The 57,522-nt window shown below is 61.5% G+C and carries 50 protein-coding genes (1 of these 50 only partly in view); 29 read left to right on the top strand and 21 right to left on the bottom strand.

Annotation, left to right across the window (positions count from 1 at the left end; all coding sequences use genetic code 11):
* Positions 1-452 carry the 3' portion of a serine O-acetyltransferase gene (locus JQ567_RS28565; RefSeq protein WP_249165787.1) on the top strand. Its footprint begins 118 nt before the window's first position, so the window shows 452 of its 570 coding nt (coding positions 119-570); its start codon lies beyond the left edge, outside the window; its stop codon occupies positions 450-452.
* A gap of 167 nt (positions 453-619) precedes the next feature.
* Positions 620-1,354, top strand: coding sequence for a methyltransferase domain-containing protein (locus tag JQ567_RS28560; protein WP_212441910.1), 735 nt, complete (start codon positions 620-622; stop codon positions 1,352-1,354).
* A 103-nt stretch (positions 1,355-1,457) separates the two neighbouring features.
* Here the strand turns inward: JQ567_RS28560 and JQ567_RS28555 are convergent, their stop codons facing one another.
* Positions 1,458-5,828 (bottom strand): RHS repeat protein, encoded by a 4,371-nt coding sequence (locus JQ567_RS28555; RefSeq protein WP_212441909.1) that lies wholly within the window; start codon positions 5,826-5,828, stop codon positions 1,458-1,460.
* A gap of 455 nt (positions 5,829-6,283) precedes the next feature.
* On the opposite strand from JQ567_RS28555, the gene JQ567_RS28550 reads away from it, so the two are divergent.
* Together JQ567_RS28550 and JQ567_RS28545 are read left to right on the top strand one after the other, a co-directional pair.
* The gene (locus tag JQ567_RS28550; protein WP_249165786.1) at positions 6,284-7,588 is read left to right on the top strand and encodes a glycosyl hydrolase 53 family protein; all 1,305 of its coding nucleotides are present in this window, start codon (positions 6,284-6,286) and stop codon (positions 7,586-7,588) included.
* 204 nt (positions 7,589-7,792) lie between these two features.
* Complete coding sequence (locus tag JQ567_RS28545) at positions 7,793-8,998, top strand: glycosyltransferase family 4 protein (protein WP_212441908.1); 1,206 nt, start codon at positions 7,793-7,795, stop codon at positions 8,996-8,998.
* 30 nt (positions 8,999-9,028) lie between these two features.
* Here JQ567_RS28545 and JQ567_RS28540 read toward each other — a convergent pair whose 3' ends face one another.
* The 9 genes from JQ567_RS28540 to JQ567_RS28500 form a co-directional block, all read right to left on the bottom strand.
* Positions 9,029-10,459 (bottom strand): hypothetical protein, encoded by a 1,431-nt coding sequence (locus tag JQ567_RS28540; RefSeq protein ID WP_212441907.1) that lies wholly within the window; start codon positions 10,457-10,459, stop codon positions 9,029-9,031.
* A gap of 76 nt (positions 10,460-10,535) precedes the next feature.
* Complete coding sequence (locus tag JQ567_RS28535) at positions 10,536-11,747, bottom strand: glycosyltransferase family 4 protein (protein ID WP_212441906.1); 1,212 nt, start codon at positions 11,745-11,747, stop codon at positions 10,536-10,538.
* 57 nt (positions 11,748-11,804) lie between these two features.
* Positions 11,805-12,959 (bottom strand): glycosyltransferase family 4 protein, encoded by a 1,155-nt coding sequence (locus tag JQ567_RS28530; RefSeq protein WP_249165785.1) that lies wholly within the window; start codon positions 12,957-12,959, stop codon positions 11,805-11,807.
* 317 nt (positions 12,960-13,276) lie between these two features.
* The gene (locus tag JQ567_RS28525) at positions 13,277-14,476 is read right to left on the bottom strand and encodes a glycosyltransferase family 4 protein (RefSeq protein ID WP_212441904.1); all 1,200 of its coding nucleotides are present in this window, start codon (positions 14,474-14,476) and stop codon (positions 13,277-13,279) included.
* A gap of 74 nt (positions 14,477-14,550) precedes the next feature.
* The gene (locus JQ567_RS28520; protein ID WP_212441903.1) at positions 14,551-15,738 is read right to left on the bottom strand and encodes a glycosyltransferase family 4 protein; all 1,188 of its coding nucleotides are present in this window, start codon (positions 15,736-15,738) and stop codon (positions 14,551-14,553) included.
* A 351-nt stretch (positions 15,739-16,089) separates the two neighbouring features.
* Complete coding sequence (locus JQ567_RS28515) at positions 16,090-17,310, bottom strand: polysaccharide biosynthesis/export family protein (RefSeq protein WP_212441902.1); 1,221 nt, start codon at positions 17,308-17,310, stop codon at positions 16,090-16,092.
* Positions 17,311-18,665: 1,355 nt separating this feature from the next.
* On the bottom strand, positions 18,666-19,814 hold the full coding sequence (locus tag JQ567_RS28510; protein ID WP_212441901.1) for a glycosyltransferase family 4 protein: 1,149 nt from the start codon (positions 19,812-19,814) through the stop codon (positions 18,666-18,668).
* A gap of 144 nt (positions 19,815-19,958) precedes the next feature.
* Complete coding sequence (locus JQ567_RS28505; RefSeq protein WP_212441900.1) at positions 19,959-21,047, bottom strand: glycosyltransferase family 1 protein; 1,089 nt, start codon at positions 21,045-21,047, stop codon at positions 19,959-19,961.
* A gap of 247 nt (positions 21,048-21,294) precedes the next feature.
* Positions 21,295-21,570, bottom strand: coding sequence for a hypothetical protein (locus tag JQ567_RS28500; RefSeq protein ID WP_212441899.1), 276 nt, complete (start codon positions 21,568-21,570; stop codon positions 21,295-21,297).
* Between JQ567_RS28500 and JQ567_RS28495 the strand changes: the two genes are divergently transcribed.
* The 4 genes from JQ567_RS28495 to JQ567_RS28480 all read left to right on the top strand — a co-directional run bounded on the left by JQ567_RS28495 (position 21,542) and on the right by JQ567_RS28480 (position 27,500).
* Positions 21,542-23,185 carry a type I secretion system permease/ATPase gene (locus JQ567_RS28495; RefSeq protein WP_212441898.1) on the top strand — a complete coding sequence of 548 codons (1,644 nt, stop codon included), beginning with the start codon at positions 21,542-21,544 and terminating at the stop codon, positions 23,183-23,185. The genes JQ567_RS28500 and JQ567_RS28495 overlap by 29 nt on opposite strands.
* Before the next feature lie 11 nt (positions 23,186-23,196).
* Positions 23,197-24,576, top strand: coding sequence for an HlyD family type I secretion periplasmic adaptor subunit (locus JQ567_RS28490; RefSeq protein ID WP_212441897.1), 1,380 nt, complete (start codon positions 23,197-23,199; stop codon positions 24,574-24,576).
* A gap of 39 nt (positions 24,577-24,615) precedes the next feature.
* Positions 24,616-25,647 (top strand): NAD-dependent epimerase, encoded by a 1,032-nt coding sequence (locus JQ567_RS28485; RefSeq protein WP_212441937.1) that lies wholly within the window; start codon positions 24,616-24,618, stop codon positions 25,645-25,647.
* A 239-nt stretch (positions 25,648-25,886) separates the two neighbouring features.
* On the top strand, positions 25,887-27,500 hold the full coding sequence (locus JQ567_RS28480) for a phosphoenolpyruvate carboxykinase (RefSeq protein WP_212441896.1): 1,614 nt from the start codon (positions 25,887-25,889) through the stop codon (positions 27,498-27,500).
* Between the two features lie 159 nt (positions 27,501-27,659).
* Here the strand turns inward: JQ567_RS28480 and JQ567_RS28475 are convergent, their stop codons facing one another.
* Entirely contained in the window at positions 27,660-27,995 is a 336-nt protein-coding gene (locus tag JQ567_RS28475) for a VanZ family protein (RefSeq protein WP_212441895.1), read from the bottom strand.
* Between the two features lie 294 nt (positions 27,996-28,289).
* Here JQ567_RS28475 and JQ567_RS28470 point away from each other — a divergent pair, with 294 nt between their 5' ends.
* From JQ567_RS28470 to JQ567_RS28460, 3 genes are all read left to right on the top strand, one after another.
* Positions 28,290-29,096: an MBL fold metallo-hydrolase gene (locus tag JQ567_RS28470; protein WP_212441894.1), complete on the top strand. Its 807-nt coding sequence runs from the start codon at positions 28,290-28,292 to the stop codon at positions 29,094-29,096.
* A 99-nt stretch (positions 29,097-29,195) separates the two neighbouring features.
* Positions 29,196-31,064, top strand: a complete 1,869-nt coding sequence (gene htpG, locus JQ567_RS28465; protein ID WP_212441936.1) for a molecular chaperone HtpG — start codon at positions 29,196-29,198, stop codon at positions 31,062-31,064.
* Between the two features lie 72 nt (positions 31,065-31,136).
* Positions 31,137-32,291, top strand: coding sequence for a DUF3095 domain-containing protein (locus JQ567_RS28460; RefSeq protein ID WP_212441893.1), 1,155 nt, complete (start codon positions 31,137-31,139; stop codon positions 32,289-32,291).
* Positions 32,292-32,320: 29 nt separating this feature from the next.
* On the opposite strand, the gene JQ567_RS28455 is transcribed toward JQ567_RS28460, so the two are convergent.
* Positions 32,321-33,703: an MATE family efflux transporter gene (locus JQ567_RS28455; RefSeq protein ID WP_212441892.1), complete on the bottom strand. Its 1,383-nt coding sequence runs from the start codon at positions 33,701-33,703 to the stop codon at positions 32,321-32,323.
* Between the two features lie 91 nt (positions 33,704-33,794).
* Positions 33,795-34,346, bottom strand: a complete 552-nt coding sequence (locus JQ567_RS28450; RefSeq protein ID WP_212441891.1) for a GNAT family N-acetyltransferase — start codon at positions 34,344-34,346, stop codon at positions 33,795-33,797.
* 162 nt (positions 34,347-34,508) lie between these two features.
* Here JQ567_RS28450 and JQ567_RS28445 point away from each other — a divergent pair, with 162 nt between their 5' ends.
* The 10 genes from JQ567_RS28445 to JQ567_RS28400 all read left to right on the top strand — a co-directional run bounded on the left by JQ567_RS28445 (position 34,509) and on the right by JQ567_RS28400 (position 41,871).
* The gene (locus JQ567_RS28445) at positions 34,509-35,105 is read left to right on the top strand and encodes a superoxide dismutase (RefSeq protein WP_212211539.1); all 597 of its coding nucleotides are present in this window, start codon (positions 34,509-34,511) and stop codon (positions 35,103-35,105) included.
* A 246-nt stretch (positions 35,106-35,351) separates the two neighbouring features.
* The gene (crcB, locus tag JQ567_RS28440; protein ID WP_212441890.1) at positions 35,352-35,726 is read left to right on the top strand and encodes a fluoride efflux transporter CrcB; all 375 of its coding nucleotides are present in this window, start codon (positions 35,352-35,354) and stop codon (positions 35,724-35,726) included.
* A 134-nt stretch (positions 35,727-35,860) separates the two neighbouring features.
* Positions 35,861-36,463, top strand: a complete 603-nt coding sequence (locus JQ567_RS28435; RefSeq protein ID WP_212441889.1) for a permease — start codon at positions 35,861-35,863, stop codon at positions 36,461-36,463.
* 19 nt (positions 36,464-36,482) lie between these two features.
* The gene (locus tag JQ567_RS28430; protein ID WP_211994268.1) at positions 36,483-36,980 is read left to right on the top strand and encodes a hypothetical protein; all 498 of its coding nucleotides are present in this window, start codon (positions 36,483-36,485) and stop codon (positions 36,978-36,980) included.
* Between the two features lie 50 nt (positions 36,981-37,030).
* Positions 37,031-37,231, top strand: coding sequence for a hypothetical protein (locus tag JQ567_RS28425; protein WP_212441888.1), 201 nt, complete (start codon positions 37,031-37,033; stop codon positions 37,229-37,231).
* 2 nt (positions 37,232-37,233) lie between these two features.
* Complete coding sequence (locus JQ567_RS28420; RefSeq protein ID WP_212441887.1) at positions 37,234-38,010, top strand: metal ABC transporter ATP-binding protein; 777 nt, start codon at positions 37,234-37,236, stop codon at positions 38,008-38,010.
* 5 nt (positions 38,011-38,015) lie between these two features.
* Entirely contained in the window at positions 38,016-38,885 is an 870-nt protein-coding gene (locus tag JQ567_RS28415) for a metal ABC transporter permease (protein ID WP_212441886.1), read from the top strand.
* A gap of 2 nt (positions 38,886-38,887) precedes the next feature.
* Positions 38,888-39,760: a metal ABC transporter substrate-binding protein gene (locus JQ567_RS28410; RefSeq protein ID WP_212441885.1), complete on the top strand. Its 873-nt coding sequence runs from the start codon at positions 38,888-38,890 to the stop codon at positions 39,758-39,760.
* A 51-nt stretch (positions 39,761-39,811) separates the two neighbouring features.
* Entirely contained in the window at positions 39,812-40,858 is a 1,047-nt protein-coding gene (locus JQ567_RS28405) for a GTP-binding protein (protein ID WP_212441884.1), read from the top strand.
* Positions 40,858-41,871 carry a WD40 repeat domain-containing protein gene (locus JQ567_RS28400; RefSeq protein WP_212441935.1) on the top strand — a complete coding sequence of 338 codons (1,014 nt, stop codon included), beginning with the start codon at positions 40,858-40,860 and terminating at the stop codon, positions 41,869-41,871. The genes JQ567_RS28405 and JQ567_RS28400 overlap by 1 nt, the downstream gene beginning before the upstream one ends.
* Positions 41,872-42,119: 248 nt before the next feature.
* Here the strand turns inward: JQ567_RS28400 and JQ567_RS28395 are convergent, their stop codons facing one another.
* Positions 42,120-43,091 carry a hypothetical protein gene (locus JQ567_RS28395; RefSeq protein ID WP_212441883.1) on the bottom strand — a complete coding sequence of 324 codons (972 nt, stop codon included), beginning with the start codon at positions 43,089-43,091 and terminating at the stop codon, positions 42,120-42,122.
* A 157-nt stretch (positions 43,092-43,248) separates the two neighbouring features.
* Here JQ567_RS28395 and JQ567_RS28390 point away from each other — a divergent pair, with 157 nt between their 5' ends.
* The 3 genes from JQ567_RS28390 to JQ567_RS28380 all read left to right on the top strand — a co-directional run bounded on the left by JQ567_RS28390 (position 43,249) and on the right by JQ567_RS28380 (position 45,366).
* The gene (locus JQ567_RS28390; RefSeq protein WP_212441882.1) at positions 43,249-43,965 is read left to right on the top strand and encodes an MgtC/SapB family protein; all 717 of its coding nucleotides are present in this window, start codon (positions 43,249-43,251) and stop codon (positions 43,963-43,965) included.
* A gap of 92 nt (positions 43,966-44,057) precedes the next feature.
* Positions 44,058-44,390, top strand: coding sequence for a hypothetical protein (locus JQ567_RS28385; protein WP_212441881.1), 333 nt, complete (start codon positions 44,058-44,060; stop codon positions 44,388-44,390).
* Between the two features lie 235 nt (positions 44,391-44,625).
* On the top strand, positions 44,626-45,366 hold the full coding sequence (locus tag JQ567_RS28380; RefSeq protein WP_212441880.1) for an acetoacetate decarboxylase: 741 nt from the start codon (positions 44,626-44,628) through the stop codon (positions 45,364-45,366).
* Between the two features lie 138 nt (positions 45,367-45,504).
* Here JQ567_RS28380 and JQ567_RS28375 read toward each other — a convergent pair whose 3' ends face one another.
* The 6 genes from JQ567_RS28375 to JQ567_RS28350 form a co-directional block, all read right to left on the bottom strand.
* Positions 45,505-45,726 (bottom strand): hypothetical protein, encoded by a 222-nt coding sequence (locus tag JQ567_RS28375; RefSeq protein ID WP_192738183.1) that lies wholly within the window; start codon positions 45,724-45,726, stop codon positions 45,505-45,507.
* A gap of 174 nt (positions 45,727-45,900) precedes the next feature.
* Positions 45,901-47,343, bottom strand: coding sequence for a homospermidine synthase (locus tag JQ567_RS28370; protein ID WP_212441879.1), 1,443 nt, complete (start codon positions 47,341-47,343; stop codon positions 45,901-45,903).
* Between the two features lie 48 nt (positions 47,344-47,391).
* Positions 47,392-47,781 carry a RidA family protein gene (locus JQ567_RS28365; protein WP_192738181.1) on the bottom strand — a complete coding sequence of 130 codons (390 nt, stop codon included), beginning with the start codon at positions 47,779-47,781 and terminating at the stop codon, positions 47,392-47,394.
* A 94-nt stretch (positions 47,782-47,875) separates the two neighbouring features.
* Entirely contained in the window at positions 47,876-48,478 is a 603-nt protein-coding gene (locus JQ567_RS28360) for a GNAT family N-acetyltransferase (protein WP_212441878.1), read from the bottom strand.
* 120 nt (positions 48,479-48,598) lie between these two features.
* Positions 48,599-49,741, bottom strand: coding sequence for a type III PLP-dependent enzyme (locus JQ567_RS28355; protein WP_212441877.1), 1,143 nt, complete (start codon positions 49,739-49,741; stop codon positions 48,599-48,601).
* 740 nt (positions 49,742-50,481) lie between these two features.
* The gene (locus JQ567_RS28350; RefSeq protein WP_212441876.1) at positions 50,482-50,742 is read right to left on the bottom strand and encodes a hypothetical protein; all 261 of its coding nucleotides are present in this window, start codon (positions 50,740-50,742) and stop codon (positions 50,482-50,484) included.
* Positions 50,743-50,952: 210 nt separating this feature from the next.
* Here JQ567_RS28350 and JQ567_RS28345 point away from each other — a divergent pair, with 210 nt between their 5' ends.
* From JQ567_RS28345 to JQ567_RS28325, 5 genes are all read left to right on the top strand, one after another.
* Positions 50,953-53,043, top strand: a complete 2,091-nt coding sequence (locus JQ567_RS28345) for a M3 family metallopeptidase (protein ID WP_212441875.1) — start codon at positions 50,953-50,955, stop codon at positions 53,041-53,043.
* A gap of 120 nt (positions 53,044-53,163) precedes the next feature.
* Positions 53,164-53,829 carry a DUF1007 family protein gene (locus tag JQ567_RS28340; protein ID WP_212441874.1) on the top strand — a complete coding sequence of 222 codons (666 nt, stop codon included), beginning with the start codon at positions 53,164-53,166 and terminating at the stop codon, positions 53,827-53,829.
* A gap of 128 nt (positions 53,830-53,957) precedes the next feature.
* Positions 53,958-55,085: a nickel/cobalt transporter gene (locus JQ567_RS28335; protein ID WP_212441934.1), complete on the top strand. Its 1,128-nt coding sequence runs from the start codon at positions 53,958-53,960 to the stop codon at positions 55,083-55,085.
* Positions 55,086-55,203: 118 nt separating this feature from the next.
* Positions 55,204-55,857: an aspartate/glutamate racemase family protein gene (locus JQ567_RS28330; RefSeq protein ID WP_212441873.1), complete on the top strand. Its 654-nt coding sequence runs from the start codon at positions 55,204-55,206 to the stop codon at positions 55,855-55,857.
* A 305-nt stretch (positions 55,858-56,162) separates the two neighbouring features.
* Entirely contained in the window at positions 56,163-56,597 is a 435-nt protein-coding gene (locus tag JQ567_RS28325; protein ID WP_212441872.1) for a thioesterase family protein, read from the top strand.
* A 39-nt stretch (positions 56,598-56,636) separates the two neighbouring features.
* Here the strand turns inward: JQ567_RS28325 and JQ567_RS28320 are convergent, their stop codons facing one another.
* On the bottom strand, positions 56,637-56,984 hold the full coding sequence (locus tag JQ567_RS28320; protein ID WP_212441871.1) for a hypothetical protein: 348 nt from the start codon (positions 56,982-56,984) through the stop codon (positions 56,637-56,639).
* Positions 56,985-57,522: the final 538 nt, after the last annotated feature.

Raw genomic sequence — 57,522 nt, 5'->3', positions numbered from 1 at the left:
TGATCACCGATCCCGGCTTTACGGTGATTGCCTGGTGGCGTGCTGCCAAGTGGCTGCGCTTCAACACACGTTGGGGGCACGGCATTACCTGGCTGATCGTGCGCTCACTGGCGCGGCGCGGCTGCTTTATCTCGGTGCTTGCGGAAATCGGCCCGGGACTCAAACTTCCACACCCGACCGGGCTTGTGATCGGGGAGGGCTCGCATGTCGGGAGTGGGGTTACGCTCTATCACAACGTGACACTGGGTCGACATGCCTGGAACCAACCGGGCTGCCCGCGTATTGGAGACGGTGTCGTCATCTATGCCGGTGCTGTCATCATTGGAGCCATCAAGATTGGTGAAGGTGCAACGGTAGCCGCAAACTCGGTCGTCAATCGGGATGTTTTGCCGAAAGCGGTGGTCGCGGGGATTCCGGCCAAGTCGATGCGTTCCGCATCGTCTTCTTCCTAGAGGTAATGCTACGGCTAGCAAGGATGCGCCGTCGCTCGGGCCAAGAGATCGTTTTCGGTTTCGTCGCAGATCGTCAGGCCCGCGCTGGCGTGACGGCCTTGTTAAAATCGCAGTTGTGGCGTTGATCGACGATCGTTCACTGGGGGTTAGTCGACGAGGAGATCAGCATGTCGTCAATCATGACCGACTTTACGGGCATATTTCCATACCTTGCAGGCACGAAGTTCAACGAGAATATGGCCGTGACTTACGGCGGCAAGACGGGTGTCAGGTACCGAAGTGACGTGTTGATCGACATGTGCCGCGGCAAGCGGGTTCTTCATGTCGGATGCTGCGACCACGTTCCTCTCATCAAGAAGAAGATCGATCACCGGGATTGGCTCCATGGTCTGATCACGGAGTGCTCCGAGTATACGGTCGGTGTCGATATCGATGCGGACGCGGTGCGGGAGGCGAGCCGAATTTCCGGACTGGACAACATGGTGTCCGGCGATGTGACGTCCGGCCAGAAGATTGACCAGATCTCCGGCCGGAAGTTCGATATTGCCCTGTTCGGTGAAGTCGTCGAACACATCCCGAATCCGGTGTCCTTTCTCGGCCGATTTAGAGAGAACTATGGTGACGCCGTCGAGAAAATCGTGATTACCGTGCCGAATGCTTTCAGGGGCGGTAACATCAAGGGAATCCTGAATAATACCGAAACGATCAATTCCGACCATCGCTTCTTCTTTACGCCTTACACGATCGCAAAAATTGCCCTGGATGCCGGATTTTCTCCGGAGGAAATCCAGATGGCGACGTTCAAGCGGGCCGGCATGATGAAGACGATGTTGCTGCGGCGTTTGCCTCTACTCGCCGAGGACATCATCTTCACCGGCTCGGTGGCGCCCGGCCGGGCGTGACCCGGCCCGGCTTCTAGCGATGCAGACTTGTCCCGTCGACCGGGATCCGCCGCGATCCCTGCCTTGAGAAAGCCGATGCGCTCACGTGAGAGCGCATCGCCCCTCAGACGAACAGGAAGTTGCTGTGATCGAGGTTGGTCGCGTAAACATTCTTCAGCGTGATCGAATCCGTGGCTGACAGGTGGATCAGCGCGTCGGCTCCTGATTGCGTAATCTGAAGGTGGCTGTAGTCGGCCACCAGCGATGCTGCGATCTTGATCGTGTCATGGTTGGCGGCGGCGCCGGCCTGGAAGCTGTTGATCTGGTCATTGCCATGGTCGAAGACGATTGTCGTCGATCCCGGGGCGGCTGAAAACAGGTCGTTTCCGTTTCCGCCCTGTATCGACTGACCGGTGCTGACTGCCGTGACGGTGTGGGTGCCGTTGCTGTTGAGAAGGTCGATCTGCAGGAGAGTGCCGCCCGCGGTGTAGCTTTCGTGCTGGGTCGCGCCCGGGTTGCCGCTGACGGCGTATTTGTAGACGTCCTTGGTACCGTCGGCGTTGTTGACGATCTCCTGGGTTTTGGATCCGGTGCTGTCGTACAGATCGGTTACCTTGCTGCCGTCGGAGTTGATGACCTGCTTGTAATCCAGCGAACCGTCGGCGTGCAGGCGGGTGTCAGAGGTGATCTTGCCCGCGGCGTCGATATGCTGGATCTGGGTCGTGTAGGTCTGGCCGGTGATGTTGTAGTAATAGTTGTCATCGCTGCCGTCGGCGTTGCTGACATACATCTTCATCTTGACGCCGGACGAGTACAGCGTGTTCGAGGACGAGCCATCCGTGTTCTGAACGTAGTCGCTGGCCAGGTTTCCGGCCGAGTCGAACAGCTTGCTTTCCTTGAATCCGTCCGCGTTGGCGACGTAGATCGAGGCGATGACGCCGCCGGAATAATTTGTCGTGGTGACGTCACCCCCGGCCGTCTTGACGACGTCCTGAACCAGCGCACCTGATGAGGCATTATAGCTGTCCGTCACGGTGGACCCATCCGTATGATGTGTGATCTCGGTGAGCTTGTGCCCGGTGCTGTCGTAGAGGTCCGTCACCTTGGTGCCATCGCCGCTGATGACCTGGCGATATTCGAGCGTGCCGTCAGCGTGCCAGCGGGTGTCCGCCGTCATTTTGCCGGCGGCATCGTAGTGCTGGGCCCGGGTCGTATAGGCCTGGCCGGTGACGTTGTAGTAGGTATTGTCGTTGCTGCCGTCGGCGTTGGTGACATACATCTTGGTCTTGATGCCCGCGGAGAACAGCGTGTTCGAAGACGAGCCATCGTTGTTCTGGACCAGGTCGCTGGCGAGTCGGCCGGCGCTATCGTAGATCTTCGCTTCCGTCGAGCCGTTGGCATTGACGATATAGACCGAGGACAGCACCGACCCGTTGTAGTTTGAGGTCGTTACGTTGCCGGCCGCGGTCTTCACGACTTCCTGGATCAGGTTGCCCGACGTATCGTACTTCTCGGTCGTGGTGGCGGTCGAATTCCAGCGGATCACGGTGGTCTTGTGACCGGTCGCATCATACAGCGCTGTCACCTTGCTGCTGGCGTCGCTGCTGACGTCCTGGTGGTAGTCGAGCGAGCCATCGGCATGCCAACGGGTTTCCGCGGTCATGACGCCCTTCGAATCGTAGTGCTGGGTCCGGGTAGTATAGCTCTGGCCGGTGATATTGTAGTAGGTGTTGTCGTCGCTGCCGTCGGCGTTGCTGACATACATCTTGGTCTTGACGCCGGCCGAAAACAGCGTGTTCGAGGAGGAGCCATCGTTGTTCTGCACCAGATCGCTGGCGAGGCGACCCGCGCTGTCGTAAAGCTTCGCTTCCTTCGAGCCGTTGGCATTGGCGATATAGACCGACGACAGCACCGACCCGTTATAGTTGGAGGTCGTGACGTTGCCGGTCGCGGTCTGCACCACCTCCTGGACCAGATTACCGGATGAATCGTATTTGCTGGTCGTGGTGGCGGTCGAATTCCAGCTCGTCACGGTGGCCTTGTGGCCGGCCGCGTCATACAGCGTCGTCACCTTGCTGCTGCCGTCGCTGCTGATCACCTTGGTGTAGGCAAGCGTTCCGTCGGCGTGCCAGCGGGTATCCGCGGTCAATACGCCCTTTGAATCGTAGTGCTGTTTCTGGGTCGTATAGGACTGGCCGGTGATGTTGTAATAGGTGTTGTCCTGGCTGCCGTCGGCGTTGGTGACGTACATCTTGGTCTTGACGTTGGCCGAATACAGCGTGTTCGAGGACGAGCCATCGGTTTTCTGGATCAGATCGCTGGTGAGGCGACCGGCGCTGTCGTAGATCTTCGCTTCCTTCGTGCCGTTGGAACTGGCGATATAGACCGAAGACAGCACAGAGCCGTTGTAGTTGGAGGTCGTCACATCGCCGGTGACCGTGCGTACGACCTCCTGCACCAGATTGCCGGACAAGTCGTACTTGCCGGTCGTGGTCGCGGCGGAAGTCCAGGCAATGACCGTGGTCTTGTGGCCGGTGGCGTCATACAGCGTCGTCAGTTTGCTGCTGCCGTCGCCCGTGATGACCTGGGTGTAGGCAAGCGAGCCGTCGGCGTGCCAGCGGCTATCCGAGGTCAATTGTCCGGTCGGGCTGTAGTGCTGGGTCTGGGTGGTATAGGTCTGGCCGGTGATGTTGTAGTAGGTGTTGTCATGGCTGTGGTCGGCGTTGGTGACGTACATCTTGGTCTTGACGCCGGCCGAATACAGCGTGTTCGAGGATGAACCATCCGTGTTCTGCACCAGGTCGGCGGTGAGCTTGCCGTTGACCGGATCGAACGTCTTCGTTTCCCTGGAACCGGTCGCCGCTTCGACGGTCACCTGCTGCGTGGCCACGCCCGCGGTATAGAGGGTGCTGTCGGTTGATCCGTCCGCAAATACCGTCGATTTGCTGGTAATGAACCCGCCGGTGAAGTTGGACGTGGTGGTGGACTGCAGGTTTGCGGAGGAATCGAAGACCTTGGTTACGCTCCAGGCGCTGGTGGATGTCGTAACCGAAAACGAATAGCCGCCCTGGATGGCTGATAGCGCATTGCCGTAATGCGAGATCATATAGTTCATCGTCGATTCGGAGGCGACCGGAAGCACGTGGGTATCGGTCAAGGTAATCGTCTGGAGCGATTCGTTGGTGTTCAATGACGACAATTGCAGCGCAATTTCCGCGGCCGTCCCGCTGACATCGGTCGGCAGCGGCTCGGGCGCAGGGGACAGCGGCGCGTCGATCTCGATGATCAGAGGATGGTCGCTGAGCGGGACAGTTATCTGGCTGACGTCGGTATAGGTCGCGATCGGGGTTGTGCCGCTCAACGGATCGTAGACGCTGACCGAATGGTGCACGCCTCCGAGATTGACGGTGACAGGTTGAGAAGGGTTGGAGATTTCGGTGTCGGTGGCGTCGTTCCAGATCTTCGGCTCGGCCCAGATCACGAGTTCGTAGGCGCCGTTGCTCTTGCCGAGGACCATGCTGTTGCCCGTATCGGGCATGTTGCTGAGTGAGTAGCCCAGCTGCGCCGTCGGTTGATTGCCACCGGTGCCGTCGTCGCTCAGGATGGTCGTGAGATTGTGGACCGCGGTGGCGGCCAGCTTCGGCGTTCCATCGCTGTTGAACAAGCCGAAGTGCATCTCCGGATCGTTGCTGGCGCCGCTCGCACCGGCATCAAGCAGCTGGTAGAGATATGTCGTACCAACTCCGCCCTTGAAAGCATCGACCAGGGTGTTGAGGATCGACTTGGCCTGCACGTTTTCGCTGGCGCCGATGTAGGGTGTATCGCTCTGGGTCGTATAGCCGGTCTCGGTGATGACGGCCGGGTTGCCTGATGATACGGATTTGGCGTTGGCCAGCATCAACTCCAGAGTAGCCTGAGGCGTCGTGCTCGTGCTGACATAGGCGTGCGAATTCGCATAGTCGGAAGCGCCCGACAGGTCGCCCAGCTTGGCGTAGTCGGCGACGTCATTGTAACCCAGCGAGAGATTGTAGACGGCGATGTTGGCCAGGGCGGTATTGCCGTTCACGGCGGCAAAATAGGCTGCCTGGAACTGGGCCGCGGCTTCGATCGAGGAACTGCCGTTGTAGCTGAACGCCTGAAGGTTGGCCTCGTTCAGGCCCTCCAACGCAATGATGCTTCCCGGATGATCGGCGCCGAACTGTTCCACCGAGGCCAGGTACTGCTGCAGCGCGGCGCTGCCGCCGGCGGGTACGCCGGAAGGAACAACGAGATCGAATTTGTAACCGTCCGCAGCCAGGCCATTCAGAAGGGGTTGCGCCGCCGGAATGTTGGTAAGCCCGTCGCGCAGTTTTGTGACACCGAGATATTCGAGGCTGTCCTGCAGCAAAGCGAGATTGTCGTACGAGCCCCAGGAATACCCCACATGCGTGTTGACGCCGATGGAACCAACGAAGGAACTTGCGGAGAGGACGGTCTGGTCAGCGGATGTGGTCATCTATTGCCCGGCTGTTGGAAGGGAGAGTTATGCGAGATTTAGCTGCCAGTTTTCTTTTTTGAGTATTTGATTTGGATAAAAGTCGAAGCAAAAAGGGGATTTTTCATTGCTAAGGATTTCCCGGCGGTTTGTTTGCGCGACGTCTGGAATGGGAACCAGAATCGGCAAGCTTCGATGGTGGCAGCTTGGTCTGTTCTCATAATGACGGACTGAAGGCGGCGGCTGCCTTGCGTTGCCTACTTGGAATGCTCGGCTGCTTGCCAAGCAGGCAATCATGCACTTCGGGAACGGTACAGATCGAAATAATACGGGTTTATCTGGAACGGTTAATCGGAGGTTGGTGTAACGCCTTGCATCCGGCAGATATTGAAAGCTGGCCCCGATGCCCTGATGGCGCTGAATGGGCATAGTTTGGGCGCGTTACGACCAAACGATGAGATTAAATCAGCTATTAAATGCCAAATGCCGGCCGCATTTGTATTCGGTTCCCGGGCTGGACCCGACTTTTGCGGCGCGCTAAAGCAAAAAGCCTTACCGCGGCAAATTGCAGCAACGGCATGCGTGGATCGGATTTCGCATGGTCCTTGCTTTTGTTTCGAAAAGCCAAGGCGTCACAGAAGGTGATTATGATGAGCGTTGTAAGGACGACTGGGATTGAGCGGACGGCCGCGGCGACCCTCGTGTGGAAATTGGGCCTTCCGCTCATTGTCCTGGTTGCGGCCGCGATCAATTCGTTTCCCGCTGACGCCCTGGAGTGGGGCACCAACGGGCCATCCGCCATCAGAGCGAATTTAGGGCCCGCCTTTAAGGTCATGAAAGAGCGGGGCCTGACGCAATTCAGGATAGGTGTGAATCTCACCAAGGACACCGAACCGACCGAAGCCCCGATGTTGAGGCGTGCGATCGCACAGGGCAAGGCCCACGGGATAACGCTGCACCCCGTGTTCGGCTTCGCCTTCCGGTGGGGAGATCGCACGGATGCGGGCAACTACCCGAAGGGCGACCGTGACGCGCTGTATCGCCAGGGCTTCAACCGGACCTACGATTTCGTCAACCAGTTCAAGCACGATATCAAGGACTGGGAACTGGAGAACGAGTTGAACCTCGTCGCGCACGGTCCGGATGGCAAGAGATTGTTTGGAAGCGGCGGCACGGCGGAAGAGTTTGAAAAGCCGATCATGGAAGATTGGGCGGCCGTCTTGCGCGGGGCTTCAGATGCGATCGACAAGATCAACAAGGAAAACGGACTTCATTTGCGCAAGGTCCTGAATACGACATCGACGATGTTCGGCTTCCTGGACTTCATGGCCGCGCGCGGGGTCGGGTTTGATGTGATTTCCTACCACTATTACGAAGTGCTGGGAGAGAATCCCAACAGAGCCTGGAATGGCCGCAATCCGCGCTTCAACCTGTTCAAGAAACTGGCCACCTATCAGAGGCCTGTCATATTCAATGAGATCAATTGCGGCGAGATCTACAAACCGGATTATGGCAACAAGCCCGGCGACCATATGACGGAGCGTTGCCTGAAGAGCCTGAACGACACGCTCACCGCGCTGAGAGACCAAAAGGATGTCGTCGTCGAGAGCATCAGCATCTATGAACTGCTCGATGAACCTGCCAAAGCTGCGCCTGAAAACCGGTTCGGCCTGATGTACGATCTCAAGACGCCGAAGATCGCGATGTACCTTGTTTCCCGGTTTGCAGGCGTTCCTCTCGCTCCTGAAGAGGCGGCCGAATTGGAAAAGCGAGGGCTTTGAGCGGTAGCCGGCCGACGTCTGCCGCAGACCCCTGGGGTCCCAATCGGCGATGCGTTCGGCCCGCATCTTGCACCTTGCTAATCAGAGAAAAATCTGAAAATCGGAGAAAACCGGGCGTGCGACGGAGATCCGTCATCGATCGGGACGGATTTCCAAGCTAAACCCTGCCTTATGTTTCACGAGATCGAGTAGAGAGATAAATCCATGACCGAGGTCGCTTCCGGCAGCGCCAATGTCCTGTTTCTGGTTGAAGTGGTGAATTGCAACGACGGCATTGCTTCGTATTGCGAGACGCTTGCGACCGGGCTGCAAGGTCGTGGCGTGCAGATCTATCTGGTTTCCGGCGAAGTGCGATCGGACGAGAAGTCCGAATACAAGCGCAAGAAACTGACTGCGGCCGTCAGGGAGTGGCATGAGATTCCAGGGCTGGGAAAACTGCCGTCGCCAGCGATATTCTTTCGGCTGCTGAAGCTGATCCGGGAACGCAAGATTACGGTCATCAACGTCCACGGCCTCGGCATGCTGTTGTGGGGCAGGTTGTTGTCTCTCCTGACGGGAGCCCGGTGCGTTGCGACCTATCACCCGTCCGTTCTGGGCAATATCGAAAATGCCCAGAACGCGCCGAAGTCAAAGTTCAGCCTGAAGCAGATACTGTTCTTCAACGCCTTCTTTCCCCACAAGCTGATCTTGATGTCCGAAGAGTCGCGCGAGCACCTGAGCCGATATCTTTTGCTTCGGAAGGATGGAATTGCAAAAGTCTATGGCGGCGTTGACACCGATCATTTTTGTCCGCCTTCGGCAGCTGACCGGCAGCAAGCGCGGAAAAGATTCGGTCTGGCAGAAGGCGACTTCATGTGTCTGCTCGCGGCCCGTCTCGCATGGGTCAAGGGACACGACCTGCTCATCAAGGCGGCGCGAAAGCTGCGCGACCGCGGCGATCCCCCTTCGCTCGATTTGAAGTGCTTCTTTGTGGGGAGCGGCGGCGCCGACCGCGAAAAGGAGATCAAATCGTTCGCCTATGCGGGCGATGAAAAGGATAACCAGACGTTCAAGTTTCTGGGTTTCATGGGCGACGTTCGCGAGGCGCTATGGGCCGCCGACGTGTTTGTGCTTCCCAGCCGGTTTGAAGGGTTTCCATTGGGCGTTGCCGAAGCGATGGCGACAGGGCTGGTCCCGGTCCGGACGCCGGCCGGCGGCGCCTCGGATCAGATCATCAACGGACAGACGGGTTTTGTCGTTCCGTTCGAAGACGTGGATGCCCTGGCCCAGGCGATCGAAAACCTGGCTGATCCCGCCCGGCGGCAGGCGATGGCACGAAATTGTATCGCACGAGCCCAGCAGTATTTCGGTGTCGGTCCGATGGTCGATCAAACACTGCAGATCTACGGATTGGCTCCGGCGCAGTCGTAACCATTCGGGAGAGGCCGGGAAGATCGCGCTCTAACGTGGTGGATCAATCTCTGTCCGGGCGCCCTGGTCCGCCCGTCTGGCCGACAGAAACTCGCCCTGCCAGGCGACAAGCGCGACGGCCATGGTTGCGATGACAATTTTGCCGGCCAGCCAGAGCATGGGTTCGGAGGGAGCTGCCGCGAAAGCTCCAATCAGGATGGCTGCAACAAGCGATGCGCCTAGCAGGAGCCATCTCGGGACCACTCCGAAACGAATGATCGGACCACTGCCGCACAATATGACGATTGCCGTTGCAACAGCGGCGCTCGCGACCTGAGCGGCCGTGGACAGGCCCAGCAGGGCTGCAATCGATGAAACAACCGACACCAGCGCCAGTTGGCAGGCAGCGACCACCACGAGCCTGGTTGCGGACTTTCTTAAGTGCGGGATCACCGCAAGCGTGGCCTGGAGATGGGTATGAAGAAAGTAAAACACGGAGGCTGCCGGCGCCACCGCCAGGAAACTCGTCAGGAGATCGGCCGGTACGAAAAGACGGCTCGCATCCGGCAGAAAGCCGATCAGGCCGCCTAACATGACTGTTGTCGCGCAGAGAATGAAGTCGAGCAACCGGGATGTCGCCCGCCGCGCCTGCTCGTCGGTGCCACGCTCGAACTGGATGACCACGTCAGGATAACTCACCGTGTGTATCGCGGCCACGAGAACCGAGAATGGCCGCTGCAGCAAATCGATCGCCATCAGAAAGGCGGCGGTTGCTGTGGGGGCTGCTGCTCCCAAACTGCTGACAACGATGAAGCGGATCATCACCGGAACGGAGAGATGGATCACCGATGCTCCGGCGGCCAGCATTCCGTAGCGGCAGAAATCCATCCAGTCCGTCAACATGATACGATAGGGTACCCATCGCAGCGGCGTGCGATGCGCGAACAGGCCGGCGACCAGGGATGTCGCATGGCCGGCGACGATGCCAAGGAGAGTGGCTTCGGCCGTACCATAGATGCTCGCGCCGGCAACGGCACCGACAAGCAGGAGGCTGGCTCGCAGGATCAGGAGGGAGGCCGCGGTACCAAGCCGATCCGATACGCGGATCGCCATGAAATACATGTCGGTGAGTCCCTGCAGAACCGCGATTGCCAGCCCAAGCGCGACGACGCGGGGTGCGAGAGTGCCGATCAGTGAGGCGGCACTACCGACTGAAACCAGCACCACGGTGCTCAACAATCCCGCGGCGAACAACGAGGATCGCAATCTCGCGGCGTCTTCGCTCTCCGCCGCCGCGAGAAAACGAACGCCGGCAAGTTGCAGCCATTCGAACATGAACACGCACAGCAGCTGGCTTGACGCCAAAGCGAGCGAGAACGAAGTATAGCTGGCGGGCGGCAGGAGATGGCTGATGGCGAAAATGAGCGCGATGGCGGCCGCACTCTGGAAGACATAGCCGCCGAACGCGAGGAGGCGAATCATTTCAGACCGGTGCGCGTTGGCGGCCGGCCCGGGTATCGGGCCGGGGCGTAGCTCCCAGCTTCTATGGCCGGGACCATCATGATCCGGCCATTCCCCGGGATTGCCTGACGTGCTCGAACGCATCGCGATATTTGGCAACGACGTCGACGAAGGTCCATTTGTTGAGTCCGGCTCTTAACCGTTGGCTGATATCGGAAATCTGGCGGGGGGATTCAATGATCTGCAACAGGCTCTTGGTCAGAGACCCGGGGTCAGGCGCCGTCAGCCACCCCGTAACATCCTGTTCGATCACTTCCTGTATTCCGCCGAAGCGGGTCCCGAGCAGCGGTTTTCCGGCCGCCTGCGCGTCGGCCACCACCAGCGGGCTTGGGTCTTCCCAAATTGACGGAACCACCACGACATCGACCTGTTCATAGAATTCCCTGGGTGCGACAAAACCCAGGAAATCAATTCGGGCGTTGGGCGCCAGCGATTTGATATGCGCGCGCTGGCTTTCCGTTGCATGGCCGGCGACGACAAGCCGCATCAGGTGAGATGGAATTGCCGCAACCGCCTGGACGAGGTTGTAGATGCCCTTCTCCTGCGTCAATCTTCCGATAAATCCAAAGGTAACCACTCCGTCGGGACTTTCCGTGGCCTTGTCACCGACGTCGGCAGTCGAAGCATTGCGAATGACGGTGCGCAGTGGCGTATCGGCAAACAGGCCGAACTGGGTATGGATATCAAGGATACGTTGGCTCACGCCCACGACTGCGTCGAGATGCCTTGCCGTGGTGCGTCGGTTGACCGTCAAAATCTTGCAACTGACGCAGGTGTGAGCGCACGCGCTTCCGTTCGAAAAGCGAGAGCACCGCGGGCAGGTCAGGTAATAGTCGTGAAGGGTATGAAGAACCGGAACGCGCAGGTCCGAAGCAGTTTTCCATACCCCCGTCGTCAATCCCGAGAGATTGTTGGAGTGCAGGATATCGGGCTTGAAGGCCCGTATCCGTGCGGCAACCAGTTGCGAGTTCTGCTGCCGGTCTTCCACCGCATGCCAGATTGCCCGGATCGGCGCGCTATGAGGTTTGCTGAACGGGAAATACACATTCTTTACCGGCGCCGAGTAAACCTCGATGCCGTTGCACGTTTCCATCGTTTGGTTGGGAGCGGACGCGGCGCGGATCACTTCCACGCTGTCACCCTTGTCCACCAGGCTTTCGGCAAGCCGGCGCACGAATATTTCCGCGCCGCCCACGACCTTTGGAGCCTGCGGCGTTGGATAGATGGATGACGTAATAAGAACTCTCATTGAAGGAGTCTCGTCCCCAAGAACAATAAAAAAATGGATGCTTGAAACTATTCCCTGTCAGGGAGCTTTCGAATTGCCGGCCGAATAAACCTCCATGTATTGCCGCGTGACCGACTCCGGCGAAAATTTATCTGCAAAGTCCGATTGTAGCGGCTGCGTCATTTTCCATCTCGTTGTGTCGTTGACCGCCTTCAGCATGAGTTCGGCCAACTGACGAAAATTGTTCGGCTCGTAGGAGCCCACCATATTTGAAAATCCCGAAATCTCCGGAATCCCTCCTGCCGTCGAGCAAATGGTTGCGCGGCCGGCATTAATGCTTTCGATCAGCGTCCGCGGCAGCGGTTCCGGCCAGACCGAGCTGACGAGGCAGACGTCGATGCTGGCATAGAAATTCGTCGCTTTCGTAAAGCCAAGCCATTCGATGCGGTCGTTCTTCTGGCCGGCCTTCAGGCCGCCTACGTACTGCTCGAGCCCCTTTCCGGCAATCTTCAGCCTCCAACCTGCGTCAGGCAGCAGTTCGGCCGCCTTCAGTACGACCTCGATACCCTTTTCGGCTTCGATCCGCCCAATGAAGCCGAACACCAGATCGCCGGTAGCGGGCGGCGAAACCGGGGCCGCCTCGCTGACGTCGGCAATATTGAAGATGACCTTGCCCGGGATGTTGGCGAAATAGCCAAGTTTCTGGTGCTGATCCAGCACAAATTGGCTGTTCGAAACGACGGCATCGACCATACGCGAAGCAATCAGGGAAGGGGCGGTCATGGTCGCGCAGGCCGGGCACCGGCGGGCACATGTCTGTCCGTTGCGGAACAGGGTCGACCTTTTGCAGATCAGGGAATAGTCGCGCAGCGTGTGGACGACCCGCAGCTTGCGGCGCTTGGCTTCCGACCACAACGATACCGAAAATCCCGTGAGATTGTTGGTGTGCAAAACGTCGGGCGCCTCAGCATCGAGAACCGCGCCGAAGCGTTTGGCCGCCTCGCGATTCCAGGTGTCACGCAAATGCCATTTAAGTCGTCGCAGCCGCGACGGCTTTCGATCCTGGTCGAATGGCCAATAGTCGTTGTCGATCTGCAACCTGTATACGCGAACACCCCTGATCTCGCTGATCGAGGTTTCCGCCGCCTTGTGAAGGCAAATCACGGAAACCTGGTGACCCCTGAGGGCCAGTGCTTCCGCCAGCAGAGAAACGGAAACTTCAGCGCCTCCCATGATTTCCGGAGGGTAAAGGCTGTTTACGAGAAGTATCTTCAACTATCGCCTCATCGGTGTCGATCGATTGCCGCCGGTGCCTTGTTGCGAAGCAGGTCCTGAACGATCGACTCGTTCGACCTTACCTTCCACCAAGCGGTGCTGCCAGCCGAAACGCGTGGCACTGCACGCAACAAGGTGTGCAGTATTAAATGTCTCCTTGCCGAAGGACGTCAGGAAATTAAATCCCTGTTAACGGGCGCCGACGGGAGGGTTGGCTGCTCAGCTGGCGGCAGGATACTGGAGAAATCGAAGCCGCATCGTTCCCCGCCACACGGCTATTCCTCGCGGCGGCGCAACTGCTCGAAGATCGCGCGGTATTCGGCGACGACTTCCGAGAATGTACGTTGACTGTTCCTGTCGGCAAACTTCCGGGTCATTGTTGTCACTTCGTCAGGGTTCGACAACATCTTCCTGATGCTTTCGGCCAGCGAGTCGGGATCGGGCGCCGTAAGCCATCCGACCGCGCCCCTTGCGACGGCCTCCGGTATGCCTCCGAAGCGGGTGCCGAGGAAGGGCTTGCCGGCGGCCTGGGCATCAGCGACCACGATGGGGCCGGGCTCCTCCCAGATCGGCGGAATCACCACGACGTCGATTTGACGATAGAACGTTTCGGGGGCGACAAATCCCAGGAATTCGATCTGGGCTTCAGGTGCCAAGGCACGCAACCGCTCCTTCATCTCGGCGCTGGCAGAGCCTGCGATCACCAGCTTGACGGAGTTTGGCGGCAACGTGCCGACAGCCTTGACCAGATTGTAAATGCCTTTCTCCTCCGTGAGGCGCCCGATGAAACCCAGCGTCAGGAGGTCGGCCGGGCGTCTGGGCTCGGGCGCGACCGGGGGGAGTGCCGAAGCGTGTCTGATGACCTTGCGAAGCGGGGTGTCTGCGAAGAGACCCAACTCCGTGTGAATATCCAGAATGCGCTGGCTCACGCCAACGATCGCGCTGAGCTGCCTGGTCGCGGTGCGGCGGCTTACGGTTAGTATCTTGCAGCTGAAGCAGGTGTGCGTGCAGGTGCTGCCGTGGGAGAAGCGCGAACATCGCGGGCACGTCAGGTAATAATCGTGCAAGGTGTGGACGATGGGGACGCCGTGGTCGGATGCAGCTTTCCAGACCGCCGTCGTCAGGCCCGACAGATTATTGGAATGCAGCACGTCAGGCCTGAACGCCTTGATCCGGTCGGCGACCAATTTTGTCGATCGTCGCCAATCCTCCACCGCGTGCCAGAGTCCCCGCATTGGTGCGCTGTGTTGTTCGGTGAACGGCAGATAGATGTTACTGACCGGCTCGGAATAGATATCGACATCGTCGCATGATTCAGTTTTCTGGTTGGGGGCTGACGCGGCGCGGATCACTTCCACACTGTCCCCGCTGGCGACGAAGCCCTCGACCAGTTTGCGTACGAATATTTCCGCGCCGCCGATGACCTTTGGGGCCAGCGGCGTCGGATAGAGGGATGTTGTAACAAGGACCCTCATCAAAAATGAGCCGTCCCGGTGGAGATCGTATAGCGATTGGTTGCAATTGTTCTCATTGGTACAGAACTGTCCCCCTAGCTGTCGGCCGAATACATCTCCAAATATTCGCGTGTAATGGTCTCAGGCGTGAACTTCTCCGCAAAGTCTGGTCGCGGAGGCAGGCTTTTTTTCCATCGAGCGGCCTCGTCGATCCCCTTCAACATTAGTCCGGCCAGCTCGCGGTGATCGCTTGGTTGGTACATACCGATAAGGTTGGAAAACCCCGATATCTCCGGTATCCCACCCGCAGTGGAACAAATTGTGGCGCGGCCGGCGCTAATTCCCTCGATCAGGGTGCGCGGCAGCGGCTCCGGCCAGACCGAGCTGATCAGGCAGACGTCGATACCGGCGTAAAAATCCTGAGATTTGGCAAAGCCCAGCCATTTCACCCGGTCGCCCGGGTGACGGGCTTTGAATTCCCGGACATCGGACTCGAGCCCTCTGCCGGCAATCTTGAGCTGCCAACCGGTGTCGGGCAGCAGTTCTGTGGCCTTGAGCACGACATCGATGCCTTTTTCGGCTTCAATCCGTCCGATGAATCCAAATGTCAGGTCATCCTCATCGGAGGGGGCCGCCGCAGGGGCAAGCGCGCTGGTGTCGGCAATGTTGAAGATCACGCGATCCGGAATTTCGGAGAAGTATCCGAGACGCTGATGCCGATCGAGCACGTACTGGCTGTTGGAGGTAACGGCATCGACCAGGCGCGAGGCGAGCCGGGACGAAGCCGTCATGGCGGCGCATGACGTGCATCGGCGCTCGCAGGTAACGCCATTCTTGAAAAGCGTCGACCTTTTGCAGAGCAGCGAATAGTCGCGCAACGTATGCACGATCCTGATGTTGCGGCGCCTGGCTTCCGACCAGAGCGCCACTGAAAATCCCGTGAGGTTGTTGGTGTGGACGACATCCGGCTTTTCCATATCCAGGATTTCCGCGAACCGTTTGGCGGCCTTCCGGTTCCAGGTGTCACGCAAGTGCCATTTCAGGCGTTGTAGTCGCGATGGCTTTCGATCCTGGCCGAATGGCCAGTAATCATTGTCGATCTGAAGTCTGTAGACGCGGACACCCTTTACGTCGCTGACCGCGGTATTCTGCGCGTCATGCAGGCTGACGACGGAAACCTGATGGTGGTTGCGGGAAAGGGCTTGCGCGAGCAGCGACACCGAAACTTCAGCGCCCCCGATGATCTCCGGAGGATAAAGCGTATTGACGATGAGTATTCTCAAGGATCGCCTCAGGTTGGAAGCTTACCGGTGCGAGAGTTCCATTCGCCAAGGGAAATTGAAGGCGAGGGAAGTCGGGCCATCTGCATCGACCGGCAGCAGGGTTCCGATGCTGCATGCCGTTCCGGCATTTGGCTTCGGTGTTTGATCCGCAGAGATAGGTAGTCTCGCGATCGGCTGCCATGCCTTTTCAGTTGCAGGGCATGTCGGAACAGCGTGCGGGTCCTGGCGCCCGATGTGTTCCGGCTCTTGATCAAGACAAAGGATCTCGTCCATGGCCGATTGCGAGCAATCGATTGCCTGAACGCGTCTATCCTCGCTCGTTGCGGTTCGAGTTGGGCGATGCTCCCTGGTTCATCTCGTGTTCGCAATGGTGGCGCTGATATTTGCCGCGTTCACGGTTGCCGCGTTCAGCGGATTCATCAGCTTGATGAACTCGGTCGACGGCGACTCCGCTACCGAAATCACGTCGTGATCGCGCATCCGGAATGAGTCCGCGTGGAACCAGCCGTCGGGCTTGCTCATGTCGAACTTGTAGATGGCGGGCGCCAACTGGGTCGGGAACTGAGATACTTCCAGTCCGATCTTCTCCAGCAGCGGCTTTGGTTCGAAGCGATAGACGAAGATCGATTTGGCATCGGCGCGGATGCCGTCCAGACCGCCGGCTTTCGCCAGTGCTTCAGCCAACGTCATGCTGTCGTTTTCGAAGGTGAAACGGCGGTTGTTGGTGCCGCCGATCGAGCCGGGCGACGGTGTCGAGCCGAAGACCATGAACACCCTCGGAATTCGCGTCAGGAAGACGACGTCGCCGGGAGCGAGCAGTACGTCTTCGCCGGGATGTCGGACCACGCTCGACATCGACTCGTTGTAGGTACGACCGCTTCGTTTGATCGTGATGGTGGATTCGTAAGAGGGATATTTGGGACCGCCTGCACGTGCGATGGCGCCCATCAGTCGAATACCGCCGGGATCGACCGGGAAGCGCAGGGGCGTGTTGACCTCGCCAAGCACGCTGACCTGGTTGCCACGCTGCTCCGCAACGCTGACGATGGCCTGCGGGTCGATCGCGCGGTCCTTGAGACGTTCGCGAATGATATTGGACACGGCGCGCGGGGTCAGGCCGGATACCTTGATCGAACCGGCATACGGAATGTTGATATTGCCCGACTGGTCGACCTGCTGGCGCGGAATGTCGACGAAATTTCCCGGCCTCACGCCCGCTTCGCGCGGAATGAACAGACCGCCGGCCTGGGCCTCGTAAACGGTGACGGTAACGATATCGCCGACACCAATGGTCACGTCGCGATAGTTCCCGCCAGGCAACCGGGAAAATACCAATCCCGCCCCGTCGGTAAAGGAATTGGTGGCCTGCAGCACCACCGGATTGATCGGCATCAGTATGTAGGGAAGCGGTGCCGATGGCTGCGTAACGATCGCAGCGTTCGAATGCGTCGCTGATCCATCCGGCGCATCCGTCGGAATAAAGCCCGCGCAACCGCCAAGGCCGAACGCCAGTGCCGCGAAAAGAGCAGAAGAACAAATCAGCCCTTTTGCTTTTGCTCTTCTATCAATCACTGCAGCACCCTCGTGATACGCTTGGTCCAATTTAAAACTCTTCGTCCGGTTTAACCGTAGCAACCATCCGGATCCGAAGTCACTCCCGAGCGACCGCCTTCCGAGGTAAAGCCTCGTCCATGTGACCTTCTTGCAACTTGCACTGAGAGGGTTCTGAGCAAAACCTGGCTAAAGTTTGAGCATGGCGTGTATTGTCGGTAAATGCGCCATTTTCTCGTCACTATCTCGCCTTCATGCCCGGCGGGAAATTAAATGTCGTATTATTCGCTGCTATTTAATATCAGGGCGACGGCGCGCATACGCGGCGGCGGATGAGTGCGGTCGCGGGTGGATCAAGGTCGACAGCAAGGTCGAGCGACTAGCCGAGGGATCAACTGAGCGATCAGCTGAACGATCCCTGGGACGTCGGGCTTGAGGCAGCGGAAAGACCGGGCGCGGAACGCCGTTCGGCGCGCTTGCCGAGCAGCCCGCCCCGGGGGCGGTACCGGCCGCCCAGGACAGCCGGCCCGGCCCGGATCGGCTACGGCGGGCGCACGCGGGATTTGAACGGCTAGGTGGGTTCTTGCTTCGCGGCTATTGACGAGCGAACGCGGTCGCTTAGCCAGTGGCCAAAGAACAAAACCCGGGTCACGATGGAATGGCCACGTCCACCGCGCGATTTAAACTGCAATGGACGCCCGCTCGCGGCATCGGATGGATCCGCAGCGTGAGATTTGGCCGGGTTATCGGCTGAGGCAGGATTTGGCCGGATCGGTCGGAAGTACATTGCTAGGGCGAAAAGGATATTAAACACGAACCAGCCTGCCAAAACGTACAGCAGCGTTTCCAAATGGAAGCCTCCTCAGCGCGTCCGCCACTTATACATGAGTTGGCATGGGGAACTCCCCGCAAATCGATGCCGCAGCGCAGCAATATTTCGCGCGGCGCAGCGATAGCCGGTTGTCCAATATTTGTTAGGGATTTCAGCCGTTAAGCACGAGTCTCTTGGATTGACGTAACTACTTACTAATCCGGGCTCCCTAGCTATACTCGCTTCAAACGAGAAAAGGGAGGCAAGCGAAATGGATGCCCTACCGGTGGCATTGTTGGCGTTCACCGCGGGATTTTTGACCTGCGCGTTGCTCGTCGCTGTCCTGATACGGTGGTCGTTCTCCGACAGGCGCGAGCGCGGGGACGAGTCCGCCGCCAGCAACGATCAGAAGCCGCGCGGAGTCGATTTTCTGTGGCTGGGCAGGTGATTTAACGGGGCCCGGCCGCCAGCCGTTCGACGAGGCGTCCAGGCCTTTTGAAATTAATGCCTTTGAAAACTAATATCTTTGAAAAATTAAGTCGGCGCAGCAAGGCAGCGGCGGCGATCAGAAATTGTTCGGCAAATCCGATTGCAGTTCGGCTTGTTGCCGGGATCGGATGTGATCGCCTCGTCCGAGGTCGACATAGACCTGGCTGAGCACGCGATGCGTCTTCTCGATGTCATAAAGCTGTCTGAAGCGCTCGTAGCCTCGTAGACCGACCGCAGGCAGATCGAGCTTCAGCGCGCGCCGAAACCCTTCAACGAGTTGGGCGGCTGAAGCCGGCTCACAAAGTACACCCGTCGCGCCATCTTCGATGATTTCCGGCAGCGCGCCGATGCGAAAGGCAATGATCGGTTTGGCCGCCCGCATCGCCTCGAGTGCGACGAGGCCGAAGGCCTCCCAGCGCGAGGGGATGACGACGAGATCGGCCTTTTCGAGCTGGGCCTCGATCTGGTGTCGATCCTGCCAGCCCAGCAACGAGACGTTGGAGGGAAGCGCACGCCCCTCATCCTTGTATTTGCCGATCACCGAAGCCCCGACGATCCGGACGTCCACCTGGTCCTCGAGCGCGCGGGCGGCTTCGGTCAGCAGATCGTACCCCTTCTGGCGGTCGAGGCGGCCGATGAACAGAACCTTGGTCTTTTCCGAAGGCCATATCGCCGAGACAGTATCGAGCAGCGGACGGTGCTTCGAAATACCGTTGTGCACGAGAACCAGGCGATCGGCTTCAATTCCGGCCTGAACCCCCTCTTTGTACTCATCCCTCGAAATGCAGATGATCCGGTCCGTGATCTTGGCGAGGATAGCTTCCGTGATTTTGGTGACCTGATGGCTCAGCCGGCCCGTCTCGCGAGAGAAAGCCCAGCCGTGCGGACAGTAGACGACCCGCGGCCGCTTGCGCCTCAGCAACAGGAACGGGCGGAGAACCAATCCGGCAAACGAGGAGTGCAGGTGAACGACATCCGGTTGCTGGCGGTGAACTGCGCGCAGGGTCGCGACCAGCATCCGGAACAGGCCGGAAATACCCCGGTCCGAACGGCCGAATTCCGTGATTTCCGCGTCTTCGATCCCAACCAAATCGGCCCGATGACCGGATGGAATAACGTAGTGCACGTTGCCGGCGCCGAGGCTGGTCCGCTGGTGGGGGTGCAGCTCGTTGAGATAAGTCGCGATGCCGCCTCGGATCGTTTCGGCGACATGCAGAACTCTCATGGTTCTAACCTGACTGCTGGGCACCCTTAATCCTTCATTTTCTTCACCCTGATACGACAAGGCTGATCCCCATACGCAGCAATAATTGGGCCGCGATGTGGTGGGCTCCTGCCTTTGTTCAGGTTTAATACGTTTATTTAAATTTTAAACTGGGGGTTTTTCGAGAAAACGCAACATGGCGGCAGCGGATTTAGCCCACGAATAGGCCGCCAGGCGCGCTTCCTGTTTCTGCCGCTCGGGGCCGGAGATGCCTCCGGCTGCAATTCTTTCGAGCATGCGTCGATGCAGCTCGTCCACGTTGAGCGGGTCGAAATAGGCGGCGGCGTCGCCGCAGGTTTCGCGTACCGCCTCTGCCGTACTCGCTATCACCGGACAGGCGAAGAACATTGCCTCCAGCGGAGGAACACCGAAGCCTTCATAAAGGCTGGGGAAAATAAATGCATTTGCACGCGAAAAGAGCGCCGCGATCTCTTCGTCGCTGAGCCGGCCCGCCATCACAACCCCGGCCTTTGCGGCGGTGGGGCCGTCCGAAAACACCTTGCTGTTGTCGCCGCCGACCACGACGAGCGGAATATCCGCGCGGCCCAGCCGCTCCGACGCCTGGATGGCCAGCGAAACGTTCTTGTTCTTCGTCATCGACCCGACGAAGAGAAAGTACCTGTTGGGAACGAGGCCCAACCGGTCGATCACCCCAATATCCGGCACCGTTGCCGCAAAATGCTCCGCGCTGTTGGAAAACACCGGAATGGCCGGCGGTGCCAGCCGCAGGGCGGCGGCGAGTTCGCGCCGCGAGAACTCGGAAACCGTGGCAATTGTCGCGGTTCGGGCCAGCAGATGGCCCAGCGTCCGGTGCAGCATCAGGTAGCTCCGGCTGAAGAAATCCGGCCGCCGAAACACCTGTGCGTCATGAAGGACGACGAGGTGGTTACGGTGCAGAACCGGCCCGGAGTTGGCGAGGCTGATCAGCCGCCCGCCCGCCGACGCCCGCGCAAGGTCGATCTGATCCCAGGCATGCCCGGTCCGCCGGCCCACCTGTCTGGTCCTGATGACGGCGAGGTCGAGCTCGGCCTTCGCGTTGGGCGGGGTGAGGAGCTGCCATTCCGCCGCGAGCAGGGGCTGCGCGGCTTCCCTGGACGCCAGCAGGCGATCCATGGCCTTAACCATTTCGGCGGCATAGCGCTGAACGCCCGTGAGCGATTGCGACAGGAATCTACCGTTGATGCAAATTTTCAAAGACGATCTTCTTCAGCGTTCACGCACCCAGCGTTGGCTGTTGCCTTGTTAGTGGGCACGAGGGAGTGAGTTCGAGTTGTGCCAAGTCTGGCATGGCGAAGTCTGGCATGGCGAACCATCCGTGGGAACCGTTCCGCACGCATGCTGCCTCCGTTAAATCAGCACATGCCGTGCTGGCAAGAGAGGTCAATCAAATGCAAACCAAACGAGCATGTCGGCTTCATGAATCTTGCAGCGTGCTAATTGTTTAGGAACGAATTTGGTTTGATGTGATCAAGCGCGCGCCGTCGGCTGGATTTAATTTAATTGAGTGGAGATGGAACTCACCGCGCAACAAAAAGCACACATTCTGCGCGCATGGGACGTGTGCGGGCATGTTTCCTTGTTGGATCAGCGCGGAATGGTGGAGCGGGATTTTCGCAATGGCTGGGTCTGGTCCAATTAAGGCAAGCGCCGTTCTCGTCAACGGCGTGAGGTCGTGCGTTCCGGCAGTCATGACGACGGTGGTTTTCAGCTTCTTCATTAATCTGCTCGCATTCACCAGCCCGCTTTATATGCTGCAGATCTATGACCGGGTGATCGGCAGCCGCAACGAGACCACCCTGCTCGGCATCACGCTGCTGGTCGGTTATCTCCTGATCATCAATGCGCTGCTTGAGATGCTGCGCTCGCGCCTGATGGTTCAGGCCAGCCTCGCGGTCGACAGCAAGCTGGCCGGCTCGGTCTTTGATGCAACGCACTCCGCCGGCCTGCATTTCCCCCGTCTTGCCCAGGGGCAAACGCTGCGGGACCTCGATTCTGTTCGCGAGTTCATCGCCGGTCCCGCGCTGATTGCGCTATGCGACTTGCTGTGGATGCCGATCTTCATCGTGACCTGCTTCTTTCTTCACCCCTGGTTCGGGGCTATCGCGCTGGTTGGTTCGGCCCTTATCTTCCTGTTGACGCTTGCCAGTGAGCTCGCCACCACGGGCCCGATGAGCCAGGCGTCCAAGTCGTCGATCGCGGCCAACCAGAAGGCCGTATCTGCCTTGCGCAACGCCGAAGTCATTCACGCCATGGGCATGCTCGATGTCCTGCGCGAGACCTGGATTGCGCAACACACCCATGTGCTCAATCTTCAGGCAATCGCAGGCACACGGTCGGGGTTGATGGCGGCCGCGTCCAAGTTCGTCCGCATGTTCCTGCAAGCGATGGTACTGGGCCTTGGCGCCTATCTTGCGATCCACAATCAGATTTCTGCGGGCATGATCATCGCCGCCTCGATCTTTGTCGGGCGGGCCCTTGCTCCGGTCGAAGGCGTCGTCGGAAACTGGAAGGGACTGACCAACGCGCGCAACAGCTGGAGCAGACTTGTCAAATTGTTCGCCGTCGCCGGCGAGGAGCCGAAGCGGGTGACGCTGCCGCGGCCGGTCGGCCATCTGACGCTCGAGGCGGTCACCGCAGGGCCGCCGGAACAGTCTCGCAGCACCTTGCGAAATATCTCGTTCGAAGCACGACCGGGCGAAGTCGTGGGCATTGTCGGCCCGAGCGCCGCCGGAAAATCCAGCCTGGCTCGGGTGATTACGGGCGTGTGGCGACCGTCGTCAGGCAATGTGCGTCTCGACGGCTTCGATTTTTCGCACTGGAATCCGCGCGAACGCGGTCGCTACATCGGTTATCTGCCGCAGGATATCGAGCTGTTCTCCGGAACCGTCGCGCAGAACATCGCGCGCTTTCAAGAGGTCGACAGCGACGCGGTGATCGAGACCGCCCGGCTTTGCGGATGTCACGAGATGATTCAGCTCCTGCCGGACGGCTACAACACCGCGGTCGGCGAGGGGGGCGCCACGCTATCGGGCGGTCAGCGCCAACGCATCGGGCTGGCGCGGGCGTTTTTTGATCGTCCGGCCCTGGTCGTGCTCGATGAACCCAATGCAAGTCTTGACCAGGGCGGCGAGGAAGCGCTGGTCCAGGCGATCAGCCGATTTCGCTCGTTCGGCACCACAATCATTCTGATTACCCACAAGATCAGCGTACTGACCGTCGCCGACAAGATTCTCGTGCTGGAGGGCGGCATGGCGCAGGTGTTTGGTCCCCGCCACGACGTGCTCAAGCATTTGATCGCTCCTCCAGCGCCCGTTCGGGCTGCGGCAGGCTGAGGACGGTCATCATGTTCAAGCTTCCCTTCTCAATTCCTGCATGGTTTTCAATTCCTGCGCGCTTCAAGGCCGGTATTCCCCGGCGCGTCCCCAATTCGCTGCCATTCGCGCATGCGCAAAGCAAAACGGCGATCGCCGGATACACGCTGATCATTTTCACCTTCGGCGTCATGGGGGGATGGGCAGCTGTCGCACCGCTCGACCGCGGCGTCGTTGCGCAGGGCGTCGTCATGCTCGAGGACAGCCGCAAGGTGGTGCAGCACCTCGAAGGCGGTATGGTGAGCGAGATTTCGGTCAGAGAAGGCCAGTCCGTCGTTGAGGGTCAATTGCTGGTCAATCTGTCGCCGCTGCAGGCGAGCTCGGGGCTCGAGACGGTGCGCAGTCAACTCGACGGCGCACTCGCGCTCGAAGCGTCGCTGGTTGCCGAAATCGATCGCCGCGATCGCATCACCTTTCCTCCGGAACTGCTGGAGCGGCAGGCCGCTTCACCGGTCCTGGCCAGGATCGTCCAGGACCAGACGCTGCAATTTGAAGAGCGCAAGCGCTCACGTGCGACCCAGATCACGCTGATCGAATCCAAGATTCAGCAGCTCGGGTGGGAAATGGAAGGCATCGGCGTCGAGAAGTCGTCGACCGAGAAGCAGATCGGTTTCCTCGACGAGGAGTTGACCGGCCTTCGTTCGCTGAAGGAGCGGGGGTTGATCCCGATCACGCGCGTGCTTGCCATGGAAAGGGAGCGCACGCGCCTCGAAGGCATCGTCGGCCGGGCCATCGCGGATACGGCGAAAGCGACCAACGGAATCAGCGAAGCTCGCCTGCAGGTGATGCAGCTGGAGCAGAAATTCCAGGAGGAAGTCTCGGCCCAGCTGCTGGAAACGCGCCAGAAGATCAACACCGCGAAGGAAAAGCTGATCGTGGCGCGGGACTTGTTCACCCGCCTCGATATTCGCGCGCCGCGGGCAGGCACCGTACAGAATCTGAAGGTGTTCACGGTCGGGCAGGTCGTTCGTGCCGGCGAGTCGCTGATGGAAATCGTTCCCAGTAACCAAAAGCTCGTCGTCCACGCCCAGCTTCCGGTCAATTCGATCGAACACCTCAGCGTGGGGCAGACTGCCGAAATTCGTTTCCCGGGACTCCGCGCGCGCGGCATTCAAATGATGACCGGAAAGCTGGCATCGATTTCGCATGACAGGCTGGTGGACGACGTTACCAAGCAGCCCTACTTTCTCGGCCTCATCGATCTCTCCGATGCCAAGCTCGATGCACGCTACCGCGACAAGCTGATCGCGGGCATGCAGGCCGACGTCGTGGTCGCGACCGGCGAGCGCACGGCGCTGGAATATATCGTGTCGCCGCTGACGGATGCCCTGCATACGTCTTTCAGGGATTGAGCGCGCTGCAGTCTGGCATTGCGGTGCCACCGCATGAGGATGACCGTGTCGACTTTAGGACCTGTGATTGTCACTGGGGCCGCCGGATTTATCGGCATGCAGGTGTGCGAACGGCTGCTCGCGCGCGGTGAGCAGGTTGTCGGCATCGACGCGCTCACACCCTACTACGATCCGGCGCTGAAGCGCGCCCGGCTCAATTACCTGAAGCAGCACACGGGCTTCACATTTCATGAAACGGATCTTGCGGATTCCAACGCGACGAAACTTGCTTTCGATGCGGTCAGACCCGATCGCATCGTGCATCTTGCCGCGCAGCCGGGCGTTCGCGCATCGATCGACGATCCGATCGCCTGCATCCGGGCGAATTGCGACGGGTTCGTCACCGTGCTGGAGAGCAGCCGCCGCCACAACGTGAAGCACCTGGTTTTTGCTTCGTCGAGTTCCGTTTACGGCGCCAACCGCACGCTTCCGTACTCGACGGAGCAATCGGTCGATCATCCGGTCAGCCTCTACGCCGCAAGTAAAAAAGCCAACGAGCTGATGGCGCACACCTATGCCCATGTGCACCGGCTTCCGGTCACCGGCCTGCGGTTCTTTACCGTGTATGGCCCGTGGGGAAGGCCCGATATGGCGGCCTATCTCTTCACGCGCGCGATTTTCGAAGGCAAGCCGATCAAGATTTTCAACCACGGCAACATGCGGCGCGACTTCACCTATGTCGACGATATCGCGGAGGGTGTGATCCGCACCCTGGATCGTCCGGCTGCGCCGAATCCGGCCTGGGATGCGGAGCGGCCTGAATCTGCCACAAGTGCGGCTCCGTATCGCGTCTACAACATTGGCAACAACCGGCCGGTGAATTTGCTCGATTTTGTCTCGACGCTCGAGGAGATCATTGGAAAGCCGGCGGTTCGGGATCTCCTTCCGATGCAGGCGGGGGACGTGCTCGAGACCTGTGCCGACATCTCGGCGCTGCAACGCGATGTCGGGTTCTCGCCTTCGACGCCGTTGGCTGAAGGCCTGCGGCGATTTGTCGAATGGTATCGCGGTTACCATGGCGTGGCGGGCTGACCGGCACGGCCCATCCGGGCGAGAAAAATGGTGGCGACCGGACTCACCCGCGAACTGCCCGGAGATCTCACGCCCCGCGACTGCAATTTGGGCAAATTGGGTCGGGCATGATGCTGTCGCATGCCTGCCCGTCGTCTTGAGTAGGTAAACCCCAGCTTGTGGCACTATTCTTGCGTTTCATTGTCATTCGCATTTCGTGATCGACGGCTAGGTCGTGCGGTGATTGATGGAGATCCTTCGTGCAAGAGACAGGCGTGCGTAACGGTGCCTTTGGCGCCGATAAATTTGGCTTAAAGAAGCTCAAAGAGGTGCATTGGAACCTCGGAGCGCCGCAGCTCTACCAATATTCGCTGTCATCGGGCGAAGCCGTGCTCTCCGCCGATGGCGCGCTCTGCGCCGACACCGGCGAGTTCACCGGCCGCAGCCCCAAGGACAAGTTCACGGTGCGCGACGCCTCCACCGAAAAGATGTGGTGGGCCGGCAACCAGTCGATCACGTCAGAGCAGTTCGACGCGCTCTATGCTGATTTCCTCAAGCACGCCGAAGGCATGTCGCTGTTCGCGCAGGACCTCTATGGCGGTGCCGATCCCTCCTTCCAGATCAAGACCCGCGTCTTCACCGAGCTGGCCTGGCATTCGCTGTTCATCCGCACGCTGCTGATCCGCCCCGAGGCGTCGGATCTCGCCAGCTTCGTGCCGGAGCTGACCATCATCGACCTGCCGAGCTTCCGCGCCGATCCCAAACGTCACGGCTGCAAGTCCGAGAACGTGGTCGCGATCGATTTCGCCCGCAAGATCGTCCTGATCGGCGGGTCTTATTATGCCGGCGAGATGAAGAAGAGCGTGTTCACGACGCTGAACTATTATCTGCCCGCCAAGGGCGTGCTGCCGATGCACTGCTCGGCCAATGTCGGCCCCGACGGCGACACGGCGATCTTCTTCGGCCTGTCCGGCACCGGCAAGACGACCTTGTCGGCCGATCCCAAGCGCACGCTGATCGGCGACGACGAGCATGGCTGGGGCAAGGACGGCGTCTTCAACTTCGAAGGCGGCTGCTACGCCAAGTGCATCAAGCTGTCCCCGGAAGCCGAGCCCGAGATTTTCGCGGCCTCCAACCGCTTCGGCGCGGTGCTGGAAAACGTCGTGCTCGGCGAGCGCACCCGCGTGCCGGATTTCGACGACGGTTCGAAGACCGAAAACACCCGCTCGGCCTATCCGCTCGATTTCATCCCGAACGCCTCGCGCACCGGACGTGCCGGCCAGCCCAAGAACGTGGTGATGCTGGCCGCCGACGCCTTCGGCGTGCTGCCGCCGATCGCAAAGCTGACGCCGGCGCAGGCGATGTACCACTTCCTGTCCGGCTACACCGCCAAGGTCGCGGGTACCGAGCGCGGCCTCGGCAACGAGCCGCAGCCGGAATTCTCGACCTGCTTCGGCTCGCCGTTCCTCCCGCTTGATCCGTCGGTCTACGGCAACATGCTGCGTGAGCTGATCGCCAAGCACGATGTCGATTGCTGGCTGGTCAACACCGGCTGGACCGGCGGCAAATACGGCACCGGAAGCCGGATGCCGATCAAGGTGACGCGGGCGCTATTGACCGCGGCGCTCAACGGTTCGCTGCGCAATGTCGAATTCCGCACCGACAAATATTTCGGCTTTGCGGTGCCGACGGCGCTGCCGGGCGTGCCCAGCGACATCCTCAATCCCGTCAACACCTGGAAGGACAAGGCCGAGTTCGACAAGACCGCGCGCGCGCTGGTCGGCATGTTCCAGAAGAACTTCGCCAAGTTCGAAGCCCAGGTCGACGCCGACGTCCTCGCTGCTGCCCCTGAAGTGAAGCTCGCGGCGGAGTGACCAACGGCATGACCGTCCCGTTTCGCTGGAAATAATCGGCGCCTGTCTTGGGATATCCAAACAGGCGCCCCCATGAGAAATATCGACGCCAAGTGTCCGGGCAAGGCTATTTGACGTAACTGGTGTTTGAAACAGCCGTAAAAACCGAATCGAAATGCGCTATTTGCCGCGGCCGATTTTGCCCTTCAGCAGCATGACCGCCAATTGTCCGGCGCCAATCCCGCCGATGCCGCCCGCCATCTTCACCGCTGCATCAAGCAGGCGGCCGTGGCGATCCGGCGTCAGCAGTTGCATGGTCTCGAGCGCCACTGCGCCTCCGACAACGATCGCGACAACAAAAACCACGCGGTCAGGGTAAGCGAAGCCAAGCGCAAGGCCCAGCAAGGCGAAGGCCGCGAAATGCTCGAGCGGAACGTCGGCAATCACGGGGCGGCCGTGGATCGATGACAGCGTCGCGTAGGCGATGAAGCCCAGCATCAGCCAGCCCGCAATCATGCATATTTTTTGAATGGTCGCGATAACCGAATCTCGTCACTGATTGTTGAGAAATCCCTGGGCGTGGAGATCATCCAGCCTGTCCAGGCGTCGGCTGTGCGCGCGTCCTGCAATAATCACAGCAGCAATAAAAAAGGCGGCCCCTAGGCAAAACCAGATCATGTGGCGGAACTTACCCCCCAACGGCGCGGAAGCAAGTCAATTGTCCGGAACTAGAAGCCTGAAATTCCCTGTTGTTGATCCGAAACCGCGTATTTGCCAGAGTCGCGTTTCTATCGGATCGGAGTGACGGCGATGCCCTTGTGGACTTGCGAGCAATGCGGCGCCCAGTTTCCGGACAGCGTCGCGCCGCCGGCAGCATGCCCGGTTTGCGAGGACGAACGGCAGTACGTGAACTGGGACGGCCAGCAATGGCTTTCGCGCGAAGCATTGGTGGAGCGCCACAAGCTCGTCTGGCGCGATGACCTCGGCATATCAGGCGTCGCTCTCGATCCGGGCTTCGCGATCGGGCAGCGCGCGCTGCTCATTCCCGAGCCCGACGGTTGCGTGATGTGGGATTGCGTGCCCCTGGCCACATCAGAGGCGGTGGACCATGTCCGGTCGCTCGGCGGCCTGAAGGCGATTGCGGTTTCGCACCCGCATTATTACGGCGCGGTCGCCGACTGGAGCGAGGCCTTTGGCGGCGTTCCGATCTATCTGCATGGCGACGATCGCCAATGGGTCACGCGGCCGCACGCCGCGATCGTGTCGTGGACCGGCGACAGCCGCCAGATTTCCGATGACATTGTTCTCATCCGCACCGGCGGTCATTTCGCCGGCGGCACGATCCTGCATTGGCGTGCGGGTGCGCAGCGGCGAGGCGCGCTGCTCACCGGTGATGTTGCCATGGTGGCGATGGACCGCCGCTCGCTGAGCTTCATGTACAGCTTCCCGAACTACATCCCCTTGAATGCGAAATCGGTTCAAGGCATCGCGCGCGCGGTCGCGCCGCTGGCGTTCGACCGCATCTATGGCGCGTGGTGGGGCAAGAACATCGAGGCGGGCGCAAAGGTCGCATTCGATGCTTCGGTCCGGCGATATCTGGCCGCGATTGCGGAATAGTCCGGCCGAGGGCGGGAACCAGCCGGCCTTCGAACCTTGCCACTCCAGATAGTATCGCTATATCAGGGCTTTCCCACCCACGCTTGATCTCGTGAGCCCCTGATGACCACCACGACTGCCCCCGAATCCCAGCCGTTCCAGGCCGAGGTCGCCGAACTCCTGCATCTGATGGTGCACTCGGTTTATTCGGAAACCGATATTTTCCTGCGCGAACTGATTTCGAACGCGTCCGACGCCTGCGACAAGCTGCGCTATGAGGCGATCGCCGCACCCGAGCTGATCACCGATGGCGCGCCGCCCGCGATCCGCATCGTGCCGAACAAGGCGGCGAACACGCTTGCCGTGGTCGACAGCGGCATCGGCATGGACCGGCAGGAATTGATCGACAATCTCGGCACCATCGCGCGCTCCGGCACCAAGTCGTTTCTGTCGCGCCTGACCGAGGCCAAGGATGGCGCCAATCTGATCGGCCAGTTCGGCGTCGGCTTCTATGCCGCCTTCATGGTCGCTGAGCGCATCGTCGTCACCAGCCGCCGCGCCGGTTCGGATCAGGTCTGGACCTGGTCGTCCTCGGGCGGCAGCGGATTTGAAATCGCGCCCGCGAGCGAGGAGGATGCCACGCGCATCGCGCGCGGCACCGAGATCGTGCTGCATCTGAAAGAGAATGCGCAGAAATATCTCGAGACCTACGAGATCGAGCGCATCGTCCGCGCCTATTCCGATAACATCCAGTTTCCGATTGAGCTGGTGCCGGAGGAGGGCGAGCCGCGCCAGATCAATTCGGCCAGCGCGCTGTGGCAGCGGCCGAAATCGGAATTGACGCCTGACGATTACAAGGGCGCCTATCAATCGATCGCCGGCGCGTTCGACGAGCCCGCGATGACCTTGCATTACCGCGCCGAGGGCCGCCAGTCCTATGCGGTGCTGCTGTTCGCACCGTCGACAAAACCGTTCGACCTGTTCGACCAGGCGCGCAAGGGCAAGGTAAAGCTCTATGTCCGCCGCGTCTTCATTGCCGACGATGCTGATTTATTGCCGGCATACCTGCGCTTCATCCGCGGCGTGATCGACAGCGAGGATCTGCCGCTCAATATTTCCCGCGAGATGCTGCAGAACAACCCGCAGCTCGCGCAGATCCGCAAGGCCGTCACCAGCCGCGTCGTCAGCGAGCTGGAAAACCTCGGCGACAAGGAGCCGGAGGCATTCGCGAAAATCTGGGATTCGTTCGGGCCCGTGATCAAGGAAGGCATCTGGGAAGATTTCGAGCGGCGCGAAAAGCTGCTGGGCCTGTCGCGCTTCACCACGACATCGGGCGAGAAGCGTTCGCTCAAGCAGTACGTCGAAAACCTGAAACCGAACCAGACCGAGATCTATTACCTCACCGGCGACAGTATCGAGCGGCTGAAGTCGAACCCAAAACTCGAATCCGCCACAGCCCGCGGCATCGAGGTGTTGCTGCTGACCGATCCGGTCGATGCGTTCTGGACTTCGGCGCCGCTCGATTTCGGCGGCAAGCCGCTGAAATCGTTGAGCCAGGGCGATATCGATTTCGGTCTGATCCCGGTGCTGGACGACAAGGCTGACGACAAAAAGGAAGAGAGCACCACGGATGAGGCCGCGACCATCGCCGTCATCAAGGACACGCTCGGGGAACGCGTCTCCGACGTGCGGGCGTCGCAGCGGCTGACGTCGAGCGCATCCTGCCTGGTGGCCGGCGGCGACGGCCGCGACCGCCAGCTCGAACGGTTGCTGGCGATGCAGAACCAGGGGTCAGTGACCAAGCCGATCCTAGAGATCAATCTGCGCCATCCATTGGTGGCGGCGATTGCCGGGGCCAAGGATGCGGCCGCGGATCTGTCGTTCCTGCTGCTGGAGCAGGCGCAGATCCTCGATGGCGAGTTGCCGGAAGACCCGGCGGCATTTGCGAGCAGGCTCAACCAATTGGTGCTGCGGGGCGTCAAACTGTAGCAGGGGCGAACCCGAATACGGGTGAGGCCGTATCTGTTAGACAGCTCGGAAAACGGGGTAACTTGCATCGCAATGACCACGCCCGACGGCACCGACATCTTCTACGGCGGCATTCCGGTCTTTCGCGGCTTCACCAGCCTGATGGATCCGGCGCTGTATTCGCCGTTGCCGGATGATTGGACCGTCGGCGTCGCCGACATCGTGGAATCGACCAAGGCGATCGCCAACCAGCGCTACAAGGCGGTCAACATGGCGGGCGCCGCTGTCATCGCCGCCGTGACCAATGCGCTGGATGGACGCGAGTTTCCGTTCGTGTTCGGCGGTGATGGCGCCAGCTTTGCCGTGGCGCCCGCCGATCTCGGCCGCGCGCGCGAGGCGCTGGCGGCGACGGCGACCTGGGTCAGCGAAGGCCTTGATCTCGCAATGCGGGTGGCGCTGGTGCCGGTAAAAGCAATCCGCGCGCAGGGCCTCGACATCAGAGTCGCGCGTTTCGGGCCGTCGCCCAATTTGTCCCTTGCGATGTTTTCCGGCGGCGGTCTCGGCTGGGCGGACGCGGCGATGAAGCGCGGCGAATTCGCGGTCCCCGCGGCGCCAGCGGGCGAGCAGCCGGATTTGTCCGGCCTGTCGTGCCGGTTCGAGGAAATTCCCTCCGCTCGCGGCCTCATTCTTTCGGTGCTGGTGGTGCCGGCAAAGGGCGCCGATCCGCGCGCGTTCCGCAACGCGATCGAAGACATCATCGATCTCGTCGAACGAAGCCCTGATGCCGGGCGGCCGGTGCCTTCAGGCGGACCCGATATCCGCTTTCCCCCGGCGGGCATCGAATACGAGGCGCGTGCCGCGCGCGGCGGGTCGTTGTTGCGGCGGCGCAGTTCCGCGTTGGCGATCGCGCTGTGGGCCTATGTCGTGTTGCGCTTCGGCATCAAGGTCGGCAATTTCGTGCCGAAGACCTACATGCAGCAGGTGGTAGAGAATTCCGACTTCCGCAAATACGACGATGGACTGCGGATGATCCTCGATTGCACGCCGGAGCTCGAGCAGGCGCTGGCGCAACGGCTGGCAAAGGCGGCCTCAAACGGTGTCGTGCGCTATGGCTTGCACCGCCAGGACGCGGCGATGATGACCTGCTTCACGCCGTCGGTGATGCGCAGCGACCACGTTCACTTCATCGATGGCGCACGCGGCGGCTATGCTTCGGCGGCGACCGCGTTGAAGGCGATGGCGGCTTAAGCTTCTCGCTGCCGCACAAGGCCGGCTGCTCATTTGCCCCAGCGCGTGAAGCGAATGAACAGCATTGTAGAGAGGCCGTATACGACCATCGCGGCGCCGACGAGCGCGAACAAGCTCCAGGCCGGTGCGCCCGATGACGCCAGCCACCAGCCGCCGAGGCCTACCAGCAGCAGCCGGATGGTGCCGGCCATGACCGGGCCGCCGACCTTTGCCGCGCCTTGCGAGGCGAAGTAGAGGGCGAGGCCGGTGCCGAAGAAGCCGAAGGCCGGACCGGCCCAGGCAAAGTAAGAAGAGGCGGCAGCCGTCACGCCGGGATCGCTGGTGAACAGCGAGATCCAGAGCGTCGGCTTGATCGCGACGATCAGGCCGATCAGGCCGACGGTCAGGCCTGCAGCGGCGGCCGCGGTCCAGGCCACCCGGCGCGCCCGCGCCACGAGGCCAGCGCCAACAGCCATGCCGACCATCGGCACCGAGGCGATGCCGAACGCAAATGCAATCGGGACCAGCAGGAATTCCAGCCGCGAACCCATGCCGTAACCGGCCAGCGTCTCCGTGCCGAGGCCCGCCACGATTTTGGTGAAGATCAGGATGGTCAGGACGGTTTGCAGCGGCGCCAGGCAGGAGATCGCGCCGACTTTGAGGATGTCGACGAACATGTCGCGCTCGAACCTGAAGGCGGCGAAATTCAGCTTCAGCCGGCTGCGGCCGCTGGCGAGGTACCATGCCAGGAAAATCGCCCCCAGCGTGAAGGCGGTGAGCTGACCTGCGGCGACCCCCGGCATGCCAAGCTTCGGCAGGCCGAATAATCCAAGACCGAGGCCGCCACCGACCACGACCTGAACGAAGGCGACGACGATCAGCACGGCCGAGGGAATGTGCATATCGCCGGTGCCGCGCACCACCGAGGCCAGCGTATTGACCAGCCAGATCGATATCGCGCCGGAGAACAGCACGTGCGAATATTGCATGGCCTGCTCGAGCACGCCGCCGCGGCCGCCAAGCAGCGAATAGAATTGTCGGCCGAACGTCAGCATCATCACGGTGAAGAACAGCCCGGCGCAGGTGCCGATCATGGCCGCATGCAGCGCCAGCGTCGCGGCGCGGTCGCGGTTGCCGGCGCCGAGCGCGCGGCTGATGGCGGAGGATACGCCGCCGCCCATGGCGCCCGCCGACATCATCTGCGTCAGCATCACGAACGGAAACACCAGCGCGATCCCGGCCAGCGGCTCGGTGCCGAGCCGGCCGATATAGGAGGTCTCGGCAACCGCCACCAGCGCGGTGCCGACCATCGCGATCGCATTGGGGAGCGCGAGTTTCAGCAGCGTCGGCAGGATCGGCGAGGTCAACAGGCTGTTGACCGGCGCGGTTGGTATGGCCGCGGGGCGCAAATCAAGCGGGGCGTCGATCGTCATGCGTCACCGGTTCGTCGGCCAGAAGGCAATATATTATGGCCAACATATTATCGGCAGGCGCAAGCGCAAGCCACCCATCGCCGCGCAGGGGTCACCATGGCAGGCCGCATAGGTCGATGATGCCGTCGCGCGGGGCGCGGGTGAAGTCGAACACGAACGGCGCCATCGCCTCGAAACGAATGCGTCCCTCCGGTTGCTCGGCATAGACCTCGCCGGTGAATTTATGCCACCCGCGGGCCTCGTAGAAGGCGAAATTATGCGGCTCGCAGAACAACAGTGCAAACTTGATCGCTTCGTGGTCGCGCATGGTCTGGACCGCGGCACCGAGCGCGAGGCCGGCAAGGCCTCGCCCCCGGAAATCCTCGCGGGTCGCAACCCCGCCGATACCGCCGATATCGACCTTGCGCCCGTTCCAGGTGACGGTGCGGAAATAGATACCGACATGGCAGGCAAGGCCGGGTTTTGACGATTCGCTGGTAGAATCCTGCGGCGCCTCGATGAGCACGCGCAGATCGGCGTGGGCCCATTTGACGTGGCCCCAGGACAGTTTCTCGACCACATGCTTCGGCCAGACCGCATTCATCAGCGGTTCGACCCTCGGCCATGAAGCGTCCCCGTTCAGGACATCGATCTCGATACTCATTTTTCACCCCGCAATAGCCGTATGTCCCGTCATACGCTGGACGCGGAGCATCGTTACCGAAGAAGCCGCCCGCTTTGTCAAATTGCGGTGTTTAAGCGCGATGGAACCTTCTATAAGGGTTCCCGTTACACCACGTCTCCCATCATTTTCGGACATCACCCCATGACCTTCACGCTACCCGATCTTCCCTATGCCCATGACGCCCTTGCCCCCTATATGTCCAAGGAAACGCTGGAATTCCACCACGACAAGCATCACCAGGCTTACGTGACCAACGGAAACAACGCGATCAAGGGGACCGAATTCGAAGGCAAGTCCCTCGAGGAGATCGTCAAGGCCTCGTTCGGCAAGAACCCGGCCGTGTTCAACAATGCCGGCCAGCACTACAACCATCTGCATTTCTGGAACTGGATGAAGCCGAATGGCGGCGGCAGCAAGCTGCCCGGCCGTTTGGAAAAGAAGATCACCGAGGATCTCGGCGGGCTCGACAAGTTCAAGACCGACTTCGCCGCCGCCGGCGTCGGCCAGTTCGGCTCCGGCTGGTGCTGGTTGTCGGTCAAGAACGGCAAGCTCGAAATCTCCAAGACCGCGAACGGCGAAAGCCCGCTGGTTCATGGCGCAACCCCGATCCTCGGCTGCGACGTCTGGGAGCACTCCTACTACATCGACTATCGCAACCGCCGCCCGGACTATTTGAAGGCGTTCGTCGATAATCTGGTGAACTGGGAATATGTCGACCAGCTGTTCGGCAAGGCTTGATGCTCTCTCTGTCATTCCGGGGCGATGCAAAGCATCGAACCCGGAATCTCAAGATTCCCCGGTGCGCAATTGCGCATCTGGGGTCTGGTCCTTCGGACCATCCCGGAATGACATCGAACTAATTTGAGGGCGGCGGTGCAAAACTGCCGCCCTTATCTTTTGCCTCCCATGCCATCCTTGCAGGCGTCGCGGGCTTGCGGCACAAGCGCTGTTGCCGGGTGATTTCGCGATGTGGAAAATGCTGCGATGAGCTATTTGCTGGTCTTCGTCGGTGGCGGCCTTGGCGCGTCGCTGCGCCATTTCATCAATCTCACCTGCGCCCGCTGCATCGGCACCGGATTTCCCTGGGGCACCTTCATCATCAACATATCAGGATCGACCGTGATGGGGCTGATCGCGGGCTATCTCGCCTTCAAGGGCGAGGCCTCGCAGCCGTGGCGGCTGTTCCTGATGACGGGCATACTCGGCGGCTACACCACGTTTTCCGCGTTCTCGCTCGATACCGCCGTGCTCTATGAGCGGGGTGAGCTTGGCCTGGCGGCGGCTTACGTTATTGGCTCGGTGGTGCTCTCGATTGCCGGCCTGTTTGCCGGTCTCGCCCTGATGCGCCACCTGACCTGAAAAGCGTGTGACAGCCTTGCATGGCCATGCCTGAGAGGCGCATGGATGTTTCAGTTGTTCCGTTTGCGTGTGGCCCCGGCCGGGACTAAGCAGGGTTGGACTTTTCACCTGCAGATCCTTGCCGATTCATTGCATTGTCAGAACGCCCATTGAAAGAACCGGCGCCCGCCGACGAACTTGCGGAGGCCGAAGCGGTCCCGCGACGCAAGCGCAAGCCGGTCGGCTGGTCGATGATCTTCATCGCCGTGCTGGTCGCGGTCAGCGCCACGCTGGTCTATCGCCGCGACGGTATCGACGGCGTGCTCAAGATTCTCACCCATGATCTCTGGCTGTTCGGCGAGATCCTGCCGCGCGTATTGGCCGGCTGCCTGCTCGGCGCGTTCATTACGGAAATCCTGCCGCATGAAAAAGTGTCGCGATCGCTCGGGCCGAACTCCGGCCTGAAGGGATTGCTGATCGGAACGGCATTTGGCGCCATCCTGCCGGGCGGGCCGTTCACGGCCTATCCGGTGGCGGCAGCGCTGCTCACCGTCGGCGCGGATTTCGGCGCCACCATCGCGATGGTGGTGAGTTGGACGCTGATCGGCTATGGCCGCGCGGTCGCCTGGGAATTGCCGATCCTCGGCACCGATTTCACGCTGTGGCGGATTGTGATCTCGCTGCCGATCCCGGTGCTGGCCGGCGCGCTCGGGCGCTTCGTCTATGTGCGGATGTATCCCAAGGGCGAGCCGACATGAAGGGCGAGCCGTCATGGCGATGAGCGCGCTCATCATCGACATCAGCCTGTGGGGCTCCGTGCTGGTGCTTGGCATCATCGCGTTCCGGCGCGGCCGTGTCGTCGTGGTTTCGGCGGCGCGCGAGGGCGCGATGGATTTCATCAACATCGTGCCGCGGATCGCGCTCGGCGTGATCGGCTCCGGCTACATCGCCGCCGTCATTCCCCCCGAAATCATCACCGGCTGGCTGGGCCCGGATTCCGGCTGGCTCGGCGTGCTCACGGCCGTGATCGCGGGCGGGCTGACGCCGGGAGGCCCGGTGGTCGGCTTTTCCATCGGCGCGGTGGCGCTGAAGGTCGGCGGCGGCTCGCCGCAGGTGATCGCCTATGTCGTCGCCTGGGCGCTGTTCGCCTTCCAGCGCCTGATCCTGTGGGAAATCCCGTTCATGCCGGCGCGTTTCGTCTGGTTCCGGGCCGCGGTCTCGGTGCCGTTTCCGTTCCTGGCGGCGGCGCTGGCAATGGCGATCGGGAAGCCGTGAGGCAGGGGGCTTCGGTGGACTCAGGTTATGTTATAATATAACATCCTTGCATGTCTCACTCCCATTCCCACGACCATGGTCACCACCTCGGACACAGCCATGGTCATCCCCATCACCACGACCCGTCGACGCCGCATCCGGCGCAGCCGGCACCGTGGTCGATCCTGCGGATGACGGTGGCGGCGCGGCTTGGCGCGGCGCTGGCGGTCAGCGCCTGTCTTTGGGTGGTCGTGCTGGTGGCGATGAGGTGAGCATGGCGGCGCAGACCCAAATCCAGCAAGCTCAGGTGAAATTCAGCAACGTCACGCTCGGCTACGACCGGCATCCGGCGGTGCATCACCTCAACCTCGAGGTCGCCGGGGGCGCGTTGGTCGCGGTGATCGGGCCGAACGGCGCCGGCAAGTCGACGCTGTTTCGAGGGCTGGCGGGCATCCTCAAACCCCTGGCTGGCTCGATCTCGCTGGGCGGGCTCGACAGCAAGGATATCGCCTATCTGCCGCAGACCGCCGACATCGACCGCAGTTTTCCCATTTCGGTGTTCGATTTCGTCGGCACGGGTCTGTGGCGCTCCACCGGCTTCTTCGGCGGCATGGGCAAGAAAGAGCGCGAGCGGATTTTGGCGGGGCTTGCCGCCGTCGGCCTCAACGGTTTTGAGAACCGCCCGATCGGCACGCTGTCCGGCGGCCAGATGCAGCGCATGCTGTTCGCCCGCGTGCTGCTGCAGGACGCGCGCCTGATCGTGCTGGACGAGCCGTTCAACGCCATCGACGCCAAAACCTCCGCCGACCTGATCGCGCTGGTCAAGCGCTGGCATGGCGAAGGCCGCACCGTGCTGGCGGCGCTGCATGACCTCGAGATGGTGCGCAACCATTTCCCCGAAACCCTGCTGCTGGCCCGTGGCCCGGTGGCATGGGGCGCGACGGCGCAGGTGCTGACGCCGGATAACCTGATGGTGGCGATGAAGATGTGCGAAGCCTTCGACGACCGGGCTGCAGCCTGCGCCGCCGATGCGCCGTCGCGGGCGGCCTAGCTCCAATGCTCCATGATGCGCTGATCGCGCCTTTCACCGAATTCGAGTTCATGCGCCGCGCGCTCGCCGCCGTGATCGCGCTATCGCTCGGCGCAGCGCCAATCGGCGTGTTCCTGATGCTGCGGCGGATGAGCCTGGTCGGCGACGCCATGGCGCATGCGATCCTGCCCGGGGCCGCGATCGGCTTCCTGGTCTCGGGGCTCAACCTGTTCGCGATGACGACCGGCGGCCTGATCGCAGGCTTTACGGTCGCGATCCTGGCCGGCGTGGTGGCGCGCACCACCGAACTGAAGGAAGACGCCTCGCTGGCGACGTTCTATCTGGTGTCGCTGGCGCTCGGCGTCACCATCGTGTCCATCAAGGGCACCAATATCGACCTGCTGCACGTGCTGTTCGGCAACATCCTGGCGATGGACGACCAGACCCTGCTGGTAATCGCCTTCAACGCCACGATCACTTTGCTCGTGCTGGCCGTGATCTATCGCCCGCTGGTGATCGAATGCGTCGACCCGGTGTTCCTGCGCACCGTGAGCCGCGCCGGCGCACCCGCGCATCTGGCGTTCCTGGCGCTGGTCGTGATCAACCTCGTCAACGGCTTCCACGCGCTCGGCACCTTGCTCGGCGTCGGCTTGATGATCCTGCCCGCGGGCATCGCGCGGTTCTGGTCGCGCGACATCACCGGCATGATCTGCATCGCGGTCGCAAGCGCCATGGTGTCGGGCTATGCCGGGCTGGTGCTGTCGTTCCAGACCAAAATTCCGTCAGGCCCCGCAATCATTCTGGTCGCGGCGGGGATTTATGTGGTGTCCGTGCTGTTCGGCAATGTCAGCGGCCTGGTCCGGCAGCTGTTCCCCGGCCGGCATCTCGAGGCGTAACGATGCAGCGTTTGTTCTCCCTCATGTGTCTGGCGCTGATCGCGACGGCTTTTCCGGCCAGCGCGCAGGAGCGCCTCAAGGTCGTCGCCAGCTTCTCCATCCTCGGCGATTTCGTCCGCAATGTCGGTGGCACCAGCGTCAGCATCACGACGCTGGTCGGTGCGGACGGTGATGCGCATGTCTACTCGCCGACTCCGGCCGATGCGAAAAAGATCGCCGATGCCAAGCTGATTTTCGTCAATGGGCTTGGTTTCGAGGGCTGGCTGCCACGGCTGCTGAAATCCGCAGGGAGCAAGGTTACCGTCGTGACGGCGACGGCCGGCATCGCGCCGCTCAAGCTCGGCTCGGATGCGGACCCGCACGCCTGGCAATCCGTCGCCAATGCCAAAATCTATGTCGGCAACATCCGCGACGCGCTGGCGGCCGCCGATCCTGCCTCAGCCCAGGGTTTTCGCGCCAATGCGGAGGCCTATCTGGCGAAACTCGACGCCCTGGACCGCGAGGCGCGCGAAGCCGTTGCAAAGATCCCGCAAGCCCGCCGCAAGGTGATTTCGACCCACGGCGCCTTCGGCTATTTCGCCGCCGCCTACGGCGTCGAATTCATTGCACCCGTCGGCGTATCCACCGAATCCGAGCCCAGCGCCCGCGATATTGCCGGTATTATCACCCAGATCCGGACGGCCAAGATCCCGGCGGTTTTTCTGGAAAATGTCAGCGATCCGCGCCTGATCCGCCGGATATCGGCCGAGACCGGTGCCAGGATCGGCGGTACCCTCTATTCGGACAGTTTGACGGCCGAAAAGGGCGATGCCCCCACTTACATTGACATGGTCAGGCACAATATAAAGGCACTGACCAGCGCGCTCGCGAATTAGGGCAGGGGCCACCCTGCCGGGAGCGTGGCTGCGATATTTGCCGGAGCTGCCATGTCTGAACTGACTTCCCAAAAAATTCCTGTGACCGTGCTGACGGGCTATCTCGGCGCCGGCAAAACCACGCTGCTCAACCGCATCCTGTCGGAAAACCACGGCAAGAAATACGCCGTCATCGTCAATGAATTCGGCGAGATCGGCATCGACAACGACCTCATCATCGGCGCCGATGAAGAAGTGTTCGAGATGAACAATGGCTGCGTCTGCTGCACCGTGCGCGGCGACCTCGTGCGCATCCTCGATGGACTGATGAAGCGCAAGGGCAAATTCGACGCCATCATCGTCGAGACCACTGGTTTGGCCGATCCGGCGCCGGTGGCGCAGACCTTCTTTGTCGACGAGGACGTGCAGAAGAACGCCCGGCTCGACGCGGTCGTCACCGTGGCCGACGCCAAATGGCTGAGCGACCGTTTGAAGGATGCGCCGGAAGCCAAGAACCAGATCGCTTTCGCCGACGTCATCGTGCTCAACAAGACCGACCTGGTTTCCAAAGCCGAACTCGCCGAAGTCGAGGCGCGGATCCGCGGCATCAACCCTTACGCCAAACTGCATCGCACCGAACGTTGCAAGGTGGCGCTGGCGGACGTGCTGGAACGCGGCGCGTTCGATCTCGATCGTATTCTCGAGATCGAGCCGGAATTCCTCGATGCGGGCGACGGCCATGATCACGATCATCACCACGGCCATGACCATCATCATGATCACAGCCACAGCCATGGCGGGCTGAAGCACTACCATGACGAGGAGATGCAGTCGCTGTCGCTGCGCACGGACAAGCCGCTCGATGCCACCAAGTTCATGCCGTGGCTGCAGAACCTCGTCGCCTCGGAAGGGCAGAAGATCCTGCGCTCCAAGGGCATCCTCGCCTTCAGCGACGATGACGACCGCTACGTGTTCCAGGGCGTGCACATGATGCTCGAGGGCGACCATCAGCGTAAGTGGAAAGACGACGAACGGCGCGAGAGCCGGCTTGTCTTCATCGGTCGCGAATTGCCGGAGCAGATGATCCGCGACGGTTTTGAGAGCTGTATCACCACGTGATGAAACAGTTTGATCCGGGCGAAGGCGCCTCCATTGCTTCGATCACCGAGAAGGTGCGGCCGCTTGCGGTCGGCATGCCGATATCGTCGGTGTATTTTCTCGGCGAGACCGCGGTCTTCGTCGGCGCCGAGGAGAAGGCTGCCATCGTCGGCGCCGGCGGCGAGATTTCACCTGTCGATATTCACGGCGGTGCGGTGCTGTGCACGGCGTCCGACGGCGCGCGCGTCGTTACCGGCGGCGACGACGGCAAGCTCGTCGCGCTCAACGCCAAGGGCGAGATCGATGTACTCGCCACCGACGCCAAGCGGCGCTGGATCGATAACGTCGCGCTGCATCCCGATGGCGCGGTGGCGTGGTCGGCCGGCAAGACCTCGTATGTTCGCAGCAAGGGCGAGGAAAAATCATTCGATATGCCCTCGACCGTCGGCGGCCTGGCGTTCGCGCCAAAGGGCCTGCGGCTGGCGGTCGCGCATTACAATGGCGTGACGCTGTGGTTTCCCAACATGGCGGCGAAGCCTGAGTTTCTGGAATGGGCCGGCTCGCATCTGTCCGTCACCTTCAGCCCGGACAACAAGTTTCTGGTGACCGGGATGCACGAGCCGGCGCTGCACGGCTGGCGGCTCGCCGACAACCGGCATATGCGCATGAGCGGCTATCCCGGCCGCGTCCGCTCGATGTCGTGGAGCGCCGGTGGCAAGGGGCTCGCAACCTCGGGCGCCGACACCGTGATCATCTGGCCGTTTGCCAGCAAGGACGGGCCGATGGGCAAGGAGCCGGCGATGCTGGCGCCGCTGCAGGCGCGCGTCTCCGCGGTCGCCTGTCATCCGAAGCATGACATCCTGGCCGCCGGCTACAGCGACGGTTGCGTGCTGATGGTGCGGATCGAGGACGGCGCGGAAATCCTGGTGCGCCGGCGGGGCAACGCCGCGGTTTCGGCGCTGGCCTGGAGCCCCAAGGGATCGCTGCTCGCCTTCGGCACCGAAGACGGCGACGCCGGCATGGTGGAGCTGTAGCTCTTCCGCTGGTGCGCGATTAGATCAGATCGAATTGCATCCGCGATTGACGCTGCGCTCCCTCTCCCGCTTGCGGGGGAGGGCTGGGGTGGGGGCTCTCTCCGCGAGCGAGACTGTTCCTGGGGAGAGAGGTTCCCCCGCCCGGATCGCATCTCATGATGCGATCCGGCCTAAAAGCGAGCTCCGGTCGTCTCGACCCCCGCAAGCGGGAGAGGTGAAGCGAGGCACTCGCCGTCAGGCAAAGCCGGTTACTTCAATTTCTTCCCCGCCTTGACGTAAGCGTCGATGTGCTCGAACACCTTGCCGGCCGGCTCCAGATTTTCAAAGGCTGACGCAGCCTTGTTCATCGACTCGTAGGTTTTGTCATCATCCTTCCGGGCGGATTTGCCGGCCTTGGCTTCCGGCTTGAACACGGCAACCATCGCGTACGCCGTCATGTAATTTCCCATCGCAGCCTCTTCCGCCGCGAACAGGTTCTTCAGGCGAGGATCGTTCGCAAAAAAGCCGGTGAAGGTCTTCTTGATCCCGTCGTCGGCTGATGACAGCGACTGCAACGCCCAAAATCCGCTCGCCAATGTCAGCACGCGAAAGAATTTGGCGGGCTCGGTTTTGCACTGGTATTTGTCGCAGGCCATCCTGGCCATCACGTTGTCCCGGCCTTCCACGGTCATATTCGGTCCGAACTTGCTCTTCATGAATCCCATGCGCATGGCAATACCCGCCATGTCGTCATCTGCGCTGGAGAAGTTTGCGAGGATTCTTTCAATGAAGTTGGTGTCGCCGGATGCCATATAGGCGCCGATCAAGAGGTCGTTGTCGGCGGCATTCGACGACGGCCGCACCACGGCAAGTCTGGCAGGTTGGTTCTTTTCGATTTTCTGCAGCGTGGCTGTGATCTGGTTTTCCTCGGCAAATTTCTGCGCGTCTTCCGTGAGGCCGGCGCCGTAGAGCGCCACGAGCTTCACCGATTTGACGTAGGAGGAGGCTTCAAGTTGCAGGATGCGCTGCTTTTCCGCGGGCGACGTGCTGAAGATCTGCGCCAGGAATCCGATGACTGCGCTGGGATCGGCGTTTGGACCGGCTCGCATTTGCGACAGCACGCTGTCGACGCAGGCGGGCTGCTTGGTGCGGTAATAGCCGGTCATGCAGTTCTGGTCCGCAGAAGCGGGCGAGCACTGAATACCGAGCAGCGCGATCGCGGCGTAAAGCAGTCTTTTCATGACAATTCCCGCTAAATTGGCGAATCTGTTGGATCCGGGATGCCCGCAGCGAAGCGGATCGCCGCTCGCACCTGACCCGGCGACCGTTAGTCGCCGGAACAGGCCAGATCGTTCAGGCTGTGATAGATTCGTCACCTCTCTCCCCTAGAAAATCGACATGCGCTTCCTGACGACCTTCCAGATCGCCGATTTCCTCGACACCCTGGTCAGCCTGACCGCGGCGTTCGTTCTGGGCACCCTGATTGGCGCCGAGCGGCAATACCGGCAGCGGACCGCGGGCCTGCGCACCAACGTGCTGGTCGCCGTCGGTGCGGCCGCCTTCGTGGATCTTGCGATGCATCTGAAGGCTGCCGAAGGCGCAGTACATGTGATCGCCTATGTCGTTTCGGGGATCGGCTTCCTCGGCGCCGGCGTCATCATGAAAGAGGGCATCAACGTCCGCGGCCTGAACACCGCGGCGACGCTCTGGGGATCGGCCGGGGTCGGAGCTTGCGCCGGTGCCGACATGGTTGCCCAGGCGGCGGCGCTGACCATGTTCGTGGTCGCAGGCAACACCTTGCTGCGTCCGCTGGTCAACGCGATCAACCGCATTCCGATCGACGAACGCGCTTCCGAGGCGACCTATTACTTCAAGCTCGCGGTCAGTGCGGAGGCGTTGCCCGACATGCGCGACCATCTGGTCGAGCGACTGGAGAATGCAAAATATCCGGTCGCTGAACTCAATGTGGTCGAGCATGGCGATGATCTGTTGGAGATCGTCGCCACGCTGGTCTCCACCGCGATCGATCCCAACGAATTGAACGCGGTCGCGGTCGATCTGCAGCGCCAGCCCGGCGTTCGCCATGCCACCTGGGAAGTCAGCACCAAGGATTAGTGGTCCGGTTTGTCCGGTTCCACGCGTCGCTGGGCGCGGAACAATCCTTCGCGCCGGCGGTTGTCATCGCGAACAACCATGCGGTGAACGATATGTCTGCCGATCAGAACAAGCGCAGCTACCGGATTGATTTTCTCGTTGCGGCCGCGCTGGTCACGACGGGCCTCGTGATGTCCGGCCTGTCGCTGGCCGAGTTGCGCGCGCGTGGTCCGCAGCAACTGGCGCAGGCGACCCAACCGCTGCAATCGTCGCCGGGCGCGGAAACCAGGCCGTCGGTGCCTGCGGAGACGACGACGGGCACCCGGCCGTCCAACGTGCCGCCCGAACCGGCGCGTCCCGATGCCGACGCGCAGAAGGCGGGCGCACAGCCCGCGCTGCCGCCTGCACCCGCCGAAAAGACGGCCGACCCGATCAAGCAGAAGTAAGCCTTTCGTCATTCCAGGGCGCGACGCAGCTGCGTAGGGTGGGCAAAGGCGCTTTGCGCCGTGCCCGCCATCCATCCGCACCGTCATCGCAATTGGTGGGCACGCTTCGCTTTGCCCACCCTACGATTTGACGCCGTTTTGACTGGCTTGCCAATTCTACGGCCTCGCCTGCATCCCCAAGCTGCCGCATACTCACGTCATCGCGCGACAGCGCCGGCGACAGATGGGGCAGGCCATGAAGATCGACGATGTAAGACGAACCGCGTATTCGATGCCGCTGACCAACCCGTCCTTCCCGCCGGGGCCCTATCGGTTCTTCAACCGCGAATATTTCATCATCACCTACCGGACCGATCCGGAAGCGCTCGCTGCGGTGGTGCCGGAGCCGCTCGAAGTCGTTGAACCCGTCGTCAAATATGAATTCATTCGTATGCCCGACTCGACCGGCTTCGGCGACTACACCGAAACCGGCCAGGTGATCCCGGTCCGTCTCAACGGCGAGGAGGGCGCCTATACCCACGCCATGTATCTCGACGACGAGGGGCCGATCGCGGGCGGCCGCGAAATCTGGGGATTTCCCAAAAAGCTTGCGAAGCCGAAGATCGAAGTCGAGAGCGATGTGCTGGTCGGCTCGCTGCATTACGGCTCGGTGCTCTGTGCCTCCGCCACCATGGGTTACAAGCACCGCCCGGTCGATCATGACGCCGTGCTGAAGGGCATGAAGGCGCCGAACTTCATTCTCAAGATCATCCCGCATGTCGACGGCACGCCGCGGATCTGCGAACTGGTCCGCTTCCAACTCGAGGACATCACGCTGAAGGAAGCATGGAGCGGTCCGGCCGCGCTTGGCCTGTTTCCCCACGCGCTGTGCGACGTTGCCCGGCTTCCGGTGCGCGAGGTGGTTTCCGCGCTGCATTTCAAGGCCGATCTGACGCTGGGATTGGGGAAGGTGGCGTTCGATTACATGGCGAAGTGAAGCGCCCGGTGCATGATGAGATTAGATCGACCTGCGTCCACGATGTAGCTGCGCTCCCTCTCCCGCTTGCGGGGGAGGGTTGGGGTGGGGGTGTCGCCGCGAGTCAGACTGGTCGTGTGGAGAGAGAGCTTTCTTGCTCTACTGCGCGCCCTTGAGCGTGCAGGAGGTCGAGCAGGTTGTCATCACGCCGCGCTGGCAGGAGATGCACACGTTGATGCACTGCTTCAGGTCCTTCGGGTTGTAGGAGCTGTAGAGCTTGCGGGCGCAGTTATCGATCGAGCCGGTGATGTCGTTGTTGTTGTCAGGTTTGCACCCGGCCAAAACGACCGCCGACAGCATGATTGCGATAAAGACGCGCATTTCCACCGCTCCACCGGGGACGTCGCTGCGCAGAGACGCAGGACGGCTCAAGACCCTCGCAAAAGAGGTACCCTTCAGGATGGCGCGATTTCATTAAGCGAGCGTTACGGTGGCCGGAATCCCCTGATGCTGCGGTGCACCAGGGATGGAACCGTTTCGCGTGAACACCCTAGTCTAGCGAACCAGAATATTCCGGAACTGCCAGGGATCCTGGGTGTCGATGTCTTCCGGGAACAGGCCCGGCCGGTCCGTCAGCGGGGTCCAGTCGGTATAGTAGCCCTTCACCGGGCCGAGATACGGCATCTGGATTTCCAGCAGACGATCGAAATCCATCTCGTCGGCTTCGACGATGCCTTCGTTCGGGTTTTCCAGCGCCCACACCATGCCGCCCAGCACGGCGGAGGTCACTTGCAGGCCAGTGGCGTTCTGATAGGGCGCGAGTTTGCGGGTCTCTTCGATGGAGAGCTGCGAGCCGTACCAGTAGGCATTGTTGTCATGGCCGAACAGCAGCACGCCGAGTTCGTCGATGCCATCGACGATTTCGTTCTCATCGAGGATGTGGTGCTTTTCCTGCATCTTCGCTGCGCGGCCGAACATTTCATGCAGCGACAGCACGGCATCGTCAGCCGGATGATAGGCATAGTGGCAGGTCGGCCGATAGATCGCCGTGCCCGATGCGTCACGCACCGTGAAGTAATCGGAGATCGAGATCGATTCGTTGTGGGTGACGAGGAAGCCATACTGCGCGCCGCGGGTCGGGCACCAGGTGCGCACGCGCGTGTTGGCGCCGGGCTGCATCAGGTAGATGGCGGCGCCGCAACCCGCTTCGTGGGTACGTGCGTTCTCGGGCATCCATTTTTCATGGGTGCCCCAACCGAGTTCGGACGGCTGCACGCCTTCCGACAGGAAACCTTCCACCGACCAGGTGTTAACGAAGACATCCGGCTCTTTCGGCGACTTGGAACGCTGGGTGTCGCGTTCGGCGATGTGGATGCCCTTGATGCCGGCCTGCCGCATCAGGTCCGCCCATTCGGCCTTGGTCTTCGGCTTGGGGGCATTGAGCTTCAGATCAGCGGCGACATTGAGCAGCGCCTGCTTGACGAAAAACGAGACCATGCCGGGATTGGCGCCGCAGCAGGAGACGGCCGTCGTCGAGCCCGCGGGGCGCGCCTTCTTGGCGGCCAGCGTCGCTTCGCGAAGGGCGTAGTTGGAGCGCGCTTCCGGGCCCTTCGAAGAATCGAAATAGAAGCCGAGCCAGGGCTCGTTGACGGTGTCGATATAAAGAGCGCCAAGTTCGTTGCAGAGCTCCATGATGTCGGTGGAGCCGGTATCGACCGAGAGATTGACGCAAAAACCCTGGCCGCCGCCTTCAGTGAGCAGCGGGGTAAGCAAGGCGCGATAATTGTCCTTGGTCACGCCCTGCTGGATGAATTTCACATTGTGCTTCTCGCAATGCGCCTTGCGGCCCTCGTCCTTGGGATCGATCACGGTGATGCGCGACTTGTCGTAATCGAGATGCCGCTCGATCATCGGCAGCGTGCCTTTGCCGATGGAGCCGAAGCCGACCATGACGATGGGGCCGGTAATCTTCGCGTAGATCTGCGAGGCGGGGCTCATGGGATGGTTTCTCCGGAAAGTGCTGGCGGACAAATGGTGAGGGGTGGATCAGGCGCTGCGGCGCTTGGCGGTTACTTCGATCTCGATCTTCATCTCGGGCTTGTAGAGCCCCGCGACCACCAGAAGCGTGGCGGCCGGGCGGATGTCGCCGAGAACTTCGCCGCAGACCGCGAAATGGGCATCCGCATCCCTGAGGTCGGTGATGTAGTAGGTCGCGCGGACGATGTCGGCCATCGCGAAGCCGCCTTCTTTCAAGGCGGCCTCGATGGTCTTGAAGCAGTTCCGTGACTGGCTCGTGACATCGTCAGGCATCGTCATGGTGGCGTAGTCATAGCCGGTGGTGCCGGCGACAAAGGCGAAATCGCCGTCGATCACGGCGCGGCTGTAGCCGGCGGTCTTCTCGAACGGCGAACCGGTGGAAATGAGACGGCGGGGCATCGGAACCTCGATTTGCGGCCTGATCCGAAAACTGCGGGATTGGCGCGGTTTAAGGGCTTTTCGCCGGACCGCGCAACCCCTCTGACGCGACGGCTCAGGCCGCGTGCGGCACGGTCTGTAGAGCCTTCTTCGCGCGAGATGCCTTTGCCTTGTGCATTGGCGCGCCCGACGCCGAGATCATGCCCCAGGCGCCGTCGAGCCCGCCGTCGCGCAGCTCGAGACCGAGCAGGCGGTCGCGCTCGAACGGACCGGGCAGCGACAGCGCGCCGGTCTTTTCGGCCGAGAAGCCGAACCTGACGTAATAGGGCGCGTCGCCGAGCAGGATCACCGCGCGATGGCCACGCGCCGTCGCCGCCGCGAGCGCGTGGTCCATCAGCGCGGCCCCGACGCCAAATTGGCGGGAGGATTCCTCAACCGCCAGCGGGCCGAGCATGAGCGCCGGGATGCCCCCGGCGCTGACGTGCCACAACCGGACGGTGCCCACCAGCTTCCCTCGTGCCACGGCCGACAAGGCAAGGCCTTCGGCGGGCGCACGTTCGTCACGCAGGCGCTGGCAGGTGCGGGTAAGGCGGTTAGCGCCAAAGCAGGCATCCAGCAGCGCTTCACGCGCAACGACGTCCGAAGCCCGTTCCGCACGGATCGCGAACGGAGCGGCATTCGGGGTGAGGGCGATAGTGGTCTTCCGCAAAGCAGTCATGGCACGTCAGTCCTCACTCCAACGGCAAATCACGCCGCGGAGCGTTGTCTAGAAATTCGCAACATGGGGGGTGGGAGCCGGCGCGCCGGCTCCCGTTATTCAGGCCTCAGAGCGGCCGTTTCAGATGTGGTAGGTCCGCAGCGGCGGAATGCCGTTGAACGCCACCGACGAGTAGGTCGACGTATAGGCGCCGGTGCCTTCGATCAGCAGCTTGTCGCCGATCTCGAGCGTAACCGGGAGCGGATACGGCAGCTTCTCGTACAATACGTCGGCGCTGTCGCAGGTCGGGCCCGCGAGCACGCACGGCGTCATTTCCGCGCCGTCATGCGGCGTGCGGATGGCGTAACGGATCGACTCGTCCATCGTCTCGGCGAGACCGCCGAACTTGCCGATGTCGAGATACACCCAGCGCACCTCGTCCTCGTCGCTCTTCTTGGAGATCAGAACGACTTCGGTCTCGATGATGCCGGCATTGCCGACCATGCCGCGTCCCGGCTCGATGATGGTTTCCGGGATCTGGTTGCCGAAATGCTTGCGCAGCGCGCGGAAGATCGACCGGCCATATTGCAGGACCGGAGGAACGTCCTTGAGGTACTTGGTCGGGAATCCACCGCCCATGTTGACCATGGAGAGGTTGATCCCGCGCTCGGCGCAGTCACGGAACACCGACGAGGCCATCGACAAAGCGCGGTCCCACGCTTTCACCTTGCGCTGTTGCGAGCCGACATGGAACGAGATGCCGCACGGCTCCAGGCCCAGACGCTTGGCGAGGTCGAGCACGTCGACCGCCATCTCCGGATCGCAGCCGAACTTGCGCGACAGCGGCCATTCGGCGCCGGCGCAATCATAGAGGATGCGGCAGAACACCTTGGCGCCGGGCGCGGCGCGGGCGATCTTCTCGACTTCGGCGGCGCAGTCGACCGCGAACAGGCGAATGCCGAGCGCGAAGGCGCGCGCGATGTCGCGCTCCTTCTTGATCGTGTTGCCATAGGAGACGCGGTCCGGCGTCGCACCGGCAGCCAGCGCCATTTCGATCTCGGCGACGGTTGCGGTGTCGAAGCACGAGCCCATCGAGGCCAGCAGCGACAGTACTTCCGGCGACGGGTTTGCCTTCACCGCGTAGAACACGCGGCTGTCCGGCAACGCCTTCGCGAAGGTCTGGTAGTTGTCGCGCACGACTTCGAGGTCGACCACGAGGCACGGCTCGGTGTCCTGGCCCTCGCTGCGGCGGTTGCGCAGGAATTCCTGAATACGTTCGGTCATAGCACCCTCCAAACGGCCCAGCGACGGGACCCGTTCAAATGTGAATCTCGGCCATAAGCGCTTCGGCGCAGTCGCACGATGGAGACGCGACTGGGCCTTGGACTCAGACCGAATAGTGCTGCCGTGGATTGGTTGGGAATTTCCCGCCCGCACACCTGGCAATGAAGGACAAGCCTTTTCAGTAGCCCGCGCCGGCGTTGGAATGCCGGTAGAGACCAAAAAAGCCCGATCCGTCGTTGCTTTAAGTCGCGTCCCCCGTTGAGAGCGGGGTGCGCCGGTTCGCCTCCGGCTGCCAGTCACGGTTGCAAAGGATGCAGAGACCTTCAACGGCATCTCTTGAGAGAGATGCTGGCCTCTTAGATTTTCACCTAAGCGACCCTCGGTTCTTCATCCCTTGGCGGCTGTCCGGCCTCTTGTCCGGATACCTACCGACTGACACACGACCACAGGCACGTGCGAAATTGGGCAAGGCTGGAAATAAGACTTTTGAATTCGCTTCGCAACATTTTTTTTAGGCTGTGGGCAAATTTCCCTAACGCGTGCTTACAGCAGCGCGCTCAGTGCGTCTCCAGCGCGTCTCTTGACGTCGCTGAGCGCGCGCCGGCGACGTCAAACATGAACAGCCGTTAAGATTTCTCGGGGAATTTACGGAGTGTTGTCGCGTGAAGTGGAATCGCGAAAGCGCCTGTGCCGCAGCGGTTACTTGAGCGGTTACTTGAGCGGTTTCCTGGCTCAGCGCGTCAGCTGCGTTTCCAGAACGGCTCGATGCGCTGAGCTTGGCGGATGAAGCCGACCATGATCACGACGCCGATGCCGAACATCACCGCCTGCAGGATGTGCGCGCCGGTGTCGGAGAGCCCGAGCAGGATCGCGATCGCCCAGCCGCCGGCGAACGCCGCACCGAACACCTCGGCGCCGATCAGGATCGCCGCCGAGATGACGGTGATGACGCTCGGCCAGATGATTTCGCTCTTGGCGCCGGAAGAAGGCTGCATGCTCATGGAAACGGGTCCTGTTGGGTGGGCGCAATCTCTCCGAAAAGGCCCCCACTATCAAGCTTAAAAGGCCCAAAAATGCCGTATCGCGTGATATAGATTGACGCATCATTCAGAGCGTTTTCGAGCGAAGTGGATACCGGTTCGCGTGAAGAAAACGCGTCAAAAACAAGGCCTGGAGCCCGAAGCGGCTTCAGCGCGAAAGCGGGATTTGTGATGTCGGAAACCCAGCAAAATGCAGCCCCTCCGGAAGCCCCGGCAAATCCGCTGCTCCGGCCGTGGCAGACGCCGTTCGAGACGCCGCCGTTTGCCGAAATTCTCCCTGAGCACTTCCTGCCGGCTTTCGAGCAGGCCTTTGCCGATCACGCCGCCGAGGTCGCCGCCATCACCCACGATCCCGCGGCGCCGGACTTCGCCAACACCATCACGGCGCTGGAGCGCTCCGGCAAGCTGCTCTCCAAGGTCTCCGCCGTGTTCTACGACCTGGTGTCAGCGCACTCCAATCCGGCGATCCTGGAGATCGACAAGGAAGTGTCGCCGCGGATGGCGCGGCACTGGAATCCGATCATGATGAATGCGGTGCTGTTCGGCCGTATCGCCATGCTCCACCACAACCGCGCCACGCTCGGCCTGAGCGGCGAGGAGATCCGGCTGCTGGAGCGCACCTACACCAACTTCCACCGCGCCGGCGCCGGCCTCGACGAAGCCGCCAAGGCGCGCCGGGCCGAGATCAACGAGCGGCTGGCCGAGCTTGGCACCTCGTTCAGCCACCATCTGCTCGGCGACGAGCAGGACTGGTTCATGGAGCTTGGCGAGGACGACCGCGGCGGGCTGCCCGAAGCCTTCGTCGCCGCCGCCAAGGCCGCCGCCGAGGCGCGCGGGATGCCCGGCAAGGCGATCGTGACGCTGTCGCGCTCTTCCGTCGAGCCGTTCCTGAAGAGCTCGGATCGGCGCGACCTGCGCGAGAAGGTGTTCCGTGCCTTCACCGCCCGCGGCGACAATGGCAATGCCAACGACAACAACGCCACCGTGGTGGAGATCCTCAAGCTGCGCGAGGAGGCCGCCAAGATCATGGGTTACCCGACCTATGCCGCCTACCGCCTGGAAGACTCCATGGCCAAGACGCCCGAGGCGGTGCGCAGCCTGCTGGAGCGGGTCTGGAAGCCGGCGCGGGCCCGGGCGCTCGCCGACCGCGACGCGCTGCAGGCCATGATCGCGGAAGAGGGCGGCAATTTCGCGCTGGCGCCGTGGGACTGGCGCTACTACGCCGAAAAGCTGCGCCAGGTCCGCGCCAATTTCGACGACGCCGCGATCAAGCCGTATCTCGTGCTCGACCACATGATCGAGGCCGCCTTCGACTGCGCCACCCGCCTGTTCGGTGTCACGTTCTCGGAGCGCAAGGATATTCCGGTCTGGCACCCGGACGTCCGGGTCTGGGAGGTCAAGGGCGCCGACGGCAAGCACAAGGCGCTGTTCTATGGCGACTACTTCGCCCGGCCGTCAAAGCGCTCCGGCGCCTGGATGACCTCGCTGCGCGACCAGCAGAAGCTCGACGGTGAGATCGCCCCGCTGGTGATCAATGTCTGCAATTTCGCCAAGGGCGCCGACGGCGAGCCGTCGCTGCTGTCGCCGGACGATGCGCGGACCCTGTTCCACGAGTTCGGCCACGGCCTGCACGGCATGCTGTCCAACGTGAACTATCCCTCGCTGTCCGGCACCTCTGTTTTCACCGACTTCGTCGAGCTGCCCTCGCAGCTCTACGAGCACTGGCAGGAGCAGCCGCAGGTGCTGCGGCAGTTCGCAAAACACTACCAGACCGGCGAGCCGCTGCCGGACGAACTGCTCACCCGCTTCCTGGCCGCGCGCAAATTCAACCAGGGCTTTGCCACCGTGGAGTTCGTCTCCTCGGCGCTGATCGACCTCGAATTCCACACCCAGCCGGCATCAGCCAGCCGCGACGTCGGCGCGTTCGAGAAGGCGGAGCTGGAGAAAATCGGCATGCCGGCCGAGATCGCGCTGCGGCACCGGCCCACGCAATTTGGCCATATCTTCTCCGGCGACCATTATGCGTCGGGCTATTACAGCTACATGTGGTCGGAGGTGATGGACGCCGACGCGTTCGGCGCCTTCGAGGAGGCCGGCGACATCTTCGACCCCGCCACTGCCAAGCGCCTGCATGACGACATCTACTCGTCCGGCGGCTCGCGCGACCCCGAGGATGCCTATGTCGCGTTCCGCGGCAGGGAGCCGGAGCCCGACGCGCTGCTGCGCCGCCGGGGCCTGCTCGAAACGCCAGAGGCGGCCTGAAGTCTTTCCGTCGTCCCGGCCTAGTGCGCAATTGCGCACGGGGGCCGGGACCCATAACCCCGGATGCCCGTAGTGAGAGGAAGGTCTTTGCCACACTGCCAAAAAGAGACGACACGGCGTATGGGTCCCTGCGTTCGCAGGGACGACGTCTCGCGCGTGCTGTTCGGATTGTTGGGCTTGATCGTCGCGTCGCTGCTCGGCGCTGCCCCGGCCCAGGCGCACCCGCATGTCTGGATCACCGCCAAGAGCGAGGTGGTCTATGCGCCCGACGGCTCGATCTCAGGCGTGCGTCACGCCTGGACCTTCGACGACATGTTCTCGACCTATGCGCTGCAGGGCATCGAGACCAAGACCAAGGGCGTCTACAGCCGCGAGGAACTGGCGCCGCTGGCGCAGACCAATATCGAGTCGCTGAAGGAATTCGGCTACTTCACCTTCGCCAAGGCCGACGGCAAGAAGGAGAGGTTTTTGGAGCCGGTCGATTACTATCTCGAATTCAAGGACGCCGCGCTGACGCTGCATTTCATGCTGCCCGCCAAGACGCCGTTCAAGGCCAAACAGGCCGCGCTGGAAGTGTTCGATCCTGCCTTCTTCATCGATTTCAAGTTCGAGGAGAAGGACCCGATCAAACTGGTCGGCGCGCCCGCCGACTGCAAGCTGCAGTTTCTCAGGCCCAATGACGGCACCGCCAATGCCCAGCGGCTCAACGAAAACAACTTCATGAACGGCGACAATTCCAACTACGGCGCCATGTACGCCAACAAGATTTTGGTGGATTGCCCGTGAGGCATAGCAGAGCGTTTTCAAGCGAAGTGGCCCCGGTTCGCGTCAAGAAAACGCGTCAAGAAAACGAATCTGGAGCCCCGTTTCGATCCTATCGAAACGGAAGGGGCTCCAGCTTCGCCCACGCGCTCCTGATCGGGATCGTCGCAATCGCCGCCATCGTCGCGCTCGACGGTGCCTTGCACGTCCTGTTGGCGCAAAACCCGTTCGGCGGCCCGCGGCCGGCCAAAGCCCCTGAGCCGCAGGTCGGCGGCATCGTCGGCTGGCTCTTGGCCAAGCAATCGGAATTCTACCGCGAGATGTCGGCGACCATCCGCGCCGCCAAGTCCGACGGCTCGGCGGTCTGGACGCTGCTGGCGATTTCCTTTGCCTACGGGATCTTCCACGCCGCCGGTCCCGGCCACGGCAAGGCGGTGATCTCGTCCTATCTGGTCGCCAATCAGGAGACCGCGCGGCGCGGCATCGTGCTGTCGTTCGCTTCCGCGATGCTGCAGGCGCTGGTCGCTGTGCTGATCGTCGGCATCTGCGCCTGGCTGCTCAACGCCACCGCAAAAACCATGTGCGGGGCGGAGAAGGCGATCGAGATCGCGAGCTACGCTTTGATCGCGGCGTTCGGCGCCCGGCTGGTCTGGACCAAGGGCGGCGGATTTATGCGCGCGCTGCAGGCCAAGCCAGCGCCCGCGATGGCCACCGCTGCGGCTGCGGCCAGCCATCAACACAATCATGGCCACGATCACCATCACCACGATCACCACCACCATGAACATCATCACCATGCCCACGCGCACGCTGACGCCCATGCGCACGGTCATGCCCACGCGCACGCTCATGCTGACGCGCATTCCCACGCAGACGACCACGTCCATGACGAGCATTGCGGCCATTCCCACGGCCCGACGCCGGACCAACTCGCCGGTCCCGGCGGCTGGCAGCGTGGGCTGGGCGCGATCTTCGCCGTGGGCCTGCGGCCCTGTTCGGGCGCGATCCTGGTTTTGGTGTTCGCGCTGGCGCAGGGCCTGTTCTGGGCCGGCATCGCCGCGACCTTCGTGATGGGCCTTGGCACCGCGATCACGGTCGCGACCATCGCCGTCGTCGCGGTGTCCGCGCGAGGCCTCGCCGAGCGCCTCAGCGCCGGCCGCGAAGGCGGCGGCGCGCTGATCATGCGCGGCATCGAATTCGGCGCGGCGGGCCTCGTGCTGCTGTTCGGGCTTGGCCTGTTGTTCGGCTATCTCGCCGCCGAGCGGGTGACGTGCTTGTGATCTGGTTTGTAGCCCGGGTGAAGCGTAGCGTAACCCGGGACGACTTTATCCGGTCATGCCAAGGCCCCGGATTGCGCTACGCTTCATCCGGGCTACTTGCTTCAATCGATAGACGGGTATGCGCCGCATCCTGCTGATCAATCCGAACAGTTCGGCGGCGACCACCGCCATGATGGTCGGCATCGCGCAAGCGGCTGCGGCCGGCGCGTGTGAAATTGCCGGCGCGACGGCGCGACGCGCACCGCCGATGATTGTCGAGCCCGATGCGCTTGCCGCCGCAGCCGACGAAGTCGTCGAGATAGCCGTCTCGAACGATGGCAAGTACGATGGTTTTATCGTCGCGGCGTTCGGCGATCCCGGCCTTGCGGAAGTCCGGGAGCGATGCCGGACGCCGGCGGTCGGCATCGCTGAATCGGCCTTTCGCGAAGCTTCAGCCGGCGGGCGGCGGTTTGGGATCGCCACGACGACGCCGGCATTGAAGGCTGCCATTGATCAGCGCGTCGCCTTGCTGGGGCTGTCGGCGCAATACACCGGCCTTCGAATAACGTCCGAGGACCCCACGGAGTTGGTCAAGGACAAGGATCGCCTGCGCGACGCACTGGCCGATGTCGTGCGTCACTGCATTAAGGATGACGGCGCAGAAGCCGTCATTATCGGCGGCGGCCCGCTGGGCGAGGCCGCGCGCGAACTGAAGCCAATGTTCTCTATCCCGATCATCGCGCCCATTTCCGCAGCGATACGGTCAATTCTCGCGATTCTGGCAAAGAAGTGATGGCGGCGCTACGCGCCGCAATTGGAAGTCCGTGCGTAGCCCGGAGAGCGCAGTATGTAGGGTAGGTAGAGCGAAGCGAAACCCACCACGAATCGAAATGATGGGTATCGCTTCGCTCCGCCCATTCCATGCGCTATGATTTCGCGTCATTCCGGGGCGCGAAGCGAACTATGGTGCGCAATTGCGCACCTGAGAATCTCGAGATTCCCCGATGTGCAATTGCACATCTGAGGTCTGGTGCTGCGGACCATCCCGGAATGACGGTGATAATGATTTAGAGATCGCACTTTCCGGGAAATGATCTGATGTCACGCGAGCAGTTCTGGTTCTTCCACCCGTTTCGGGTGCGCTATTCCGAGATCGACGGGCAGGGCGTTGTCTTCAACGCGCATTACCTCACCTATTTCGACACCACCATCACCGAATATTTCCGCGCGCTCGGCTACGACCAATATGCCGATTCCAGGAAAACCGGCATCGACTTCCACGTCGTCAAATCGCTGATCGAATACAAGGCGCCGGTGCTGTTCGACCAGGAGTTGGACGTCGGCGCGCGGGTGGCGCGGATCGGCAATACAAGCCTTGCCTTCGAGCTCGCGATCTTTCTCAAGGGCAGCAGCGAGGCGCTGGTGACCGGCGAGATCGTCTGGGTCTATACCGATCAGAAATCCCATCGTCCGGTGCCGATCCCGCAATCGATCCGGGATTTCATCGCGACGCGGGAGCGGCATCTGGCCTGATGCCGCGGCTCTCGTCATGGCGAGGAGCGTTAGCCGCGCTCAAGACAGCAAAGAGTTGAAGACAATTACCGCTATCGCCAGGATGAGCAGAACCCACCATATCTGGACGGCGATGGCTGCGAAGCCGAGGACGGCCGCGATACCTGCCAGCAGCTTTCCTTCCTTCATGATGATCGCGACGACGGCGAAAGAGATGGCGATCACACCGAGCGCGGCCGCCCCCGTTGAGAGTACCTCGTTCCAGGTCGCCTGACCGACGAGCCCGGAAAGATAGACCCCCGGCACCAATTGCGTCAGCGCCGAGACCAGCAGCGCCAACAGGCCTGTCACGCTGCCGATAATGCTGAACCGGCGGGATTGTACGGCGCTTTCCATCACAGTATCCATCACATGAAATCTCCGCGCCACCTTGCACCAGGTGGGCCGCACTTGTGCAGCCTTGGTGCAATCCCGCCGCTAGAAGGTTCAATGTGAACTGAGGGTGGAGCCCCCTGGCCGGCTGCAACGACCAAGGCAGCCATGCCTGCGGCAAAATGGCCCGACGGGCAAATCAATTCTGTTTTTCAGAATCCATGTCAAGCCCAAGAATTAAAAATATTTCGCTTTTCCAGAAGACAAATCAGGGGCATATCTTTGGCCATCCCGTCCCACTCAGAGGGCGTCGGCCGTCGTCACGGACGTTGGACGGGTTGCGGTGGACGCCGATGTTGCGAAGACGTAACGCGACAGAGGCGTACGGCGAAGTCGTGTGGTCCTGGCGCCCCGTTGCTGGCGTCAAGTTCGTGAGAGGCAAAAAACTTCTCACGGGCGATGGTGGCAAGAAAGCCCGTTCACCAGGGAGAGCACGATATAAGTCGTAAAGCCATTGCGCAGGGAAGGCCGGGTGTTCTCCGCTGCCCTGTATGCTCGTGTGCACTTTGTTTTG

The organism is Bradyrhizobium sp. AUGA SZCCT0431 (assembly GCF_018131065.1).
Lineage (GTDB): Bacteria > Pseudomonadota > Alphaproteobacteria > Rhizobiales > Xanthobacteraceae > Bradyrhizobium.
This window is presented reverse-complemented; position numbering and strand designations above follow the sequence as displayed.

Coding starts and splice junctions, on each gene's coding strand:
- JQ567_RS28455 (WP_212441892.1), bottom strand. CDS start 33,703: ATGACGATCGACGCCCCGCTTGATTTGCGCCCCGCGGCCATACCAACC.
- JQ567_RS28365 (WP_192738181.1), bottom strand. CDS start 47,781: ATGCCCCGCCGTCTCATTTCCACCGGTTCGCCGTTCGAGAAGACCGCC.
- JQ567_RS28350 (WP_212441876.1), bottom strand. CDS start 50,742: ATGAGCATGCAGCCTTCTTCCGGCGCCAAGAGCGAAATCATCTGGCCG.
- JQ567_RS28545 (WP_212441908.1), top strand. CDS start 7,793: ATGACCGAGGTCGCTTCCGGCAGCGCCAATGTCCTGTTTCTGGTTGAA.
- JQ567_RS28415 (WP_212441886.1), top strand. CDS start 38,016: ATGCTCCATGATGCGCTGATCGCGCCTTTCACCGAATTCGAGTTCATG.
- JQ567_RS28445 (WP_212211539.1), top strand. CDS start 34,509: ATGACCTTCACGCTACCCGATCTTCCCTATGCCCATGACGCCCTTGCC.
- JQ567_RS28385 (WP_212441881.1), top strand. CDS start 44,058: ATGTCTGCCGATCAGAACAAGCGCAGCTACCGGATTGATTTTCTCGTT.
- JQ567_RS28360 (WP_212441878.1), bottom strand. CDS start 48,478: ATGACTGCTTTGCGGAAGACCACTATCGCCCTCACCCCGAATGCCGCT.
- JQ567_RS28550 (WP_249165786.1), top strand. CDS start 6,284: ATGCCAAATGCCGGCCGCATTTGTATTCGGTTCCCGGGCTGGACCCGA.
- JQ567_RS28345 (WP_212441875.1), top strand. CDS start 50,953: ATGTCGGAAACCCAGCAAAATGCAGCCCCTCCGGAAGCCCCGGCAAAT.
- JQ567_RS28395 (WP_212441883.1), bottom strand. CDS start 43,091: ATGAAAAGACTGCTTTACGCCGCGATCGCGCTGCTCGGTATTCAGTGC.
- JQ567_RS28405 (WP_212441884.1), top strand. CDS start 39,812: ATGTCTGAACTGACTTCCCAAAAAATTCCTGTGACCGTGCTGACGGGC.
- JQ567_RS28535 (WP_212441906.1), bottom strand. CDS start 11,747: ATGAGAGTTCTTATTACGTCATCCATCTATCCAACGCCGCAGGCTCCA.
- JQ567_RS28320 (WP_212441871.1), bottom strand. CDS start 56,984: ATGGATACTGTGATGGAAAGCGCCGTACAATCCCGCCGGTTCAGCATT.
- JQ567_RS28460 (WP_212441893.1), top strand. CDS start 31,137: ATGACCACGCCCGACGGCACCGACATCTTCTACGGCGGCATTCCGGTC.
- JQ567_RS28500 (WP_212441899.1), bottom strand. CDS start 21,570: ATGAAGAAGCTGAAAACCACCGTCGTCATGACTGCCGGAACGCACGAC.
- JQ567_RS28410 (WP_212441885.1), top strand. CDS start 38,888: ATGCAGCGTTTGTTCTCCCTCATGTGTCTGGCGCTGATCGCGACGGCT.
- JQ567_RS28375 (WP_192738183.1), bottom strand. CDS start 45,726: ATGCGCGTCTTTATCGCAATCATGCTGTCGGCGGTCGTTTTGGCCGGG.
- JQ567_RS28540 (WP_212441907.1), bottom strand. CDS start 10,459: ATGATTCGCCTCCTCGCGTTCGGCGGCTATGTCTTCCAGAGTGCGGCC.
- JQ567_RS28560 (WP_212441910.1), top strand. CDS start 620: ATGTCGTCAATCATGACCGACTTTACGGGCATATTTCCATACCTTGCA.
- JQ567_RS28325 (WP_212441872.1), top strand. CDS start 56,163: ATGTCACGCGAGCAGTTCTGGTTCTTCCACCCGTTTCGGGTGCGCTAT.
- JQ567_RS28555 (WP_212441909.1), bottom strand. CDS start 5,828: ATGACCACATCCGCTGACCAGACCGTCCTCTCCGCAAGTTCCTTCGTT.
- JQ567_RS28340 (WP_212441874.1), top strand. CDS start 53,164: ATGGGTCCCTGCGTTCGCAGGGACGACGTCTCGCGCGTGCTGTTCGGA.
- JQ567_RS28390 (WP_212441882.1), top strand. CDS start 43,249: ATGCGCTTCCTGACGACCTTCCAGATCGCCGATTTCCTCGACACCCTG.
- JQ567_RS28525 (WP_212441904.1), bottom strand. CDS start 14,476: ATGAGGGTCCTTGTTACAACATCCCTCTATCCGACGCCGCTGGCCCCA.
- JQ567_RS28380 (WP_212441880.1), top strand. CDS start 44,626: ATGAAGATCGACGATGTAAGACGAACCGCGTATTCGATGCCGCTGACC.
- JQ567_RS28510 (WP_212441901.1), bottom strand. CDS start 19,814: ATGAGAGTTCTGCATGTCGCCGAAACGATCCGAGGCGGCATCGCGACT.
- JQ567_RS28400 (WP_212441935.1), top strand. CDS start 40,858: ATGAAACAGTTTGATCCGGGCGAAGGCGCCTCCATTGCTTCGATCACC.
- JQ567_RS28370 (WP_212441879.1), bottom strand. CDS start 47,343: ATGAGCCCCGCCTCGCAGATCTACGCGAAGATTACCGGCCCCATCGTC.
- JQ567_RS28530 (WP_249165785.1), bottom strand. CDS start 12,959: ATGGGAGGCGCTGAAGTTTCCGTTTCTCTGCTGGCGGAAGCACTGGCC.
- JQ567_RS28420 (WP_212441887.1), top strand. CDS start 37,234: ATGGCGGCGCAGACCCAAATCCAGCAAGCTCAGGTGAAATTCAGCAAC.
- crcB (WP_212441890.1), top strand. CDS start 35,352: ATGAGCTATTTGCTGGTCTTCGTCGGTGGCGGCCTTGGCGCGTCGCTG.
- JQ567_RS28485 (WP_212441937.1), top strand. CDS start 24,616: ATGACCGTGTCGACTTTAGGACCTGTGATTGTCACTGGGGCCGCCGGA.
- JQ567_RS28495 (WP_212441898.1), top strand. CDS start 21,542: ATGACGACGGTGGTTTTCAGCTTCTTCATTAATCTGCTCGCATTCACC.
- JQ567_RS28330 (WP_212441873.1), top strand. CDS start 55,204: ATGCGCCGCATCCTGCTGATCAATCCGAACAGTTCGGCGGCGACCACC.
- JQ567_RS28470 (WP_212441894.1), top strand. CDS start 28,290: ATGCCCTTGTGGACTTGCGAGCAATGCGGCGCCCAGTTTCCGGACAGC.
- JQ567_RS28475 (WP_212441895.1), bottom strand. CDS start 27,995: ATGATTGCGGGCTGGCTGATGCTGGGCTTCATCGCCTACGCGACGCTG.
- JQ567_RS28450 (WP_212441891.1), bottom strand. CDS start 34,346: ATGAGTATCGAGATCGATGTCCTGAACGGGGACGCTTCATGGCCGAGG.
- JQ567_RS28355 (WP_212441877.1), bottom strand. CDS start 49,741: ATGACCGAACGTATTCAGGAATTCCTGCGCAACCGCCGCAGCGAGGGC.
- JQ567_RS28425 (WP_212441888.1), top strand. CDS start 37,031: ATGTCTCACTCCCATTCCCACGACCATGGTCACCACCTCGGACACAGC.
- JQ567_RS28490 (WP_212441897.1), top strand. CDS start 23,197: ATGTTCAAGCTTCCCTTCTCAATTCCTGCATGGTTTTCAATTCCTGCG.
- JQ567_RS28430 (WP_211994268.1), top strand. CDS start 36,483: ATGAGCGCGCTCATCATCGACATCAGCCTGTGGGGCTCCGTGCTGGTG.